Origin of the sequence: Pseudomonas sp. 10C3 (assembly GCF_036346185.1) — a bacterium.
Lineage (GTDB): Bacteria > Pseudomonadota > Gammaproteobacteria > Pseudomonadales > Pseudomonadaceae > Aquipseudomonas.
On the sequence record NZ_JASJVE010000017.1, the window covers coordinates 114,088 to 159,486 of the forward strand.

Below are 45,399 nucleotides of genomic sequence, written 5' to 3' on the forward strand. Positions count from 1 at the left end.
TTGTTGTACCATAGCGCGCGCCTTTTCCACGTTATCGATGTACGGTCGCGTGAACTTATTGAACGTGATGTTTTCGAATTGCGCTAACAGGCTTTGGCCGAGTGTCTCGGCTGTGATGCCAGTGCCGTCGGAGATGAAGAAAGCAGATCGTTTCATTTGCGCCGTGGGCCTTAAGCTGGTGACGAATCTTGGATATGATAGGCCCGCTTGCGGACCTTGATGGCCAGCATTCTCACTTATTTTCCAGGTCCAGGCCACAAACGCTCGGAACCGCTCTTAATAGATGTTTCAGCGCCCTGAGCTTTTCCCAACACAGTTAGTGGAGAGATCACCTTGGTAGAGTACGTAGTTTCCCTCGATAAGCTCGGCGTCCATGATGTGGAGCACGTGGGGGGCAAGAACGCATCCCTCGGCGAGATGATCAGTAACCTCGCGGGCGCCGGTGTTTCGGTCCCCGGTGGCTTTGCCACTACGGCTCAAGCGTATCGTGATTTTCTTGAGTTGAGCGGTTTGAACGATCAGATCCATGCCGCCCTTGATGCGCTTGACGTCGATGATGTCAACGCTCTGGCCAAGACGGGTGCGCAAATCCGCGCCTGGATCATGGAGGCCGAGTTTCCCGAAAAACTCAACGCTGAAATTCGTACGGCGTTCGCCGAGCTGTCGGCCGGCAACCCGAACCTGGCTGTTGCCGTGCGTTCTTCGGCCACCGCTGAAGACTTGCCCGACGCATCGTTCGCCGGCCAGCAAGAAACCTTCCTTAATATTCGCGGTGTCGAAAACGTCATCCGCGCAGCAAAGGAAGTGTTCGCCTCGCTGTTCAATGACCGCGCTATTTCCTATCGTGTGCACCAAGGCTTCGATCACAAACTGGTCGCTCTGTCTGCAGGTGTGCAGCGCATGGTTCGCTCGGAAACCGGCACTGCCGGCGTGATGTTCACGCTGGATACCGAATCCGGTTTCCGTGACGTGGTGTTTATCACAGGCGCCTATGGCCTGGGTGAAACAGTGGTTCAGGGCGCGGTCAACCCTGACGAGTTCTACGTTCACAAAAATACCCTTGCAGCCGGTCGCCCAGCGATTCTGCGCCGCAACCTGGGCAGCAAAGCCATCAAAATGATTTACGGCGACGAAGCCAAGGCTGGTAGATCGGTCAAGGTTATCGACGTAGAGCCGGCTGATCGTGCGCGCTTCTGCCTGACCGACGCCGAAGTCAGCGAACTGGCCAAGCAGGCAATGATTATCGAGCAGCACTACAAGTGCCCGATGGACATCGAATGGGCCAAAGACGGTGATGATGGCAAGCTTTACATCGTTCAGGCCCGCCCTGAAACCGTGAAAAGCCGTACGTCGTCCAACGTTATGGAGCGCTACCTGCTCAAGGAAACCGGCACTGTGCTGGTGGAAGGTCGCGCTATCGGTCAGCGCATCGGCGCTGGCAAAGTACGGATCATCAAAGATGTATCCGAGATGGACAAAGTGCAGCCGGGCGATGTGTTGGTTTCCGACATGACCGACCCGGACTGGGAGCCGGTGATGAAGCGCGCCAGCGCCATCGTCACTAACCGTGGTGGACGTACCTGTCACGCGGCAATCATCGCTCGCGAGCTGGGTATCCCGGCCGTGGTCGGTTGCGGCAACGCCACCGAAGTGTTGCAAGAAGGGCAGGGCGTGACCGTTTCCTGTGCCGAAGGCGATACCGGCTACATTTTCGAGGGCGAACTGGGCTTCGACATCAAGAAGAACTCGGTCGATGCCATGCCTGATCTGCCGTTCAAGATCATGATGAACGTCGGTAACCCTGATCGCGCGTTCGATTTTGCCCAGTTGCCCAATGCCGGTGTCGGCCTGGCGCGTCTGGAGTTCATCATCAACCGGATGATCGGCGTGCACCCCAAGGCGCTGCTGAACTACGCCGGTCTGCCGCAAGACATCAAGGCCAGTGTCGACAAGCGTATCGCTGGCTACGACGACCCGGTCGGCTTCTACGTAGAGAAACTGGTTGAAGGTATCAGCACTTTGGCAGCGGCGTTCACGCCGAAAAAAGTCATCGTGCGCCTGTCGGACTTCAAGTCCAACGAATACGCCAACCTGATCGGCGGCAAGCTGTACGAGCCGGAAGAAGAAAACCCGATGCTGGGTTTCCGCGGTGCTTCGCGTTACATCAGCGAAAACTTCCGTGACTGTTTCGAGCTCGAATGCCGCGCCCTCAAGCGTGTGCGCAATGAGATGGGCCTGACCAACGTCGAAATCATGGTGCCGTTCGTGCGCACCCTGGGCGAAGCCAGTCAGGTCATCGATCTGCTCGCGGCCAACGGTCTGGTCCGTGGCGAGAACGGTTTGCGCATCATCATGATGTGCGAGTTGCCTTCCAACGCGATCCTGGCCGAGGAGTTCCTTGAATTCTTCGACGGCTTCTCGATTGGTTCCAACGACCTGACTCAGCTGACCCTGGGCCTGGATCGCGACTCAGGGATCATTGCTCACCTGTTCGACGAGCGTAACCCTGCTGTCAAAAAGCTCCTGTCGAACGCAATCCAGGCGTGCAACAAGGCTGGTAAGTACATCGGTATTTGCGGTCAGGGTCCTTCGGATCACCCTGATCTGGCCAAGTGGCTGATGGAGCAAGGCATCGAAAGTGTTTCATTGAACCCTGACTCCGTGCTGGAAACCTGGTTCTTCCTGGCGGAAGCTCAGGCGCCGGTCTGATGTGATGAGTGAGGCGTCGGCTTGCTTTGGCAGGTCGGCGCTTCGTCGCGTTTTCTTGGGCGGTTTTCTCAAAGAAACCGCCTTTTTTGTGCAAGAGCAATATGCAAAGCAGCAGCAATCTCTTTCCTGTGGCCTTGATCAGCGCCGAACGCCGTGGCGATCTGATTGAGGACGTGTACCGTTTGAAACCCGCCAACAGCCCGGACATCAGTGTCGAACTGGCCGTGACCCGTCTCGGACTGGCCGAACAGCCCGATACGCGGGGCATTCCAGTGGTCCTGCTACACGGTAGTTTCTCCAATCGACGCTTCTGGTATTCACCCAAAGGCATTGGCCTGGGCGCGTATTTGGCGCGCGCGGGTTTCGATGTGTGGATTCCGGAAATGCGCGGGCATGGTCTGTCTTCGCGCAATCAAGCTTACCGGCACAACCGTGTGGCCGATTACGCGCGCTATGACCTGCCGGCAATTGGCGCCTTTGTGCGAGAGCAAAGTGGGCAGCCCCCGCACTGGATTGGCCACTCGCTGGGCGGTATCACGCTCGCGGCGGCGCTTGGTGGGCATTACCTTGACTCGGAGGGCGTGGCCTCGGTTGCGCTGTTCGGCAGTCAGATCAGTCGTACGTATTGGCCGTTGAAGATCCCGCCAGTTGAGTGGGGCGGGCGCCTGTTGCTCAAGCGCTTCAGGCATATCTCCGGCTCGCGCTTGAAGCGAGGGCCCGAAGATGAGCCTATTGGGCTGGCATTGGAAAGCATGCGTTGGTATGGGCTTTTCCGTCGCTTTGGCGATGCCGAGCGAGATTGGTGGGCGGGGTTGAGCGAGGTCCGAGTGCCGGTGCTCGCGGTTGCCGCCACTGGGGATGATCAAGACCCCGTATGGGCTTGTCGTAAGCTGTACGAGCAGTTCGGTTCAGAGCGACGCCAGTTTGTCTGCCTCGGTCGTGATCAGGGCTTTGCCGAAGACTTTGGCCATGTCGAAATGCTCGTCAGCAGAGGCGCGCAAACGCAAGTATGGCCGTTAGTAGCGGGCTGGTTGCGGGATCCGTCTGTGCCTCTGACCGAGCAGTAACACCCACGGTTTGGCGATGAAGCGCTGATACAGAGCGGTCGGGCAGTTTCGCTAAAGTAGCGTTGCGGCTAAGCTATGACGCATTAAACTGTTTCAGCCATTTTCGCTTTCCGGGCCTGCATTTATGTTCGTGCCACTTGAGCGCCTGATCAATTTGAATGAAGGCTACCGGCGAACCTTCAAAGTCGCTGGGCGAGATATGTTGTTGATGGTCGTCGATAACCTGCCCCTGCTGCTCGAGGACAGCTGTCCGCATCAAGGCGCGCCCTTGCACAGCGGGACCCTTGTGGGTACGGTCTTGCGATGCAAGCGTCATGGTATTGAGTTCCAATTACCGAGCGGGCGTCCCTTGCAGGCGTCATGCCCGGGCCTGAAGTTTTTTACCCTGACCTATGAAGGTGATCGAATTGGTATCGATGTCTAGCTGCGCCAGCGTGCCCACGGCTTAACACAGGCATCTGCATGACGTTTTTCTAAAGAGCCATTGATTTGAAACGGTCAAATGTCTCGCAACACCTCAGATCCTCTTTTTTTAATGATAGGAGTTCACCCATGCATTACCTCACCCCCGATTTGTGCGATGCCTACCCGGAACTGGTGCAGGTCGTTGAGCCGATGTTCAGCAATTTTGGTGGCCGCGATTCCTTTGGTGGTGAAATCGTCACCATCAAGTGTTTCGAGGACAACTCGTTGGTCAAAGAGCAGGTCGATCTCGACGGTAAGGGTAAAGTGTTGGTAGTCGACGGCGGTGGCTCGCTGCGCAAGGCGTTGCTGGGTGACATGCTCGCCGAAAAAGCTTCAAGGAATGGCTGGGAAGGCCTGGTGATTTACGGTTGCATCCGCGACGTCGACGTCATCGCGCAAACCGATCTGGGCGTGCAGGCACTGGCCAGCCACCCAATGAAAACCGACAAGCGCGGTATCGGCGACCTTAACGTGGCGGTGACATTCGCGGGTGTGACCTTCCGTCCGGGCGAGTACGTATACGCTGACAATAATGGCGTGATCATCTCCCCAAGCCCTTTGAAGATGCCGGAATAAACAGGACACCCAATGTTCGACGAAGCAAACGCGCAATGGGGGCTGGTACATGCCTTGGTGCTGGATGGTAAAGGCGGGGCGCGTTTCATCGCTCGAACCGAACTGGATGACCTTCAAATGCAGCCAGACGAAAGTGTCTGGCTGCACTGGGATCGCGGTCATCCGCAAACCCAGACCTGGTTGCGCTCCTCCAGCGGGCTGAGCGAGTTCAGCTGTGACCTGCTGCTTGAAGAGAACACACGGCCGCGTTTGGTGCCATTGCCCAACGCCGAGTTGCTGCTGTTTCTGCGTGGGGTCAACCTCAATCCGGGTGCCGAGCCCGAGGATATGGTGTCGGTACGCATCTTTGCTGCGGCGCAACAGGTTATCTCTCTGCGTTTGCGTCCCTTGCGAGCCACCGATGAGCTGATCGAACACCTGAATCAAGGCAACGGTCCAAAAAACACCTCTGAATTGATCCTTTATCTCGCTCAATACCTCACGGATAAGGTCCAGACGCTGGTCAGTGAACTGTCGGAATTGGTCGACGAAGAGGAAGAAAAGATAGATGCCGACGAACGGTACGCTTCCGATCATGGTGACATGTTGCATATCCGTCGACGTGCTGCCGGTCTGCGCCGTTTTTTGGCGCCGCAACGCGAGATTTACGCGCAATTGACTCGCAACAAATTGCCTTGGTTTGCCCATGATGATGCGAGTTACTGGAATGAACTTAACAACAGTTTGATCCGCTACCTGGAAGAGCTGGAATTGACTCGTGAGCGTGTCGGCCTGGTCCTTGAGTCCGAGGACCGACGGATGCGCGAGGGCATGAACCGGGTGATGTATCGCTTCGGTATCATCACCGGGATTTTCCTGCCGATGAGCTTTCTGACCGGTTTGCTGGGCGTCAACGTGGGAGGCATGCCTGGTGCGAGCAATCCATACGGGTTTCTGATTGCTTGCTCGATAATGGCGGCAGTGGGGCTTGGCCAGTGGTGGTTGTTCCGTCGCTTGCGCTGGGTATAGAGATGAAGGCTTTTTGCTACTAAATGACCCATTTGTGACTCGGTCGATTCTTGTCGCGTCTTTCAGTGACATTGCGTGAGGTTACCTATGCACGATCCATTCGAACAATCACTGCGCGACATGCTTAACTCTTCATCCTCCAGTCGGGATGACGATGCTTGCTTGGGCCGTGTTTTGAAAACTGCCAACCGTCAGGTAGGTGCAGGGGATTTGTTCAGTTTGCTCGGCCGCTGGTCGCAAGCACTGATGATCGGCCTCAACAACGGTTCGGCGCATATAGCACCTGTTTCGCGTAGCACGCTTTCCTCTGCTCGCCCTGCTGATAAGGCTGATTGAACATGGAATTGAACCTCTGGACGCAGAGCCTTGTGACCGCCATGACTGTGTTGTGGACCAAAGTTGCAAACTTTATTCCGAACCTGTTCGGCGCCCTCATTGTGGTGCTGCTGGGCTTTGTTGTTGCCAAATTACTCGACACGCTGCTGTCTAAATTGCTCGCCAAGCTGGGTCTGGATCGCCTAATGGGCGGCACCGGGTTGACCAAGTTGATTGCGCGGGCGGGTGTTCAGGTACCGATTTCGACCCTGGTCGGCAAAATCGTCTATTGGTTCGTGTTACTGATTTTTCTTGTGTCAGCCGCTGAATCCCTTGGGTTGGAACGCGTATCTGCGACCCTGGACATGTTGGCCCTGTACCTGCCGAAGGTATTTGGCGCGGCATTGGTGCTGCTTGTGGGCGTACTGCTGGCGCAATTAGCCAATGGCCTGGTGCGTGGCGCGGCTGAAGGCGTAGGCCTCGACTATTCTGCTGGCCTTGGGCGCATCGCTCAAGGGCTGGTCATTATCATTAGTATTTCAGTCGCAATCAGCCAGTTAGAGGTCAAAACAGACCTGCTTAACCACGTGATTGTGATCGGTTTGATTACCGTTGGTCTGGCCGTTGCGTTGGCAATGGGGCTTGGAAGTCGTGAAATCGCCGGACAGATTCTGGCGGGAATTTATGTGCGGGAGTTGTATCAGGTTGGGCAACAAGTGCGTGTGGGCGAGGTCGAAGGGCAGATCGAAGAAATTGGCACGGTGAAAACAACCTTGCTGACCGATGAGGGAGAGTTGGTGTCATTGTCCAACCGAATCCTCCTCGAGCAGCGAGTGAGCAGCCGCTAACACGGCGAATCCTGCTAATGTATGCCGCCACCAAATTGCCGGAAACATCGGCAGTGGCGGACATTGACCTGACTGTCGGCACGACTTGTTTTGAATAAACCCCAATCGCTGTCCATGCGCTACGACCCCCGCGAACTCTCCGATGAGGAGTTGGTGGCGCGGGCGCACGTCGAGCTGTTTCATGTGACGCGCGCATACGAAGAGTTGATGCGGCGCTACCAAAGGACCCTTTTTAACGTGTGCGCGCGTTATTTAGGGAACGATCGCGATGCTGACGATGTCTGTCAGGAAGTGATGCTGAAAGTGTTGTACGGGCTGAAAAATTTCGAAGGTAAGTCGAAGTTCAAGACCTGGCTCTACAGCATCACTTACAACGAATGCATTACGCAGTACCGAAAGGAACGGCGGAAGCGTCGCTTGATGGACGCGTTGAGCCTGGACCCACTTGAGGAGGCGGCTGAAGAGAAGGCGCCTACTCCTGAAGAACGGGGCAGCCTTGATCGTTGGCTTGTGTATGTGAACCCGATTGATCGGGAGATTTTGGTGCTACGCTTTGTCGCAGAGCTGGAATTTCAGGAGATCGCGGATATTATGTACATGGGCTTGAGCGCCACAAAAATGCGCTATAAACGGGCTCTTGATAAACTACGTGAGAAATTTGCAGGCATGACTGAAACTTAAGTCGTGGCAAATATCTCTAACGTGCTGGTAAGTTCTGATAGACTTGCCGACGAGCTGTCCTTCAGTACGAAGGATCGCTTAACAATCACCAGATGGGGATTTAACGGATGAAACTGAAAAACACCTTGGGCATTGCCATTGGTTCTATTGTAGCCGTGACTTCGTTCGGCGTTCTGGCACAAGGCCAAGGCGCGGTCGAGGGTGAGCTGTTCTACCAGAAACACTTCAACCGTAGCGTCGACGACGTTGAGGATGGCTACAATCCTGGTGCTTCCATCGGCTACTTCCTGACCGATGACGTCGAAGTGATTTTGGGCTACGACAAAACCAATTACACGCGCTCGAACAACAACACCAACTGGCAGAAAATTCGCGGCGACGAAGCTTCTCTGACCGGTATGTACCACTTCGGTACTGTTGGTGACGCTATTCGTCCATACGTTTCCGGTGGTTTCGCTCACCAGAGCTTGACCAACGTGCAGGCTGATGGCCATTCGGGTCGTGACCAATCCACATTCGCTACAGTCGGTGGCGGTGCCAAGTGGTACATCACTGACAACTTGTACGCTCGTGCTGGCGTTGACGCTTCGTACAAACTGGACAACGGTAAGTGGGACTACGCTCCTACCATCGGTCTGGGTGTGAACTTCGGCGGTGGCTCCAAGCCAGCTCCGGCACCGGTTCCAGAGGCAGTTGCTGCAGAGCCAGCACCCGTTGCAGAACCAGCTGTTGCTGAGGTTGTACGTGTTGAGTTGGACGTGAAGTTCGACTTCAACAAAGCCGTTGTCAAGCCTAACAGCTACAGCGACATCAAGAACCTCGCTGACTTCATGAAGCAGTACCCACAGACCCGCACTACTGTTGAAGGTCACACTGACTCCGTCGGTCCTGACGCTTACAACCAAAAACTGTCTGAGAAGCGTGCAAGCGCTGTCAAACAGGTTCTGGTTAACCAGTACGGTGTTGGTGCTAACCGCGTGAATTCGGTTGGCTATGGCAAATCCCGCCCAGTTGCTGATAACGCAACTGACGCTGGCCGCGCTATCAACCGTCGCGTAGAAGCTCAAGTAGAAGCTCAAGCTAAGTAATTAGCCCCCGCTTCAAGAGAAGCCCGGCTTTGGCCGGGCTTTTCTTTGTCTGCGATTTGATGCTTTGATGCCTCGTTGTGTGCGGTAGGTCAGCCACAGTGCTTAAGGCTATTCGCCAACACATCGGCTCCCGCAGAGTTGTAGCCCCCCGCCACTTCTCCAATCACCAGAATCGCCGGGCTTTTCAGTTCGAAGGCGACGGCGTCCAGCTGCATGTCAGCCAGCGTGCTACGGCATTCGCGTTGATGGGGCAGTGAGGCGTTTTCGATCATGGCCACAGGCGTGTTCGCAGCCAAACCACCCGCGAGCAGGTTGTCGCGTATTTCTGACAGTTTGGCGACGCCCATGTAGACCACCAGTGTCGTGCCACTTTGTGCCAGCGCTGGCCAATTCAGGCTGCTGTCGTCCTGCGTGTGAGCGGTGACCAGGGTCACGCCACGACTGACGCCACGCAAAGTCAGAGATATACCGCACTGAGTTGCTCCGGCCAGTCCGGCAGTGATGCCGTTGACCAGTTCGACCTCAACCCCTTTCGCCCTCAGCCACTCGGCTTCTTCGCCACCGCGTCCGAAGATGCACGGGTCGCCACCTTTAAGTCGCACCACGCACTTGCCTTGTCGGACATAACGCAGCATGAGTCGATGGATGAAGGCCTGAGGTGTCGAGCGACAGCCGCCGCGCTTGCCGACGGCGATCACTCGAGCTGTAGGGCAGTGTTCCAGTATCGCAATATTGACCAGGTCGTCGATCAACACCACCTGGGCTTCGTGCAAGGCCCGCACGGCCTTGAGCGTAAGCAGTTCAGGGTCACCAGGGCCTGCGCCCACCAGCCAGACTTTTGCGCTCATGCTGCAGCCCTCATTAGCTAATTGCCATTGGCAGCGGGTTGGCCGCCAGCAGTCGTTTGATTTCCGGTACGCATGAGCCACATTGGCTACCGCAGCCCAGTTGTGTTTTCAGCTCAATCAGATCAAGTCCGCGACCAATCCCGGCCAGCACGGCGCTTTCGCTGACATTCATGCAGTTGCACAAGGTTTTGCTGCTGTGAGGCGTGGCCGCTGCGTTACCGGGTGGGGTGCTGATCGGCGCTAGGAGCCAGCGGCGCAGTTGTTCATCGGCGCGGCCTTCCAGCCACAGGTTCTGCAGCCAATGCTGGGCGATGGTTTCCCCGGCCAGGCGGATGGCGGTGATTCGGCCATTTTCGATGCGCACCCGCTTGCCAATAGAGCGGCGTGGGTCGTCATAGGACAGTACCGGGCCTTCATTCAGGCCAAGTAGCTGGTCGATCTGTGTGAGTAATTGATTGTCCGGCGCTTGGGTGCTGGCAGCGCGGATCAGCAGAGCAGGACGCTCGCGACCGGCCAGGCTGAGGCTGGCGTAGGCAAAGTTTTCGCACAGCGGGCGCAGGGCTTCAAGATGAGCTTGTACGTCGCCTTCGACCAGCGCAAACAGTTGCCACGGCAACGTCACTGCCTCAATGCGCACACCGGTGTGCTTGAGCTCCGGTTGCTTGGACAGTGGGTCGAACGCCGGTTGTGTGAGGACGTTAACGCCTCCCTTGAGAAAGCGATCACCCCAGTGCATCGGCAAAAACGCCTGGCCTGGTCGTACGCTGTCATCGCTGCTGACGGGCACGATCAAACTACCGCGACGACTTTTCAGACTTACCAGATCGCCCGCTTGCAGGCGATGGCGGCGCATCTCGTCAGGGTGCAAGCTCAATACGGCTTCGCTGACATGGCCGAACAACCGGGCAGCGGTGCCTGTACGGCTCATGCCGTGCCATTGATCGCGCAGGCGCCCTGTGTTCAGGGTCAGCGGGAAGCGTGCGTCACGCAGTTCCTTGGCGGCTCTGTAGGGTTCGGCAATGAAGTTGGCGCGGCCCGACTCGGTGGGGAAGATGCCGTCGCCATACAAGCGCGGTGTTCCTGTCCGGGCACCGGCTGGGAAGGGCCATTGTTGTGGGCCTTGTTGATCGAGCACGGCATAGCTGATGCCCGACAGATCCAGATCACGCTCGCGCGTCAGCTGTTTGTATTCATCGAACAGCGCTTGAGGTTGATCAAACGCGAACAGGCTGGGCGTGCCTGGACGTAGCCGTTGTTCCAGGCGTTGGGCGAAGTCCACGGTAATCGCCCAATCCGCGCGTGCCTGGCCGGGGGCCGGTATCGCCTGGCGCACGTGAGAGATGCGTCGTTCCGAGTTGGTGACTGTGCCTTCTTTTTCGCCCCAACTTGCCGCAGGCAAAAGCAGGTCGGCAAAGCGGCAGGTTTCGGTGGTGCGAAAGGCTTCCTGCAGGACCACAAAGGGGCACGTGGTCAGCGCTTGCTGAATTTTCTGTTGATCGGGCAACGACTGCGCGGGGTTGGTGCAGGCAATCCAAAGGGCCTTGATCTTGCCCGTCTGCAATTGCTCGAACAACTCGATGGCGGTCAGGCCGGTAGAGTCGGGTAACGCATCGACCCCCCAATACGCGGCAACCTCTGCGCGATGCGTGGCGTTGGCCGCTTCGCGGTGGCCCGGCAGCAAATTGGACAAGCTGCCTGTTTCGCGGCCGCCCATGGCGTTGGGCTGACCGGTGAGAGAGAAGGGGCCTGCGCCGGGACGGCCGATTTGCCCGGTTGCCAAATGCAGGTTGATCAGTGCGCTGTTCTTGGCGCTACCCGAGGTGGACTGATTCAAACCCATGCACCACAGCGACAGAAAGCTCGGGGCGGTGCCAATCCATTGCGCGCAGGCGTGCAGTTGCTCCACGGGAATGCCGCAGATTTCGGCGACCATTTGCGGGGTGTAATCGCGCACCAGGGTTTTTAGCTCTGCATAGCCCTGGGTATGCTGATCGATAAAGCTGCGATCGATCCAGTCTTCCCAAAGCAGCAGGTGCAGGATGCCGTGAAACAGCGCGACATCGGTGCCGGGCTGGATCGCCAGGTGCAAGTCCGCCAGTTCGCAGGTGTCTGTGCGGCGCGGGTCGACCACGATTATTGTCATGTCCGGCCGCTGGCTTTTCGCTTCTTCCAGCCGACGGAAGAGCACCGGGTGGGCATAAGCCATGTTGCTGCCAACGATTAGCACGCAATCGCTGAGCGCAATGTCCTCGTAGCTACACGGTGGTGCGTCTGCACCCAGGCTGCGTTTGTAGCCGACCACTGCGGAAGACATGCACAGCCGCGAGTTGCTGTCGATATTGTTGGTGCCGACCAGTGCCCGGGCCAGTTTGTTGAACGCGTAATAGTCCTCGGTCAGCAGTTGCCCGGAGACGTAAAACGCAACGCTGTCCGGGCCGTGTTCGCGAATGGTGTCGGCGAACACGTTGGCCGCGTGGTCAAGCGCTGTGTCCCAATCGGTGACGCTACGGGCCAAGGATTTACCCAGGCGCAGTTCCGGGTACAGCGCCCGAGCCGTCAAGTCGCCGGTCAGGTGCAGGCTTGAACCTTTGCTGCACAATTTGCCGAAGTTGGCCGGGTGCCGGGGATCGCCGCTGACGCCGAGAATGCGCTCGTTGTCATGTTCGATCAGCACGCCACAGCCGACTCCGCAATAACAGCAGGTCGACGCGGTGATCTGCGTTGTAGCGGCGGGTGGGCGCATTATGCTGCTTCCTTCAATGCCAGTTGCACGCGGCCGTTCTCTACCCGGGCCAAGTGTGTGTGCGTGCAGCCCACGTCGGGCGCCTGCGCTGCACCCGATTCCAGGTCGATCTGCCAGTTGTGCAGCGGGCACGCTACGCGCTTCCCATAGATCAACCCCTGAGACAATGGGCCGCCTTTGTGTGGGCAACGGTCGTCGAGGGCGAAGACTTCATCGTCGCTGGTGCGAAAGATGGCGATGTCCCCCTTGGGCCCTTCGATGATGCGCGAGCCCAGTGGGTTGATGTCTTCCAGAGCGCAGATATCGAGCCAGTTCATGCCAGCACCTCCACAGGGATGCGTTCGAATTCTTTCTTCAGCAGCGGTTGCTTGATGCGCTCTTTCCATGGGTCCTGCTCGAATGACAGTGAGAACTGCAATTTCGCGTTCAGGGCCCGGCGGTTATCGTGATCTTCCAGCACTGCTTTTTTGATGTGCTCCATGCCGACCCGCTGCAGGTAGTGCACGGTGCGCTCCAGGTAGAATGCTTCTTCGCGATACAGCTGCAGGAAGGCGCCGTTGTATTCGCGGACTTCTTCAGCGGTTTTCAGCTTGACGAAGAATTCGGCGACTTCGGTCTTGATCCCGCCGTTGCCACCGATGTACATCTCCCAGCCGGAGTCGACGCCGATGATGCCGACGTCCTTGATCCCGGCTTCCGAACAGTTGCGCGGGCATCCGGATACGGCCAGTTTGACCTTGTGCGGTGACCACATATTGAAAAGATCGTGCTCGAGTTCGATACCCAGTTGGGTCGAGTTCTGCGTGCCAAAGCGGCAGAACTCACTGCCGACACAGGTCTTCACCGTGCGGATCGATTTGCCGTAGGCATGCCCAGAAGGCATGTCGAGGTCTTTCCAGACACCCGGCAAATCCTGCTTCTTGATCCCCAACAGGTCGATACGCTGCCCGCCGGTGACCTTGACCATGGGCACGTTGTACTTGTCGGCGACATCGGCAATACGGCGCAGCTCGGACGGGTTGGTCACGCCGCCCCACATCCGCGGTACCACCGAATAAGTGCCGTCTTTCTGAATATTGGCGTGAGCGCGTTCGTTGATCAGGCGCGATTGCGGATCGTCCTTTGCCTCGCCTGGCCAGGTGGAAATCAGGTAATAGTTCAGCGCTGGACGGCAGGTGGCGCAGCCGTTGGGGGTGCGCCAGTTCATGTAACTCATGGCGCCGGCGATGGTCAGCAGATGCTGATCGCGGATGGCCTTGCGGATTTGTCCATGGTTCAGGTCGCTGCAACCGCAGATGGCTTTTTCGCTCTTCGGTTTGACGTCCGCCGCGCCGCCCACGGTGTTGATCAGAATCTGCTCCACCAGACCGGCGCAAGAACCGCATGAGCTGGCTGCCTTGGTGTGCTTCTTCACGTCATCGACGCTGAACAGGCCATGTTCCTGAATCGCCTTGACGATGGTCCCTTTGCAGACCCCATTGCAGCCGCAGACTTCGGCACTGTCGGCCATGCTCATGGCTTTGTCCTGGCCCTGGTGGCCGACATCGCCCAAGGCGTTTTCGCCGAACATCAGGTGGTCGCGGATTTCATTGATCTGATGGTTTTCGCGGATTTGCCGGAAGTACCAGCCGCCGTCTGCGGTGTCGCCATACAGGCAGGCACCGACCAGGATGTCATCCTTGATCACCAGCTTTTTATAGACCCCGCCAATCGGGTCGGACAGGGTGATGGTTTCGGTGCCTTCGCCGCCCATGAAGTCGCCAGCGGAAAACAGGTCGACGCCGGTCACTTTCAACTTGGTCGAGGTCACCGAGCCTTGATAGCGCGCAAAGCCCAGTTGCGCCAGGTGGTTCGCGCAGACCTTGGCCTGTTCGAACAGCGGCGCCACCAGTCCGTAGGCAATACCTCGATGGCTGGCGCATTCGCCGATGGCATACACGCGCGGGTCGTAGGTTTGCAGGGTGTCGTTGACCAGAATCCCCCTGTTGCAGGGGATGCCAGCCTGTTCGGCCAATTCGGTGGCGGGGCGGATGCCGGCGGCCATGACCACCAGATCAGCAGGGATCACATCGCCGTTCTTGAATTGCACAGCTTTCACCCGGCCTTTGCCGTCATCGAGCAGTGCCTGGGTCTGTTCTTTCAGGCGGAACGTCAGGCCGCGTTTTTCCAATTCCATTTGCAGTAAATGCGCGGAAGTCTGGCCCAGTTGGCGTTCCAGCAGCCATTCGCCGATGTGCACCACGGTCACGTGCATGCCGCGCAGCTTGAGGCCATTGGCGGCCTCGAGGCCGAGCAGGCCGCCACCAATCACCACTGCGTGGGTGTGGGTCTTGGCGGTGTTGATCATGGTCTGGGTGTCGGCGATGTCGCGGTAGCCGATCACACCCTGCAGGTCATTGCCAGGGATTGGCAGGATAAAGGGGGTCGAGCCGGTCGCGATCAGCAAACGATCATAGTGGGCTTCGGTGCCGTCGTCGGCGATTACCAGGCGCTTGGCGCGATCTATTTTCACTACTTTACGGTTGAGCAGTAGCTGGATGTTGTTTTCCAGGTACCAGCTCAAATCGTTGAGCACGATTTCATCGAACGTTTGCTCGCCGGCCAATACTGGCGACAGCAGAATGCGGTTGTAATTGGGGTGTGGCTCTGCGCCGAACACGGTGATGTCGTACAGGTCGGCGCTCAGTTTGAGCAGCTCTTCGAGGGTGCGAACGCCGGCCATGCCGTTGCCAATCATCACCAGTTTGAGTTTTTTCATAGTGCCTCCGAGAGACCACGAGGGGCGTGCTCGACAAGTTCCGCGCAAACAAAAAAAGGCGTCCCGCTAGTCACCTAGCGAGGACGCCTTTGTCCAGTCCCGTTCTCTCGGGAAGTGCAGCTTTCGTCGTTGAAAGCGGACACTTTATAAATTGCTTGATGAACCTAATGCAGTGGTTGTGCCAAGTCGGTGGGCGCCCATGATTACGGGGGTTTTCCAGGCGTTGTGCGGGGTTGATTGCACTCTTTTAACGCGGATTGCGCGCAAGTGGTGCGATCTTGGGTCGCCACCTCATCCACGCAAGATCCAGATAATCAGCAACAGATTCACCAGCAACGACGTCAGCGCCAGTGCTCGCCATACCTTCAGCGGCTCCCGTTCCAGCAGCGGTCTGGGCTTGACCTTGAGCGTGGTCAGTTCGGCCTGCTCCAGTTCCAATAACCACTCTTCGGCGGTCTCATAACGCTGGGTCGGGTCTGCGCTCAGCGCCCGGCTCAGGTTGCGCTCCAGCCAGTCCGGTACGTCCGGTCGATAGCGACTGGCTGGAACCGCCACGCCAAAGTGCGGGTGTTGAAACGCTTCGATTTCGCCATAGGGATAGTGCCCGGTGAGTAAGTAATACAGGGTCACTCCGGCGCTGTATAAGTCCTGTTGTCCACTGGGTGCTACGCCGTCAAAAGCTTCGGGGGCGATATAGCTGGGTGTGCCGGGTAAGTCGTTGGCGGTATCGACTGACAAACCGGGGCAATACGCCAGGCCGAAATCCAGCACGCGCAGCTCGCCACCGTCATCGAGCAGCAGGTTCTCCGGCTTGATGTCGCGATGCACGATGTTGCGCCGATGCAGTAGACCCAGGGCGCGCAGCAAGCTTATGGCCATATCCTGCCATTGCGGCAACGGCAGTGGACCGTTTTCCTCGAACACCTGGGCCAGGGTCTGACCGGGGTATTCGCGCATCACGTAATACAAATGCTGACGTTCGGGGGCGGGATGTATTTCAGGGAAAAACCGTCCGGCCACGCGCCGCAAGAACCACTCTTCCAGTAGCAGGCTTTGTCCGGCATTACTTTCGGCATGACGACTTGCAGGCAGGGTTTTCAGTAGCCAGGGCTGTTGCTGCTGATCGCGGACCCGGTATAGCAGGGATTGCCGCGACTGCCCGAGTACCGTTTCCACCTGCCAGCCTTCGAACCGTTGGCCTGGCTTCAGCGCGGGAGGTATTGACCATTGCTGAAGCTGGATCAGGGTGTCGCCAAGGTTATCCTGCCCCAGCCCATCGACCTGAATCAGCAGGGCGCTGGCGTTGTCCTGACTGCCCGCCAGGTGCGCGGCGCTGACCAGGGTCTGCACCGCGTTATCGAGATTGTCCTGCTCACGCAGGATTGAGCTGATGCTGGCTTCGCTGAGCGTCGACCACACGCCATCACTGAGTATCAGCCAGCGCTCGCCCTCGCGCAGTTCGCCGTCGAGGTAGTCCATGACCACGTATTGATCGAGTCCCAGCGCGCGCTTGAGGACGTGTTGCATGTCCGGTTGTTCCCAGACGTGGTCCTCGCTGACGCGCAGCAGTTGCCCCGCGTGCCAGCGGTAAACCCGGCAATCGCCGACATGGGCCAGGGTGAAACGCCGGCCCCGTAAGACGATGGCACTCAAGGTAGTCAGCAGGCCATTGGCCTGCAGCCAGCGATTCTGTGCCAGCAACAGGCGGTCCAGCGACTGCGCGACACCCCAGGTTTCCGGGGTGGCGTAGTAATCCAGCGCCAGTGCCTGCAAGGTCGAGCGGGCCGCCAGCCCGCCGTCGGCACAATGGCTGACACCGTCGGCGAGGGCGAAGAGGTAGCCCTTGCTCGCCGCCAGTGCCGGCATCGGCGTCACCAAGCGACCCGCATCCTGATTTTCCGTGCGCGGACCGCTGGCGCTGAAATGGGCGAAGCTCAGTTGCAAGCTCATCGGAGAGGTTAAACCCGTGCCGCCGTCACCGCTGCCGAGCCCCATGTGGTTCTCCAGCGGCGTTTGACGTTATGCAGGCCGAACCAGGCCAACACACCGAGGCTGGCGAACAGCCACAAACCCATTTGGTAGTCGCCGGTGTTCTGCTTGATTGCACCCAGACCGGCTGCCAGGAGGAAGCCGCCCACGCCACCGGCCATGCCGATCAAGCCCGTCATGACACCGATTTCCTGACGAAAGCGCTGTGGCACCAGCTGAAACACTGCACCGTTGCCGGCACCCAGGCCAAGCATTGCCGAAACGAACAGGGCCAGGGCAGCCCAAGAGCTGGGCAGGTTAAACCCGACAGCCGCAATACCGATGGCCGCTACTGCGTACATCCCCGACAAGGTACGAATCCCGCCGAACCGGTCCGCCAGAGCACCGCCCAGTGGGCGCATCATGCTGCCACCGAACACACAGGCTGCGGTGTAGTAGCCTGCAGTCACCGGGCTCAGGCCGTATTGGTCGTTGAAATAGCCGGGCAGGGCGCTGGCCAGGCCAATGAAGCCACCGAAGGTCACTGCGTAGAAGAACATGAACCACCAGGTGTCACGGTCGCCCAAGGCTTTCATATAGTCAGCCATGGATTTGGTTTTGGCCCGTTGCGGGGAGTTGCGGGCCATCAAGGTAAAAACGATCAGGACCAGGATCAGCGGAATCAGGGCGAAGCCGAACACGTTGGTCCAACCAAAGGCCAAGGCCAGTGCGGGGGCGATCAGGGCGGCGAACACGGTGCCGGAATTGCCTGCACCGGCAATGCCCATGGCCTTGCCTTGATGCTCGGCCGGGTACCATTGCGAGGCCAGCGGCAGGGCGACTGCGAACGCGGCGCCTGCCATGCCGAGGAACACTCCGAGCAGCAAGGCTTGCTCATAGCTGTGAATGCCCAGCTGCCAGGCCGTCAACAACGCACTAATGACGACCACTTGACCGATGATGCCGGCCGTCTTGGGCGACAATTTGTCCGCAAGCAGACCCATGAATACGCGCAGAAAGGCACCCGCCAGAATCGGCGTCGCGACCATCAATCCGCGCTGCTGGGTGGTCAGGTGCAGATCGCCGGCGATCTGTACGGCCATTGGGCCGAGCAGGTACCAGACCATGAAGCTCAGGTCGAAATACAGGAAGGCTGCGAACAGAGTCGGCTTATGGCCGGCTTTCCAGAAGCTTGTATTCATTGAACACCTCATCTGCAAAAAAGAGTGGTGGCCTGAGGCCCGAATGCAAAAAAAAACGCCGCAACCCGATTCGCGTTTGCGAGAGGGGTATGCGACGTCTTTGTCGTAAGTGGGGCAACCGCCGTTGGCTACCTGTGTAATCTCTGAAGCAAAAGCCGGGCCATCATCAGGGGATTGCTCTCGCGCAGCGCGTGATAGCAGTCAATTCATCCCAGTAACTCACTCATGGCAATGATCTGCTCAGCCACCTGAATCAGCTTCTGCTGGCGGCTCATGGCTTGGCGGCGCATCAGGGTGTAGGCCTCTTCCTCTTTGCAGTCTTTCATTTTCATCAGCAGGCCTTTGGCCAATTCAATGCGTTTTCGCTCCACCAATTGCTGGTCGCGTGCCTGTAATTGGGCACGCAGCGCTTGATCGCTCTCAAAGCGGGCCATGGCCACGTCCAGAATCGGTTGCAGTCGTTGGGCATTGATACCTTCAACGATGTAGGCACTGACCCCGGATTTGATGGCTTGGCGCATGACGAGCGGGTCGTGCTCATCGGTGAACATCACGATAGGGCGCGGCAGATCGCGGCTGACCAGTACCACTTGCTCCATCACGTCTCGGCCGGGGGATTCGGTGTCGATCAAAATGACGTCGGGGCGCACGGCCTCTACCCGTGCAGGCAAGTCGATGGTCAGCCCGGACTCGTCGATCACCTCGAAACCGGCCTCGCTGAGTGCGGCCTTGAGACGTCCGACTTTTTTTGCCGTGTCATTTATCAGCAGGATACGCAGCATGTTCGCGACTTCCTTCAGCGACTGACACGGGTGGGGACGGCATCGGCCAGCGCGTGCAGCTTGAAGCTGTGTGCATAGGCCGTGGGGTCGCTACCGTCCCAGACTTTGCCATCAATCAGCTGGCTGCTGCGCATGGCAGACTCAGGGACTGCAACGCCGACAGCGGCCGCTGCCTGGCTATACAGCTTCAGTTGCTGTACTTGCGTGGCGATCCCAAGATAGTCAGGGTCTTCGCGCAACAGGCCCCAGCGCCGGAACTGGGTCATGAACCACATGCCGTCGGACAGGTAAGGCAGGTTGACCTCGCCTGCGCCATGAAAGCGCACGGCATGCAGGTCATGCCAGCGATTACCGAGACCGTCGGCATAATCCCCCATGAGGCGTGGTTCTATGCAATCCACCGGCGTATCTAAGTAATCGCTGCCGCTGAGCAATTGCGCGGTACTGCGCCGATTTTCATCGTTTTGTTCGATAAAGCGGCTGGCTTCCAGCACTGCCATGACCAGCGCCCGTGCGGTATTGGGGTACTGCTCGACAAACTCACGGGTGCAGCCGAGCACTTTTTCCGGGTGGTCGGGCCAGATCGCCTGCGTCGTCGCCAAGGTAAAGCCAAGGCCCTGATTCACCGCGCTGGCGCACCAGGGTTCGCCGACACAGCAGCCGTCGATACGCCCGGCTTGCAGGTGCGCGACCATTTGTGGCGGCGGCACGACCACGCTGTTGACGTCGTTCAGCGGGTGAATGCCCTGGCTCGCGAGCCAGTAATACAACCACATGGCATGTGTGCCTGTGGGGAAGGTCTGGGCAAACGTCAGTTTTGTACGGCTTTGGTGCACATACCGATCGAGTGCGTCAGGACTGGTCACGTTCGCGTCCTGCAACGCTTTGGATAAGTTGATGCTTTGCCCGTTCTGGTTCAGGCCCATCAGCACCGCCATGTCGGTGCTCACGGAGCCGCTGATTCCCAATTGCACCGCATAGATCAGCCCGTAAAGGCTATGAGCGGCGTCCAGTTCGCCACTCACCAGCTTGTCGCGCAGATTGGCCCAGGACGATTGGCGTTTCAGGTTCAGGGTCAAGCCATAGGGCTGAGCAAACCCTTGGGTGGCGGCAACCACCAGTGGTGCGCAGTCGGTCAGGGCCATGAAGCCCAGGTCGATGGTATTTTTTTCCGGCGCGTCGCTGCCTGCGACCCAGGCCAGAGTGTTGTTCGGTAGTGTGTTCATGCCGATTTATTCATGGTCAAAGCGCCATCCATAAAAAAGCGTCGCTCAGTCGTTTGCAAATGCAAAGACGGTCGCGACGCCATTGTCCGATGCCTCGCTCCGCCGTTGGAACGAGTGTAGATAACGGTGGGATGTGCAAGGCATATGCCATCCTTGCCGCGACACATGACCTGTAGTGCGCTAGCTGTAAAGTCCAATGCAATACATCAAGTCATCTTTGATGGGCTCACTGAGTGCCGCCATTACCGCTACGGCTTGACCTTACGTTAGATCGTTTTCGCCCATAGGCACGTCCGTCAGGGACGCCCACCCCATTGCGGCGAGCACTGCTGACTCTAACTCTTGCGGTACAGCTCTTTCGTACTGCAATGAATTTCCGGATTGGGTTCGGGATAAAATCCACTGATTACGATAAATGTCATGGATCAAGATGGGACCTACGGCTATGCCCGTACTCCGATAAACAGGTCTAGTCCCATTGGCAATTGCTCATTGATCGCTACGGCTATCTGCTGTGCTTGTTTGCTGGTTAGCAACCATTCCCCATCTGGGCTCTCATTCATATTTTTCCAGCCAAGAATTCCCATTACAGCGGCTTCATGCTCAGGCTGAATGGTGAGGTCGTATTTTAACGAGTCGTCCTCATCATCGCCTTTTAAAAACCCACTGATCCATAAAAACATAATTGGCCTCATATCCTATTTTGGTGTGGTTCTGCCGGGTTTTGCTGGCTTGGTTTGTTCGCCCGTTTCCGCGTTGAATTCACCAAGGTGTTTCCCCTGCGGATCGTACATTTCAACAGCGCCGTGCTGGCTATCCCACTCGTACATTCGGCCCTTGCGGTCTTTCCAGCGGCTACGCATACCTCCACCACCCTGAACGCTGCTTTTGGATTTAACAGGAAAGGTATCTGGAAATGCAGGCAACACCAATGGCGGCTTGTGGTACTTGATATCACCCCCGCCAGCAGGCTTTGAAAGCACCAAATACAGCGAGTTCAGCCCCGTATCTGCTGGAAACACCAGAATACAGTCGTCGGTGGTGATGTCCTCTCCGGGAAGGCCTTCAATCTGCGAGTCTGTGCCTTCGGGGATCGGGTGGACCAGGATAGTGCCCAACCGTCCGCCATTGTTGTCGGGATAAACCAGCGGCGGCATTTGTACCAGTCCGCTGCGCCGCGGGGTCCAGAGAATGGTGATGCCGTTGAGCTTGGTCTCCATCGCGGTTTTGTCGGCGTTCCACGTGGCCTGCACCGTGCGTACTGTGTCGTCGCCCGAGGCGCCGGTATGGATGCCGTAGACCTGCAGCGCGCCCTCGGCATCGCGGCGGAACTGGAAGCGCACACGCGTGGGCGCGTGAGTCATGTTGCGCAACTGATTGTCGGTGTAGAGTGTGCCGTCGCCCATTTTGGCCGGGAGCATTCCCAGTATGAAAATGCTGGCAGGCCCGCCCGCGCCGCGCAGTGCCCAACTGAGCCCCTGCTGCATGATTCCACCACCGGCCATGCGCCCCAGCGCCAGATCTGCACCGAGGGCCGTTGCTATAGCGGTGTTGGCAGATGGAATAAGCATGGCACCCGCCACCATCACGTTGCCGAAGTTTGAGGTGGGCTCTGGGGCGGTACCGGCTTCAGTGCGGCACCATTTGCCAGAAATGCAGGACTTGGCAAAGACTAGGTCTGTACGTTTTTTGGGGGGCGGCCATCGATCTTCGGCGATGTAAATCCGCTCTGGCTCAGAGGGTTTATTCCAGGCTGCCCACGAGCCACCACCGTTCGGAAGATTCCGGCTTGATGCGAAAAAACTGTCGAAAGGTTTTTTTGAGTTGTCCTTGCTCATGACAAGTCCCTGTATCACTTTATGTCGAGCCGGATAGCCTGTCGCTCAGCCCGGTTCCGGTCAATATGACTTGGTAACCTGAAGTTTCAGACTCGCCAATGCGCTTGCCGTTTCAGAAAGGGCACAGGGCAAGCGCGCTGCAAGTTCGAACTCGCCTATGAGCCCTAGCCCGTCTATAATCGACGCCCTGAATTCAGCCGCTCACGAGCCAATCCCGCCCATGTATAACCTGGCCCGCCAGTTATTGTTCAAACTCTCCCCCGAGACCTCCCATGACCTGTCGCTGGATCTGATCGGCGCGGGCGGGCGTTTGGGGCTCAATGGTTTGTTTACCAAGGCGCCTGCGCATTTACCGGTAACGGTCATGGGCCTGAACTTCCCTAACCCGGTCGGGTTGGCCGCGGGGCTGGACAAAAATGGCACGGCGATCGATGGGTTTGCGCAGTTGGGCTTTGGTTTTGTCGAAGTCGGCACCGTGACCCCGCGCCCACAGCCGGGCAATCCGAAACCACGGATTTTCCGTCTGCCGCATGCCGAGGCAATCATCAACCGGATGGGTTTCAACAATCTGGGTGTCGATCACCTGATCAGCCGGGTACAGGCTGCCAAGTACCGCGGCATCCTCGGGATCAACATCGGCAAGAATTTCGATACCCCGGTAGAGCGCGCCGTGGACGACTACCTGATCTGTCTGGATAAGGTCTATGCCCATGCCAGCTACGTGACCGTGAATGTCAGTTCGCCGAACACGCCTGGCTTGCGCAGTCTGCAGTTCGGTGACTCGCTCAAGCAATTGCTCGAAGCCCTGCGCCTGCGTCAGGAGGACCTGGCGCAAAAACACGGCAGGCGCGTGCCGCTGGCCATCAAGATTGCGCCTGACATGACGGATGAAGAAATCGTGCAGGTCGCTGCTGCGCTGGTTGAATCAGGCATGGATGCGGTGATTGCGACCAACACCACGCTCAGTCGCAAAGGTGTTGAAGGGTTGCCCCATGCGGACGAAGCAGGTGGCCTGTCGGGCGCGCCGGTTCGTGAAAAGAGTACCCATACGGTCAGAGTACTGGCGGGTGAATTGGCCGGGCGGTTGCCGATCATTGCGGCGGGTGGGATCACAGAAGGCAAGCATGCGGCTGAGAAAATCGCTGCAGGTGCGAGTCTGGTGCAGATATATTCGGGCTTTATTTATAAAGGACCGGCGTTGATTCGCCAGTCGGTTGATGCAATAGCGGGGATGTCGTCCCGCCACAGCGCATAAAAAAGGGGTTCCTTGACGGAACCCCTTGGGCTTTAGCCCGCCGCCCGGGTGGGGCGTGCATGGTTTAGGTCATCTTTCAAAATTTTAAAAAAACTTGATCGGAATGTACCTGATTAGCCGACCGCGTGAAGTTCGTTGAGTCTGTGGATACCCGCAGTGCCGGTCATACCGTCCCAGTTGTCGCCGCGTCCTTCTCGCCAGCCATTGATCCAGGCTTGGCGTACCGACGGTAGAGTAAAGGGGCAAAGCTCACGGGATTTACCATGAACACCAAATTGATATCCGCGTAAAAATGCTCTTTCCAACGGATCACGCTTAAGTCTTCTCATAGGGTGTTGCCCTCGTTTGTTGACTGTAATGTCCCTGATGACCTCATGTTGAGGTCGGGCAGAATCTTCTGCCGTTGGTGCCCGCTGCCGGCGTCGCGGGCTTGGTGTTGTCACCGTTGCGGTGACAACCTGTGACGAGTTCTAACCAATGCGCTTAGCTCTGTGAATGATCGTTTTGTCATAAGAACGTAACTATTGGCGTGGTAATGCCATAAGCATGACACTCATTCGCAGGTTTTTTTTGCCACAGGCCCCCTGAGCCGAGGCTTTGAATGACGGCCGATACGGTTTTTCAAACGCGAATGATGGCGGATTGCTTTCAGCCGTAAAACGACGAAGGGTCAGGATGTGACTTTTTATTACAGCGACCTTCAACCTAAATGGTCGATGATCGAACGATCAATTGTCTTTTGGCCACCAAGCTGATGGACTGACTGCTGCGTCGACGCAACGCGCCGATGACGGTGGACCGGCACAATATGTGTGCCACGCAGGCGGTCTCCAAGAAAGGCGTCTGTTTAAAATCTGGTCGGGCAATGCGTTGCCCCGCCGCTTATCGCTTAAGGCCCTGGATTACCCATGTCGGACCGTTACGAACTCTTTCTTACCTGCCCCAAGGGCCTCGAAGGTTTGCTCGCTGAGGAAGCCACCGGGCTTGGCCTCGAGGAGACCCGCGAGCACACCTCGGCCATTCGTGGCATGGGCGACATGGAGATGGCCTATCGACTGTGCCTCTGGTCGCGCCTGGCCAACCGGGTGTTGCTGGTGCTCAAGCGGTTCCCGATGAAAGATGCCGAGGACCTGTATCACGGTGTACTCGATGTCGAATGGGAAGATCACCTGGACGCTGAAGGCAGTCTCGCGGTGGAGTTCAGCGGTAACGGTTCGGGGATCGACAACACCCACTTTGGTGCGCTGAAGGTCAAGGATGCGATCGTCGACAAGCTGCGTACCCCGTCGGGCCTGCGTCCTTCGGTCGATAAGCTCAACCCGGACTTGCGCGTTCACCTGCGCCTGGACCGCGGCGAGGCGATTCTGTCATTGGACCTGTCTGGACACAGTTTGCACCAACGTGGTTACCGCTTGCAGCAGGGTGCGGCGCCGTTGAAAGAAAACCTGGCGGCAGCGATTCTGGTGCGGGCCGGCTGGCCGCGCATCGCTGCTCAAGGCGGCGCGCTGACAGACCCGATGTGTGGCGTCGGCACCTTCCTGGTGGAAGGGGCGATGATGGCTGCGGATATCGCGCCAAACCTCAAGCGCGAACGCTGGGGTTTTTCGGCCTGGCTCGGGCACGTCCCTGCCTTGTGGAAGAAACTGCACGAAGAGGCGCAGGCGCGGGCCGATATCGGTCTGGCCAAGCCACCGCTGTGGATTCGCGGTTATGAAGCCGATCCACGCCTGATTCAGCCCGCTCGCAACAACATTGAACGCGCAGGCATGAGTGAGTGGGTCAAGGTCTATCAGGGCGAAGTCGCGACGTTTGAGCCACGTCCCGATCAGAACCAGAAAGGGTTGGTCATCTGTAACCCTCCTTACGGCGAACGTCTGGGTGATGAGGCGAGCTTGCTCTATCTCTACCAGAACCTCGGCGAACGTCTGCGTCAGGCATGCCTGAACTGGGAAGCGGCGGTGTTCACCGGCGCGCCGGATCTGGGCAAGCGCATGGGTATTCGCAGCCACAAGCAATATGCCTTCTGGAACGGCGCCTTGCCGTGCAAATTATTGCTGATCAAGGTTCAGCCGGATCAGTTCGTCACCGGCGAGCGCCGCACACCTGAGCAGCGTCAGATTGAGCGTGAGCAGATCGAGGCGGATGTATCGGTTGAAGTCGAAGCGCCCGGCAAGTACGAAAAGTACAACAAGAACGGCAACCCCATTCGCAAACCTGAGCCGGTTATTGAACAGGCGCGGTTGAGTGAAGGCGGGCAGATGTTTGCCAACCGCTTGCAGAAAAACCTCAAATTGCTGGGCAAGTGGGTCCGTCGTGAAGGCATTGATTGCTATCGGGTCTACGATGCCGACATGCCCGAGTACGCGTTGGCCATCGATTTGTACCACGATTGGGTTCACGTTCAGGAATACGCCGCGCCCAAGACTATCGATCCGGAAAAGGCGTCGGCCCGTCTGTTCGATGCGCTGGCAGCGATTCCCCAAGCATTGAATATCGACAAGAGCCGGGTGGTGATCAAGCGCCGTGAGCGCCAGAGCGGCACTAAGCAGTATGAACGCCAGAGCGCCCAAGGACAGTTCCTTGAGGTGAGCGAAGGCGGTGTCAAACTGCTGGTGAACCTGACCGACTACCTGGATACCGGGCTTTTCCTCGATCACCGGCCGATGCGCATGCGCATTCAGCGTGAGGCCGCGGGCAAGCGCTTCCTGAACTTGTACGCCTACACGGGGACCGCGAGTGTGCATGCGGCAAAGGGTGGCGCACGCACAACCACCAGTGTGGATCTGTCCAAGACCTACCTGGATTGGGCTCGACGTAATCTGTCGCTCAACGGTTTCTCTGACAAGAACCGTCTGGAGCAGGGCGACGTCATGGCGTGGCTGGAAGCAAGTCGTGACGAGTACGACTTGATTTTCATCGACCCGCCGACGTTCTCCAATTCCAAACGTATGGAAGGGATCTTCGACGTGCAGCGCGATCAGGTGCAGTTGCTTGACTTGGCGATGGCGCGTCTGGCGCCGGGCGGTGTGTTGTACTTCTCCAACAATTTCCGCAAGTTCCAGCTCGATGAGAATCTTAGCGAGCGCTATGCGGTCGAAGAAATTACGGCGCAAACCGTTGACCCGGACTTTGCTCGCAACAGCAAGATTCACCGTGCATGGCGTATTACAGCCCGCTGAACCAGCGATACGCCCCCCCCTGGCTTAATTAGTTAGGGGGGGAACTCAAGTGGGGCTAGGCAAACTGGTGGCAAATGGCTATAACTGAGCCATGGCCACGGTTGCACCACAACGCTGGCGTATGAGTTCTGCTTATGTCGCCAAACAGCGTTCGGTCCAGAATTCTCGGCTTGATCCACGAAGACGCGCTTGCGCCGTCCGCAGCGATCCTGGCTTTTGCGGCAGGTGCTGTGCTGACCGCGATGCTCGTGTCGGCCAGCGCCGACATGCACCAACGCCGACTTGATCAGCGTTTCAATCTGTTGGCCAGCGAACGCTTCAGTCGTATTCAGGAGCGCTTCGACGATCAAGTCCAGCGCCTGGATGGCCTTCGCCGTTTCTTCGTTTTCTCCGACCAGATCACTCAAGCTGAGTTCGATGGTTACGCGGCGCCTTTACTGGTGGTTACGCAGGCGTATTCCTGGGCGCCAAGGGTCCCTGGCGCAGAACGTTCGCAGTTTGAGACGCACGCGCGCGCACAGGGGCTGACCGATTTCACCGTTCGCGATCTGTCCCCGAGCGGTCAGCTAACGCCTGCTGTTGATCGCCCTGAGTACTTCCCAGTCCTGTATACCCAATCCAGAAGCACAGAGCCGCTGCCGCTGGGCTTTGATGTGATGTCTGAAAGTATTCGCCGAGCCACGCTTGAGCGTGCCGCGCAACGAGGCAGCATGGCCGTGTCGCCACGAATGGATCTGGTGGGGCTTGAGCCCGCGAATACCAGTGGTCTATTGCTGGTGGCACCCGTGCTGTTATCGGTAGTCGATGGCGGCGCGAAGAAACAGGCATTGTCTGGGTACGTGATGGCGGTGATCGGTCTGCGCATATTGATGTCCGAAGGGTTGCCCGCCCAGGATCGCGACAATCTGGCGTTGCAGCTGTTCGACCTTTCTTCGCCAGAGCAGCCCGAGCTGCTGTATCAGTCGGCAAACCAGGCGGTGGAAAGCAATCTGCGCATCAGTACGCTGTTGAGCATGGCAGACCGACGTTATCTGCTGGAACTTCGTCCATCCGCTGTTTTTATTGCTGCCAACCGGTCGTCGTCGACCAGCGTGATTGTGTTGGGGGGATTGCTGAGTCTGATCCTCAGCGTTTTGCTGTATAGCCTGGTCAATCAGCGTCAACGCGCCTTACTGCTGGTTGAGCGGCGTACGGCCGAATTGCGCAGCGTGCTAAACGCTGCGACTCAGGTGGCGATCATTGCGACTGATCTGCGCGGCGTCATCAGTACCTTCAACGTGGGTGCACAGCAGATGCTCGGCTACAGTGGCGATCAAGTGCTGGGGCAGTTCACGTTGGGGGATTTACACCTTGGCACCGAGCTTTCAGCTCATGGCGAGGCATTGAGCCAGCGTTATGGTTGCGAGGTGCCGACTGCCGAGGCGATGTTAGTCGAGGCGATGGAGGAGGGTGCCTATCCTGCACGGGAATGGACGCTGGTGCGTCGTGACGGCAGCTCGCTGGTGGTCAATATGCTGGTCACGGCGGTGCGCGATGAGCGTCAGCAATGGGTGGGTTATCTCGCAATCTGCGTTGATATCACTGAAGGCAAACGCGCCCATCAAGCGTTGGCTGCGCGCGATCAATTGCTGGAAAAGCTTAGCGCACAGGTGCCTGGAGGAATTTATCAATACCAATTGAACAGCGATGGCAGTTCCTTCTTTACCTACACCAACAGCGGTATGTGGCGGATCTACGAACTGCCTCATGATGTAAAGCAGCAAAGTGTAGAGGCCGTACTCGATCGGATCCATCCCATGGATTTGCAGCGAATCAAGAAGTCGATTTGCTATTCCGCCGAGCACCTGACGCCGTGGCGTGAGGAGTATCGCGTCGAGCTGCCACGCCAGGGCCAGCGCTGGTTGCATGGCGAGGCGATGCCTGAGCGATTACCCGACGGCGGGGTGCTGTGGCATGGCTTTATCTCCGATATTTCTGACTTGAAGCGTGTTGAGGATGAACTGCGCGCGCTATCAGTGACGGACGTGCTGACGGGCGTGTACAACCGTCGTTATTTTCAGGAGCGGCTCAAGGCCGAACTCTCTCGGGTTCATCGGCATGGCGGGGAGTTGTCGGTGATCATGCTCGACATCGATCACTTCAAGCGCATCAACGATCAATTCGGTCATGCGATGGGCGACCATGTGCTGCAAGGGCTTTGTCAGCGGATCAATCAGCGCTTAAGGCAAGATGATGTGTTCTGTCGGCTAGGTGGCGAGGAGTTCATGGTGTTGTGTCCCAACGCGACTGGGGAAAACGCACATGCGCTCGCACTCGAGTTATGGCAGGTACTGCGGGGGGAACCCATTGAGGGTGTGGGCGTGGTGACGGCGAGTTTCGGTGTTGCCAGCTGGCGTCCTGTTGAAGGCGGTGATTCGCTATTGCTGCGGGCGGACTCGGGCGTTTATGCCGCCAAACAGGCTGGGCGTGATCGCGTCGAGCCAGAGTTGTCATGAGGTAAAACAGTTCTGTCGTGTGATACGCCACCTTCACGCAGGCAAGCCTGCGTGAAGGTGCGGGGGACGTCCGAGCGACGTGGTATCAGGATTACTGTTGCAGTGAAATGGCGGTGTTGACCAGCTTCGGTTGGCGATACAGATCGAGCAGGACTTCATCGAGCACCGAAGATGTGCCGCCTACGCGTGAGTCATTGAGGATCGCGACCACCGCCCAGGTATTGCCATTGATGTCGCGGCTGAAACCGGCAATTGCGCGGACGGTATTCAGGGTGCCGGTCTTGATGTGCGCTTCGCCCCTCATCTGCGTAGTTTTGAGGCGCTTGCGCATGGTGCCGTCCATGCCCGCCAGCGGCAGAGAACTCATGAATTCCGCTGCGTAGGGGCTGCGCCAGGCAGCCTGTAGCAAAGTCGCCATTTCACGCGCACTGACCCGCTCGGCGCGCGACAGCCCCGAGCCATTCTCCATCACCAGGTGCGGCGCAGTGATGCCCTTCTTCGCCAGCCATTGACGAACCACGCGTTGCGCGGCTTTGGCATCATCGCCGTCTGCTTCATTGCGGAACTTCGCGCCAAGGCTCAGGAACAATTGCTGAGCCATTGTGTTGTTGCTGAATTTATTGATGTCACGAATGATTTCTGCCAAATCCGGGGAAAACGCTTTGGCCAGCAGCTTGGCGTTGCCGGGCACGACATCGACCCGATCCTTGCCCAGAATGGTGCCGCCCAGTTCCTGCCAGATTGCGCGTACTGCGCCCGCCGCGTAAGTCGGATGGTCCAGTAGCGACAAATAGGTCTGCGAACTGCAGCCTTCGCCCAACTGACCGTTGACCACGACGGTAATGCTGCCATCAGCCTGGGTTACCGGGTTATAGCGCATGTCTCCGGTGCATTTGTTCGAGGCCAGCGCCTTGACCTGATTGTCGACATGAATGCTGGCAATCGGTGGCTCTACAGACACCAGCACTTTGCCGGAGTCGTTGCGCGCGACAAAGCGCAAGGCCTTGAGGTTAATCATCAGTGAGTCGGGCTTGACCAGAAACGGCTTGTTCTCATCATTGCCGTCGTCGTTGAACACCGGCAATTGCGGCTGGATGAAATGGCTGCGATCCAGGACCAGATCGCCAGTCACCTGTTGCACACCGTTGGCACGCAAGTCACGCATCAGAAGCCAGAGTTTTTCCATGTTGAGCTTGGGATCACCACCACCCTTGAGGTAGAGGTTGCCACGCAACACGCCATTGTTCAGGGTGCCGTCAGTGAAAAATTCGGTTTTCCATTGATGCGTAGGGCCGAGCATTTCCAGCGCCGCATAGGTGGTGACGAGCTTCATGGTCGACGCCGGGTTGACTGAGACATCGGCATTGAACACGGTCGGGGTGCCGGGACCGTTGAGCGGCAGCATCACCAGGGACAAGGCATTATTCTGCAGCTTGGCGGCTTTGAGGGCCTGTTGAACCTTGGGCGGTAGCGAGGTATTGACGGGGGCCGCAGTGACTGGCATCGCCAAGGGCAAAAAAAGGCCGGCGAAAAATAAGTGACGTAAAGATTTGATCATGTGAAATAAAACCCTGCTACTGAGGAGGGGGTAAATGGAGGGCATGGATGGATTCCCTCAATCATCGCAACGTCAACCGGAATGAAAACGGCGATTCAATACCCTGTTTCACCGACAGATGAATGGTCGGTACTTAAAAAGCTCGATATTGAGCGGCATTATGCCCCAAGCGCGGGTGACTTGCGCCGTGGCGTAGCCGTCCAATCGGCTATTTTTTACCATTGATGGGTTATTTTGCTGTGTCGGCCCCGACGGCACGCAAACATTGGCACGGAGGCGGGCATTTAATGGCCCAAACTGGTAAAGTGCCGCCCGTTATTACTTATGAGGATTGTTCCATGGCCACTAACCGTTCCCGCCGTCTGCGCAAAAAACTCTGCGTGGATGAATTCCAGGAGCTGGGTTTTGAGCTGAACCTGGACTTCAAACAAGACCTGGACGATCAGGCTATTGATGCCTTCCTCGACGCTTTCCTGACAGATGCCATGGAAGCCAACGGCTTGAACTATGTTGGCGGCGATGACTTCGGTCTGGTTTGCTTGAGCAAACGTGGTTCGGTCAACGAAGAGCAGCGTGTCAAGGTCGAAGCCTGGCTGAAAAGCCGCAGCGAACTGACAGAATTGACCGTCAGCCCTTTGATCGACGTGTGGTACCCGGAAAAGTCGATCAATCCGGTAGTGTGATGGTGTAAGAAGAAGCAGGCTCCAGAGCCTGCTTTTTTCGCCGAGTGCAACGCTCTGGCTGATGTCCTGTTTATCCCCGTGTACTCAATCCGGCTTTCGCCAAAATACTGCTTTTGTCGACGGCATCGATTTGTTGCGGCTGCAGAAAATCAGAGGCGTAGTGCTGATAGATATCCGTTTGGACAAACAACTGAAACAGCTCCGGGTCGATATGCGCATCGCGACACATTTGAGCCATGATCGTGAGTGCTTCGCTCAGGCTTTTGCCTTTTTTATACGGTCGATCAGCCGCTGTCAGGGCTTCGAAAATGTCGGCGATGGCCATCATTCGCGCTGCCAGACTCATTTCGTCGCGTTTCAATCGTTTCGGGTAACCCGTGCCGTCCATTTTTTCGTGATGGCCGCCAGCGATTTCGGCGACCCCCTGCAGATGGCTGGGGAAGGGTAGGCGGCTCAGCATCAGAATGGTCTGCACCATATGATGGTTGATGACGTAGCGCTCCTCACGAGTCAAGGTGCCCCGGGTGATGCTCAAGTTGTACAGTTCGCCTCGGTTGAATTTGTACTGCGGAACCTCAAGCTTGAAGCCCCAGCAGTTGTCGGCGGGGATATCTTCGGCTGCCGCCCGCTCGAACAAATGCTCAGGCCGATCCGCCAGCAGAGATTCGCTGACAGGCAAGTCCGGTGCCGGGTTTCGAGCCTGACGTTTGTTTTCTTCCCAGGACACGCCGATCCGGTCGTCCAGCGTACGTATCCAGGTCCGTGCAGCAATCGTTTGCAAATGTTCTAAATCTGAATCAGCCATGGCTTCGCTGCCCAGATTGCAGAGGGCGACAAACTTGAAGTCAGCATCCAGTTCGTTGAGTTGAACATTGCGGGCAGCGGCCAATGACACTTCGTCGCCGTCCTGCGCCTTGGCTTTCCAGTAGTCGACCCAGGCATCGCGTTTCAGCACTTCGAAGCGGGTGCGGACTTCATGGATGCGGTCGTACAAGGTTTCCAGCTTAGTGGCCTTGTCCACGACATACTCGGGCGTGGTGACCTTGCCGCAGTCGTGTAACCAGGCAGCAATATGCAAGGTCTCCCATTCGTCCTCGGTCGGCTGGTAATTGCGAAAAGCCGGTTGTTGGCTGGCCGCCGCCGCGCGAGCAAGCATGAACGTAAGTACTGGCACGCGCTGGCAGTGGCCGCCGGTGTAAGGGCTTTTGGCGTCGATGGCACCCGCGATAATCTGGATGAAAGCGTCCAGCAGCATTTTTTGTCTGGCTTGCAGGCGCTGGCTTTCGATGCATAGGGCCGCTGCGCCGGAGACTGCCTGGATAAATGCAATACGATCAGGGCTGAGCTTTTCAAGATCGGTCTCGGCGCCGGTGTCCGCGTGTATAAGGGTGAGGACGCCGATGGTTTCCCCTCGCTGATTGCTCAAACGAATGCCCAACAGGTGTATCCGCGGCGCCTCCAGCGCGCTCATCAGGCTTTGTAAATCGAGTGCCTGATCAAAGCCAAGCGCGACCACGCAGTGGTCTTTTTTCATGGCGAGGTCTTGCAGCCATAAGGGCGTCTCACTGGCTTGCGGGTCGTGAGTGGCGATGCTGTATTGCTGCGGGTCGTGTTTGACGCCCTTGACGATCAGGCCCTTGGGTTCAAGGTACCCGCTGTCACCGTCGAGCAAATAAATCAGCCCGGCCTGTGCCTGATTGATATTGACGGTTTCGAACAGAACACGCTCCAGCAGCGTCTCGAAGCGGGTTTCGGCCGACAGGCTGGCCGTGATCTCGAGAAAGCTGGCCAGTGTTTCCTTCATACGGGCCATGGACAGTGAAAGTTGATCGACCTCCAGCACCCATGATCGGTGGCTGGTCGGATGTTTGAAATCGAAGCTGCGAATCGCATCCGCTTCGCTGACCAGTGCCCGCAAGGGTTTGACCATGATTCGCGACATCAGCCAGCCCAGTGGAAGACACAGCAACAGCGTGGTCAATGTCACCAGAGCCCCTTCCCAGCGCAGGCGCAGGGCGTCGGCCAGCAATTCGTCTTCCGGCACTAACAGCGCCAACTTCAGCCCCTGCGGGCCTCCTTCCTGCAGGGTGCTTTGGGCCACGACCCAGGAGCGCTTTCCCACGCTCAAGTGGTTGTTGGCGTCAACACCGTTGTCGAACAGGCGAGCGAGGGCCGGGCTCAGGTCACGAGCTTTTGCCAGGTGAGCAGTGCCGCTTTCTACTATCAGTTTTGAGCTGTCGGGATAGGCCACGGCATTTCCGCTGGCATCGAAGAGCACAACTTCGGTGCTGGCGGTGACCTGATGCTTGGCCAGTGTCGAGGACAGGGACGCGAGTGTCAGGTCGGCAGCTATCACTGTGCCGTCGCTGCTGCGCCGGGCAAGTGTGGTGCCCACGTTGCGACTGGAGAAAAATACGTAGGGCGCCGTGGTGATCTGATCGGTGTCGCTGAGCGCACTCTTGAACCACACGCGTTGACGCGGATCGTAATGTTCGTTGAGGTTGTCGCGGTGGCTGATCAGGTGCAGTGAATCGTCGAAAAAAAGTGATTGAGAGCGCAGGCTGTCGTTGACGTGTTCAATGCTCCAAACCTGATAAGCCGCCTTGGCAGGCGCTTCGAAATAGCGTTTCAGGGTGTCGCTGCGCAAGGGCCGGACCATGAAGAAATCGCCGTTCGCATACCCGATATACAGCGACGCCAAATTTGTGTTGTCCCGCAACGATTGAGAAAACGGTTTGAGTAGCGGCAGCCGCTGCTCCAGCGTGCTGGACTGATTTGCATCGTAGACCGCCAGCAGGCTGAGCAGGCTGTGGATAGGCTGATAGGTGCGCTGTAAATCGACTTGCACATCCTGCGCAATGTTGCTGAAAAGCTTCTCACTGCTCGACAGGATTATCTGTGACGTTTGCAGGTAGTTGAAAATGCCCAGCACGACGCCTGTGAGCAGGAGCAATACGGTGAACATGACGCTGATATGCACATGCAGAGGGTAGCTGCGTTGATTGGGCCACGGATGACTGGGCATCGCAAATCTCTCCATAGTCGTGCGGTGCATTGCTTGTGACTCCAGCATAGCCAAGGCTTACTGGAGTTGCTGAGTGAGGAGGTGTTCTCTTTGCGACGTGATAAAGGAAAGATATCGAAGGCAGTGGACTCTGCAATCAGATGACTTCGCTCGATTAGTGGCTATTCGGCACCTTTCCCGCCGTTCAGTCCACACGTTTGCCCAAGGTCATTTCGTGCGGATCAAGTCCGCACATGCGGTAGAGCGCGAGCCCTGCTTTGTTGTGCGCAAATACATTCAACTCGATACGTTTGATCCCACGGGCGCGTGCCCAGCGCTCGACCTGTTCCAGTGTTTTTTTTCCGTGACCACACCGCCGTGCTTGAGGGTGGATCTCGAGGTCATAAATGAAGAGCTTCTTGATCCCGTAGGCTGAATCAATTCCGAACCAAAGCACACCAATGTCTTCACCTGATGAGGCTCTTAAGCTGAACAGGTGATGGTCGGAGGTGTTTAGCCCGTCTGGAAGCAACTCGTTAAAGCCCTCGGTAGCGTGCTCCAGCGCGAGGCTGGGCGTTAGCCCGTAAGTCTGCTCAATATCTTGTGCATAACCCGCAATCGAGTGAGCAGCGAAGGTCTTGAGTTGCGCCTCGCTCATTGTGATCAAATGCACCATTTGGTTTAAGCCTGCGTGATTGAGTGGGCTGCTGATGACTCATTTGCCGTCAACCTGTTGTGCGCGCAACGCGTGTTCAAGCTCGATCATGGCGGCGTCGATCGCCTGATGACGGGCTGTGATGACCTCGGCCGACGTTGCTTCGTTACAGGCATCTTCCAGTGCTTCGCAATGTTCGATCACTTCGCTGGCCTGGATGATTCGGGCTGCGCCTTTGATTTTGTGGGCCATGTCACTAAGGTGCTGCCGATTGCCACTTGCCATGGTCGCCGCGAGTTCCTTGCGGTCTTCCTGGCTGCTGAGAAGCAACTGAGCGAGCAAGCGTTGAATCATTTCCGGACGCCCACCGGTCAACATGTCCAAGCCGTCGACACTGAAGGCTGCAAAAATATTTTGTCGCGGACGCCGGGGCAGGGGATTTATTTTTGCCAGCTCCTCATGGAGTGCCGTCAGGCTAATGGGTTTGAACAGGCAGGCGTCCATCCCGGCATTTCGGCAGCGCAGGAACTCTTCGGGTTGCGCGTTGGCCGTGAACCCGAGAATGGTGCAGCGAGGGCGTGATTTTTCCTGCTCATGGGCGCGGATCGCGCGGGTCAAGTCATAGCCATTCATGACGGGCATGTTGCAGTCGGCAATGATCAGATCGAAATGGCCGTCCAACCAGATTTGCAAGCCAGCAGCGCCTTGTTCGGCGGCTTCATAGCGATAACCCAGAAACCCGAGTTGTTGGCACAGCAAGAGCCGGTTGGCGGGGTGATCGTCGACCACCAGGATATTCAATGGGGTACTGACATTGGGCCGGAGTTCAATAGGTTGCTCGATGATCTGGGTCTGATCCAACGTTGTCAGGGTCAACTCAACCTGGACGTGTGTGCCTTTCCCTGGCTGGCTGCTCAGGGTCAAGCGGCCCCCCATCATTTCACACAGACTGCGGCATATGACCAGACCCAGGCCCGCACCGCTTCGTGCCAGTTGGCCGGAGTTATCGGCTTGGGCAAAAGGCTCGAACAGCCGCAGCTGATCGTCATCGCTGATGCCGATGCCGCTGTCCTGGATCCCCATAGTCAAATGCAGTTGTTGCGAGTCAGAGGTGTCATCGATGCGCAGGCTGATCTTGATTTGGCCCTGCTCAGTGAACTTGATCGCATTGCTGATCAGGTTGGAAATAATCTGTTTGAAGCGCAGCGGGTCGAGCAGCACGTCGGCGTTGATGCGACTGTCGAAGTCCAGTAGCAAGGTCAGGCTCTTTTGGCGGGCCAGACCGTCGAAAACGCGCACCACCGACTCCACTAGCTCCCGCAGATTGGCCCGTTCGGGGCTCAGGCTGAGGCGACCGGATTCTATCCTGGCGATATCGAGAATATCCCCGATCAGCTCCAGCAGGTCTCTGGCCGAGTTGTAAGCGACCTCAATGGCTGGACGATCAAGATGTCCTTGGTCTGCACGCTTGAGAGCCAGTTCGAGCATCCCGATCACGGCGTTCATCGGTGTACGGATTTCGTGACTCATGGTCGCCAGAAACGTACTTTTGGCGCGGTTGGCATCATCGGCCAGGTCCTTGGCGGCATGTAGATCTTCGATCAGTTGGCGTCGCTCGCTGATGTCAATCCAGCCACCAATGATGCCTTGCACCTCCCCCAGCGAGTCCCGGAAGGGCAGGGTCCAGTGGTAAATGGTCAGGTAGCGATCGCCAATCTGCAGCGCGCGATCAAGAATCAGTGGTGTGCCGTCGGCCATTACCCGTTGGTAGTCGGCGGCATACTCCTGGGCCTCGAGCGTACTGCTCAATACGCCGTCCATGACACTTTTGCCGATGACGTCTTCGCGTCGGGTCGAGAAGGCCTCCAGGTAGCTGTCATTGCAGGTTTGCAGCAGGCCGTTACGGTCGCGAACATAAATGGGGTGAGGCGTGCCATTGAGCAGGACACGCATGAACTCGAACTGGTCATTCAAGGCGCGTTCTGCCGTTTCACGCTGTTTTATCTGGCGGCGCATGTAGGCGTTCCAGGCCAGCGAGCCTAGCAACAACAGTCCAGTGCCGAACACAATCTGATAAATCAGCTGATGGTAATTGCGCCAGTAACCCGTCCCTGGCGGGGCATAGGTTCGCCAACGATTGTTAATTACGGCCATGTCTTCCGGGGCGATGCTCAATAATGCTTTATCGAGGATCGAACTCAGCTCTGTGGCATTGCGAGCGGTTGCCATGGAGATACGCGCCTGATCGTCGCCGACAGTGTCACTCATCTGTAATTTGTCATCGAACAGCTGCGAGGACAGGAAATAGTTGGCGCTGGGTAGGGAGGTAATTGCGCTTTGAACCTGTCCCTGGGCCAGCATGTCCAGCGCCCGGAAGGGGTTGTCCGTCTCCACCAGGCTTATGTGTGGGTACTCGCGCTGAAGGTAGGGCATGGTCGGACTGCCACGGCTAACGGCCAGGCGCTTGCCCGCAAGCTGATCCAGGTGGGCTGGACTGGAAGGTTCTGTGCTGGTCACCAGAACAAAAGAGGTGTCCAGGTAAGGGCGGCTGAAGCTGAGTTGGCTTTCTCGCTCGTTACTGGGAATCATTGCGCCAATCAAATCGGCCTGTCCCTCAATGACCTGTTTCATCATTTCGGCCATGCCCTGAACGCGTTTGATCTCGAAATTCAGACCTGTGCGCAGTCGGACCAGCTCAAGCAGATCGGCTGTAATCCCGCGGAAGTTGCCGTTAGCGTCCAGAAACGTCAACGGCGCATACGCCTCGTTGATGACGACGCGCACCACCGGATGCCTGGTAATCCAGCGCTCTTCGCGCTGGGTCAATTGCAGCTTTTGATCGGTGAGCAGCACGTCGCTGCCAGCGCTCCAGCGTTTGGAAATGCTGACCCGTTCATCAATCGGGATTGCTTTCAGTGTCTTATTGACCACGTCGAGCAGTTGGGTGTCATCGCTGCGCATGGCGAAGCTGAAACCGTCAGCCTCATGTTTCCCGAAGTTGGCCATCTGCACGTTGCTCAGATAACGCTTGTTGATCAGGTAGTGGGTCGAAATGGTATCACCGAGGAATACGTCTGCCTGGTTGAATGCCACCGCGTTTATTGCACTTTGAAAGGAGGGGTACGTCTGCAAGATCGCGTTCGGGTAGAGCGCTTTGACCTCCTTCAGCGGCAGATAGTGGTAAACCATGCTCAAGCGCAAGCCGGCCAAGCCCTCGGTGAGTGGACGGTTTTCTCCCACGCGGGTTACAAGCACGGGCTGATCCACGGCATAGGGCACCGACAGGGTGATGTTCTTGCCCTCGGCCTCGAAACCATTGGCGCTGCCGAGAAGGTCGATCTGCCCCTCAGTCAGGGCTTGAATGGCCGCGTCCCGGGATTCGAAGCGCTGGACCTTGATCGGAGTGTCCAGCGCGTGAGCAAGAATGCCTGCGTAGTCGGCGGTAAATCCCTCGTAATCGTGCCCCGTGCCGGTCATGTCAAAAGGCGGGTAATCCGGGGCTGAAGTGCCCAGCCTCAATTCACGTTTGTTCTGCAGCCACTGCCATTGAGCCCGGTCCAGCCGGGTCTCCATATGGCTGGGGCTGGAACGACTGAGCAACGTGTAGTTTTGGGACGCAAGCTCAGCCGCCTGCACATTAATGCTCAAGCAAACACCTGCGCCTAGCCTTAAATAATCCATTAAACGCTTCGACATCCGATATCTCACACTAGCGCATTGCGTTTTGCCATCTCGATAAGTTCTACCAAGGTTTTTGCCCTAAGCTTCTGCATGAGCCGAGTCTTGTAGGTGCTGACAGTCTTATTGCTGAGAAACATGCCTTTGGCAATTTCTTTGTTGGTTCTGCCTTGAGCGAATAGTTGCAGCACCATCAGTTCGCGGTCATTGACCAGCTTGAATAGCTCGATTTCAGAAGGAGGCCCGTCTGCGCGAGAAGCAGGATTCAGGGCCTGGCTTGGAAAGTAATTGTAGCCGGATAATACGGCCCTCACCGAACTTAGTAGTTCACTCAGGTCTTCTTGTTTGCACACATAGCCTGCGGCCCCCGATTGCATGCAGCGGATGGCGAATAAATTGGGGGTCTGTGCAGTGAGTACCAGGATTTTGGACGGTAAGTTCATCGCGTTGAAGCGGGCCAGCACTTCCAGGCCGTCCAGCTTGGGAATGCTGATGTCGAGAATGATCAGGTCGGGCATGCATTCGCGGACCATTTGCATGGCATCCACACCGTTGTCCGTTTCGCCAACGACATCGTAATTTTCATTTTCCAACAGCATGCGTACCGCGAGGCGAATAACAGGGTGGTCGTCGACAATAAAAACCGAGTTCATAATTCAATTCCATACAAGCAGTGAAGAAAGCGCGCACCTTAGCTCAGATGTTCAGGCAGGCACATGAACCGATAGGGCTACCAAGTGGATATAGGAAAGTTCCTACAGGAATTAACGTATTGGCGTACGTAAATATCCAAATATCATCAGATGACGTTTAAAATGATGAATAATTCAACTGTGTAAATTTGCTATTAATGTACATGCTGTTTATAGCGTTTCGGAATTACCCTACAGTGAATGCAGGGTTTGCTTACACGGTAGAACTTATTTTTTTGCTGGCTTCAAATGGATGTTTATTCGGTGTTTAAGCTTCTTCGCAAAAGCCGTTCGCGGCGAGCAATACAGTCAGGGCCTGGACATCCAATGGCTTGCTCAAACATCCCAGGAGCGGCAGTTGGCGCCTATCTGCAGTGCGTTCCAGCGCGTCCAATTGCTCTTGGCTCAAGCCACTAAGCACGACCGCCCGGCGAATCAGGCCTCGCTGGCTTGCCAGATCTATCAGCTCAAGGCCCAGGAGATCAGGCAGGCATTGATCGCATAGCAGCACGTCGAAGGGCTCTGTTGCTGTTTCCATAGCCGCCAGCGCTTCAGCAGCGGTCAGCACCGGGGTCAAACGGTAATAGCCTTGATTGTTCAGCAGTATCTGGGTGGCAATCAATTGGAAAGGATGATCTTCCACCAATAAAATGCGCAGATTATTTTTTGACATCAGGATCTTCCGGGCAAAAGCGACGGCGCCACATGCGCAAATCAAACCTGCGGGGCAGGTTCACGCTCACTCAAGAGAGCGCCCGACAGGGAACAGCCTGGATTTGAGCCGAAGGTGCCAAGTGGCCTCAGGTGGGTAGGTGTTCTCGCCGGCAATGGCCAAGAACCAGAGCCGAATTATTCGGTAGCCCGGTATCTCAAGCGATAGGGCTTTTCTGTTCTGAGCGTAGGCTCTCTCTTTAATTGCAACGTGGGCGGGCATACCGCAGATCTGCAGCCAGATGAGTGACCGGGCGTTCACTCATCTGGTCATTGGATTGCTGGTGTTAAACCGGGCTGGAGAGACCGGTCATTTCTCGGGCCATCTCGCTGGCATAGCTGTCGGTCATGCCAGCGATGAAATCGATCATGCGCAGGAACGAGGTGTGCAGAGGCCAGTGGGGATCGGGCGCGTTATTGCCGAGCAGGTCGAGAATGCGCCGGTGCTTGAACGAAGGGGTTCGCCCTCCGAATTGCTCCAGTGCCGCACCGCAGAACGCATTGAGCAGTACTTCCAGGGTGGTGTAAGCGCCGATCTCGTGCAGTGTCTTGCGTTTATCCTGAAAGATTTTCTTGCGAGCCATGTCCTTGGCATCGAGTACACAGCGCTTGGCGGGGCCATGCATGTGCTCCACCAGGTCGCCACTGAGGGTACCAGCCAGCAACGCATCTTGCTGTTCGACAAAAGCACGCGCGGCGGCGTTGGTCAGATGCTCGATGGCCTTCCCCCGCAAAATGGCCAGTTTGCGGCGGCGAGAATCGTTGGGCCCCAGCTGCCTATAGGTTTCCGGGAGGTCATCGCCCACCAGGCCCAAGAGCAGGGATTCCACCTCGGCGTATTCGAGCAGGTCCATTTCCAGACCGTCCTCAAGGTCGATCAGGGCATAGCAGATGTCATCGGCGGCCTCCATCAGGTACACCAGCGGATGGCGCGCCCAGCGCTGCTCTTCAAGCTGCGGCAAGCCGAGCTTGTGTGCGATCTGTTCAAGGATCGGCAGTTCGCTCTGGTAGCAGCCGAATTTGTGTTTCTTGTAGCCTAGCGAGTCGGCGTGGCGCGCGGTCCAGGGGTATTTCAGGTAGGTGCCGAGGGTTGCATAGGTCAGCCGGGTACCGCCTTCAAACTGGTGGTATTCAAGCTGCGTGAGCACCCGGAACCCTTGGGCATTGCCTTCGAAATTGAGAAAGTCGTTGCGCTCGACGTCGCTCATTGCATCCAGCCAGCCACGTCCGGCGGCCTGTAGAAACCAGTGGCGAATCGCATCTTCACCTGAATGCCCGAATGGTGGGTTGCCGATGTCATGAGCAAGGCACGCTGATTGGACGACCATTCCAAGATCGCTTGGCTCGCACCAGTCAGGCAGGGCGCTGCGAATGATTTCGCCGACCCGCATACCGAGCGAGCGGCCAACGCAGCTGACTTCCAATGAATGGGTCAGGCGAGTGTGGATGTGATCGTTGCTTGTGACCGGATGAACCTGGGTCTTGCGGCCCAGTCGACGGAACGCGCCGGAAAAAATAATGCGGTCATGATCTTTGTGGAAAGGACTGCGCCCCAGCTCTTCAGGGCTATAAATGGGTTTGCCAAGTCGTTCGCGGTTAAGCAGGGTTTGCCAATCCAAGGCGTTCACTCCGTCTATTGATTGCGTCTAGCTTCCCGGTTCAGTCGATAGGCTGCAAGGGCCTTGGTCGCAACGCCGTGATTACAAACCGGCGGCGTCGATATCGATCAACAGCAGGCACTGGCCGTTCTCGAAGAACTGTCCGGCAGTCAGGCAATATTGGTTACTGGTCACGTCGCGGTAAGTATTGGACAGGGTCAGGCGCCGTTCACCCCACCCCTCTGCCAGCAAGTGGTAGAAGTACGGGCGCCAGGACCAGTTGTGGCCCAGATAACTGGTATCAGCCTGCCAGACTCCATTGCGCCATTCAAAATTCGGTGTGAGCTGCGTGCCATGGCGATCGCATTGATAGATGCGCAATAGCCACGGATAGTCGTGCAGTTGAGGTATCTGGCTCAGGGGGGCTTGCCCTTCGGCCCAACTCTGTAGCAGGTTCATTAACGTGCTGAGTTGTAGGCGCAGGGTCATCAGGCGGGCGCGCTCGGCCACTTTTTGCAGCACGTAGCGGTCACGCAATTGAGCAAAATGCTGAACGAAAGCATCGCCGGCAAAGAACTCCAGTTCACCTTTGGCGAACAAAAACCCCTGAACATAGCGTGAGCCACACTCCAGGGCGAAATGCAGTTCGGCTTCGGTCTCCACCCCTTCGGCGATAATCGAGCAGCCGGTCTTCTCGGCCATTTGCGCCAGTGCCTTGACCACATCACTGCTGTGGCCGCCCCGGGCGGCGGCCTGAAACAAGCGCATGTCCAGTTTCAAAATGTCTGGTTGCAGCGCCAGTACCCGGTCCAGTTGCGAATAGCCGGCCCCAAAGTCATCGATAGCAATGCGCGCACCCGCTTCCCGATAGCGCGCCACAACATCGGTCAAACGTTGGCTGTTGCCGCCCAGCTCAGTGATTTCGAAGACGATGCGCTGTGGTGCCACGCCATGGCTCTGCAGCTGCTTGAGGCTGGGCAATGGTTGACCCGGTCGCAGGCGATTGATCCAGCGTGGGGAAATATTCAGACTTAGAAACCAGTCGTTGGGCACTTCATGCAGGCGGCTCAAGGCATTGTCGCGGATCGCCCGGTCTAGACGGCGCAGGATGGCAGGAGACATCTTGGGATCAGCAAACAGGGGGCCAACGGATAAAAGGCGACCATCGCTCTGGCGTAGGCGACCTAAGGCTTCAACGCCGGCAATGCGACCAGTAGCGGTGTCGATGAACGGCTGAAAGCAGGCAAGCGGTTGCCCGTCGATCACGGAGCCTCCTTAGTAGATCTTGGAATTGTTTGCCGTGCAGGCAGAGCCTGTCACCCCACGGAGGACCATGAGGTGGCAGGCGCTGGAGTGCTTTGCAAGAATGCAGCCAGATGGGGCAACTCAGCGTTTAGGCGGGGAACCTTGTAACGCGAGCTTTATCAGCGGGAGTAGGCTTGCGCCCAGCTTTACGAGGCGCGTAACACCACCGACGCCGCCACCTTTGGCTCCTTTTCCACTGAGGAAGCCCAGCAGGGTGACGATGCCAATGCCCCACAGAGGCGCGTGTTTAATGCCCAGCGTGCCTTGCCAATCCTGCGTCATATTGCGTACGCGGCGTATCGGCTCCAGCAGTTGACTCGATTCGTGACGAATCTCCTGGCGATGCATTTCCATGCGCAAGCGAATCAACGCCTTGCGCAGTTCTCGCCGGGAGGCTGTGTGCGACAGTTCAGGCAGGTTCATGGCATCAGTCGCTCGCGATCATTGGCCAACTCTTGGAGCGTGGCATTGAACGGTGACGATTCGTCGAAGATCGCCGCTTTCAAACGCAAACCGCAGAACACCGCAGCCAGGGCATAGAAAACACAGAGACCAATGATGCCGGCCAAGCGATAACTATCCCATACGACGATCAGCAATAAAGCGGATAACCCGATCAGCAGCAGCAGTGTAAAAACCAGCGCCAGCCCGGCGAATAGCAGCAGGCTCAATGTGCGTGATTTTTGCTCCTGCAGTTCGATGCCGAACAATTCCACGTGACTGTGTAGCAGGCCCAGAAAAGCGGCACCCAAGCGCCGCGGTGACGAGTGTTGGTCCGCCGATGACGAACCTGATTTCGTGCCCATAGCCGTTAGCGCCTTGTAGCCAGAAGACCCAGGAGGAAACCGACGCCAGCGGCGATACCCACTGACTGCCATGGATTGCTCTGAACATAATCTTCGGTGGCCGTTACCGCCGCTTTACCACGTACGCGCAGGGACTCTTCTGTCAGGCGCAGTGTTTCCCTTGCCTTTAACAGGCTGTCGTTAATCTGCCCCCGTAATTCATCGGCCTGATCGCCAGCCAACGTGGCGGTGTGCGCGAGAAGCTTTTCCGTGTCGCTGACCAAAGTTTGAAAATCAGCCATTAATATTTCCTGAGCGCTCTGCGCGGTTTTGCTAGCCATGGTTATCTCCGTCTAGTGGCTTAATCGTATTTCGAGTCTAAGGGATTACGGAAGGTTCATTTCAATTCACACCCGTATTAAATCGATCAGCTGGTACAGGTTTTGCTTCCAGATGGTGCGCCATGGAGGGCGATGCGCTGAATAAGAGCGAAGACAATGGCAAATGTGCCCAGATCTTACGCTTACATCATAAAACTTGAGAAAAAGCTCAAGCGACAATTTTTCCTCAAAAGTAGGCTGCTCCAAATCGGGTCACGCATTGCGCCTATCTGCCAATGCATGGCGCCAGTTCGGTGCACAACGAGGATCATTTGACCCGCTTTGGTGCTTTTTGACGAATTGCAGGCCTGCCCTCCATGGAAAATTTACAAAGCGCTGTGGACTCTTTGGTCCAAAGCTCAAATACCTTGTTTATCTTGACCGGTGCGGTGATGGTGCTGGCCATGCACGCCGGTTTTGCCTTTCTTGAAGTCGGCACGGTCCGGCACAAGAATCAGGTCAATGCGTTGTCGAAGATTCTCAGCGATTTTGCTGTATCGACACTGGCGTACTTCTTTATAGGCTATTGGATTTCTTACGGGGTAAACTTTTTACAACCCGCGTCCGTGATCAGTGCAAATCATGGGTATCAGCTGGTGAAATTTTTCTTCCTGCTGACCTTTGCCGCAGCGATTCCGGCGATTATTTCTGGCGGTATTGCCGAGCGTGCCCGGTTCGCGCCTCAGTTGTGTGCAACCGTATTAATTGTCGCCTTTGTCTACCCGTTCTTCGAGGGCATCGTCTGGAATGGCAACTTTGGCCTGCAGTCCTGGTTGTTGGAGCGTTTTGGTGCCAGCTTTCATGACTTCGCCGGCTCCGTCGTGGTTCATGCCATGGGCGGCTGGCTGGCGTTAGCGGCCGTGTTGTTGCTAGGGGCGCGCAATGGACGATACCGGGAAGGGCGGTTGGTTGCCTATCCACCCTCGAGCATTCCGTTCCTGGCGCTGGGTTCGTGGATCCTGATCGTTGGCTGGTTCGGCTTTAACGTCATGAGTGCCCAGACCTTGCAAGGTGTTAGCGGGTTGGTGGCGGTCAACTCATTGATGGCAATGGTCGGTGGCACGGTTGCCGCGTTGATTGTGGGACGTAACGACCCCGGCTTTCTGCACAACGGTCCGTTGGCTGGCCTGGTGGCGATCTGTGCCGGGTCGGACCTGATGCATCCGGTAGGGGCCTTGATCACGGGCGTTATCGCCGGAGCGCTGTTTGTCTGGTGCTTTACTGCGGCCCAGGTGCGCTGGAAAATCGATGATGTGTTAGGCGTCTGGCCTCTGCATGGGCTGTCTCTTATACACATCT

37 protein-coding genes (1 of these 37 only partly in view) are annotated in these 45,399 nt (G+C 57.2%); 13 read left to right on the forward strand and 24 right to left on the reverse strand.

The window, feature by feature from the left end; translation table 11 throughout:
• A protein-coding gene (locus QN399_RS17840) for a pyruvate, water dikinase regulatory protein (protein ID WP_322179482.1) crosses the window boundary here: on the reverse strand, window positions 1-156 show its beginning. The gene continues 663 nt to the left of window position 1, outside the view; 156 of the gene's 819 nt are visible here — the first part of the coding sequence; it begins with the start codon at window positions 154-156; the stop codon falls past the left edge of the window.
• A gap of 177 nt (window positions 157-333) precedes the next feature.
• Here QN399_RS17840 and ppsA point away from each other — a divergent pair, with 177 nt between their 5' ends.
• The 9 genes from ppsA to QN399_RS17885 all read left to right on the forward strand — a co-directional run bounded on the left by ppsA (window position 334) and on the right by QN399_RS17885 (window position 8,757).
• The gene (ppsA, locus tag QN399_RS17845; RefSeq protein WP_322179481.1) at window positions 334-2,709 is read left to right on the forward strand and encodes a phosphoenolpyruvate synthase; all 2,376 of its coding nucleotides are present in this window, start codon (window positions 334-336) and stop codon (window positions 2,707-2,709) included.
• Window positions 2,710-2,810: 101 nt separating this feature from the next.
• A complete protein-coding gene (locus QN399_RS17850; protein ID WP_322179480.1) occupies window positions 2,811-3,776 on the forward strand; it encodes an alpha/beta fold hydrolase in 966 nt (321 codons plus the stop codon).
• Window positions 3,777-3,900: 124 nt separating this feature from the next.
• Window positions 3,901-4,200, forward strand: a complete 300-nt coding sequence (locus tag QN399_RS17855) for a Rieske (2Fe-2S) protein (RefSeq protein WP_322179479.1) — start codon at window positions 3,901-3,903, stop codon at window positions 4,198-4,200.
• 128 nt (window positions 4,201-4,328) lie between these two features.
• Entirely contained in the window at window positions 4,329-4,817 is a 489-nt protein-coding gene (rraA, locus tag QN399_RS17860) for a ribonuclease E activity regulator RraA (RefSeq protein ID WP_219060230.1), read from the forward strand.
• Between the two features lie 12 nt (window positions 4,818-4,829).
• A complete protein-coding gene (locus QN399_RS17865) occupies window positions 4,830-5,825 on the forward strand; it encodes a zinc transporter ZntB (RefSeq protein WP_322179478.1) in 996 nt (331 codons plus the stop codon).
• Window positions 5,826-5,912: 87 nt separating this feature from the next.
• A complete protein-coding gene (locus QN399_RS17870) occupies window positions 5,913-6,161 on the forward strand; it encodes a CrfX protein (RefSeq protein ID WP_322179477.1) in 249 nt (82 codons plus the stop codon).
• Between the two features lie 2 nt (window positions 6,162-6,163).
• Complete coding sequence (locus tag QN399_RS17875; protein ID WP_219060226.1) at window positions 6,164-6,988, forward strand: mechanosensitive ion channel domain-containing protein; 825 nt, start codon at window positions 6,164-6,166, stop codon at window positions 6,986-6,988.
• Between the two features lie 90 nt (window positions 6,989-7,078).
• Window positions 7,079-7,669 carry an RNA polymerase sigma factor SigX gene (sigX, locus tag QN399_RS17880; RefSeq protein WP_322179476.1) on the forward strand — a complete coding sequence of 197 codons (591 nt, stop codon included), beginning with the start codon at window positions 7,079-7,081 and terminating at the stop codon, window positions 7,667-7,669.
• 107 nt (window positions 7,670-7,776) lie between these two features.
• Window positions 7,777-8,757 carry an OmpA family protein gene (locus QN399_RS17885; protein WP_322179475.1) on the forward strand — a complete coding sequence of 327 codons (981 nt, stop codon included), beginning with the start codon at window positions 7,777-7,779 and terminating at the stop codon, window positions 8,755-8,757.
• A gap of 89 nt (window positions 8,758-8,846) precedes the next feature.
• Here QN399_RS17885 and cobA read toward each other — a convergent pair whose 3' ends face one another.
• From cobA to QN399_RS17935, 11 genes are all read right to left on the reverse strand, one after another.
• Window positions 8,847-9,605 carry a uroporphyrinogen-III C-methyltransferase gene (gene cobA, locus QN399_RS17890; protein ID WP_330201331.1) on the reverse strand — a complete coding sequence of 253 codons (759 nt, stop codon included), beginning with the start codon at window positions 9,603-9,605 and terminating at the stop codon, window positions 8,847-8,849.
• Between the two features lie 13 nt (window positions 9,606-9,618).
• On the reverse strand, window positions 9,619-12,348 hold the full coding sequence (locus tag QN399_RS17895) for a molybdopterin-dependent oxidoreductase (RefSeq protein ID WP_330201332.1): 2,730 nt from the start codon (window positions 12,346-12,348) through the stop codon (window positions 9,619-9,621).
• Entirely contained in the window at window positions 12,348-12,665 is a 318-nt protein-coding gene (nirD, locus tag QN399_RS17900; RefSeq protein ID WP_322179472.1) for a nitrite reductase small subunit NirD, read from the reverse strand. The genes QN399_RS17895 and nirD overlap by 1 nt, the downstream gene beginning before the upstream one ends.
• Window positions 12,662-15,106, reverse strand: coding sequence for a nitrite reductase large subunit NirB (gene nirB / locus QN399_RS17905; RefSeq protein WP_330201333.1), 2,445 nt, complete (start codon window positions 15,104-15,106; stop codon window positions 12,662-12,664). Before nirB ends, nirD begins: the two co-directional genes overlap by 4 nt.
• Window positions 15,107-15,397: 291 nt before the next feature.
• Window positions 15,398-17,056: a bifunctional protein-serine/threonine kinase/phosphatase gene (locus QN399_RS17910; protein WP_322217749.1), complete on the reverse strand. Its 1,659-nt coding sequence runs from the start codon at window positions 17,054-17,056 to the stop codon at window positions 15,398-15,400.
• 8 nt (window positions 17,057-17,064) lie between these two features.
• Window positions 17,065-18,276: a nitrate/nitrite transporter gene (locus QN399_RS17915; RefSeq protein WP_330201334.1), complete on the reverse strand. Its 1,212-nt coding sequence runs from the start codon at window positions 18,274-18,276 to the stop codon at window positions 17,065-17,067.
• 206 nt (window positions 18,277-18,482) lie between these two features.
• Window positions 18,483-19,058: an ANTAR domain-containing protein gene (locus QN399_RS17920; RefSeq protein ID WP_322179469.1), complete on the reverse strand. Its 576-nt coding sequence runs from the start codon at window positions 19,056-19,058 to the stop codon at window positions 18,483-18,485.
• 14 nt (window positions 19,059-19,072) lie between these two features.
• Window positions 19,073-20,284: a CmpA/NrtA family ABC transporter substrate-binding protein gene (locus QN399_RS17925; protein WP_330201335.1), complete on the reverse strand. Its 1,212-nt coding sequence runs from the start codon at window positions 20,282-20,284 to the stop codon at window positions 19,073-19,075.
• A gap of 261 nt (window positions 20,285-20,545) precedes the next feature.
• Entirely contained in the window at window positions 20,546-20,713 is a 168-nt protein-coding gene (locus QN399_RS26845) for a pyocin S6 family toxin immunity protein (RefSeq protein WP_369125136.1), read from the reverse strand.
• Window positions 20,714-20,727: 14 nt separating this feature from the next.
• The gene (locus tag QN399_RS17930; protein WP_322179467.1) at window positions 20,728-20,967 is read right to left on the reverse strand and encodes a pyocin S6 family toxin immunity protein; all 240 of its coding nucleotides are present in this window, start codon (window positions 20,965-20,967) and stop codon (window positions 20,728-20,730) included.
• A gap of 15 nt (window positions 20,968-20,982) precedes the next feature.
• Entirely contained in the window at window positions 20,983-22,122 is a 1,140-nt protein-coding gene (locus QN399_RS17935; RefSeq protein WP_330201336.1) for an S-type pyocin domain-containing protein, read from the reverse strand.
• Window positions 22,123-22,342: 220 nt separating this feature from the next.
• On the opposite strand from QN399_RS17935, the gene QN399_RS17940 reads away from it, so the two are divergent.
• Complete coding sequence (locus QN399_RS17940) at window positions 22,343-23,377, forward strand: quinone-dependent dihydroorotate dehydrogenase (protein ID WP_330201337.1); 1,035 nt, start codon at window positions 22,343-22,345, stop codon at window positions 23,375-23,377.
• Between the two features lie 113 nt (window positions 23,378-23,490).
• On the opposite strand, the gene QN399_RS17945 is transcribed toward QN399_RS17940, so the two are convergent.
• Entirely contained in the window at window positions 23,491-23,706 is a 216-nt protein-coding gene (locus QN399_RS17945) for a ribosome modulation factor (protein ID WP_080290409.1), read from the reverse strand.
• Between the two features lie 579 nt (window positions 23,707-24,285).
• On the opposite strand from QN399_RS17945, the gene rlmKL reads away from it, so the two are divergent.
• Window positions 24,286-26,556 (forward strand): bifunctional 23S rRNA (guanine(2069)-N(7))-methyltransferase RlmK/23S rRNA (guanine(2445)-N(2))-methyltransferase RlmL, encoded by a 2,271-nt coding sequence (rlmKL, locus tag QN399_RS17950; RefSeq protein WP_330201338.1) that lies wholly within the window; start codon window positions 24,286-24,288, stop codon window positions 26,554-26,556.
• Window positions 26,557-26,690: 134 nt separating this feature from the next.
• The gene (locus QN399_RS17955) at window positions 26,691-29,051 is read left to right on the forward strand and encodes a diguanylate cyclase (RefSeq protein WP_322179463.1); all 2,361 of its coding nucleotides are present in this window, start codon (window positions 26,691-26,693) and stop codon (window positions 29,049-29,051) included.
• A 91-nt stretch (window positions 29,052-29,142) separates the two neighbouring features.
• On the opposite strand, the gene dacB is transcribed toward QN399_RS17955, so the two are convergent.
• Window positions 29,143-30,609 carry a D-alanyl-D-alanine carboxypeptidase/D-alanyl-D-alanine-endopeptidase gene (gene dacB, locus QN399_RS17960; RefSeq protein WP_322179462.1) on the reverse strand — a complete coding sequence of 489 codons (1,467 nt, stop codon included), beginning with the start codon at window positions 30,607-30,609 and terminating at the stop codon, window positions 29,143-29,145.
• A gap of 338 nt (window positions 30,610-30,947) precedes the next feature.
• Here dacB and QN399_RS17965 point away from each other — a divergent pair, with 338 nt between their 5' ends.
• A complete protein-coding gene (locus tag QN399_RS17965; protein ID WP_219060210.1) occupies window positions 30,948-31,292 on the forward strand; it encodes a YggL family protein in 345 nt (114 codons plus the stop codon).
• Window positions 31,293-31,362: 70 nt separating this feature from the next.
• Here the strand turns inward: QN399_RS17965 and QN399_RS17970 are convergent, their stop codons facing one another.
• From QN399_RS17970 to QN399_RS18015, 10 genes are all read right to left on the reverse strand, one after another.
• Window positions 31,363-34,317, reverse strand: coding sequence for an HD domain-containing phosphohydrolase (locus QN399_RS17970; RefSeq protein WP_330201344.1), 2,955 nt, complete (start codon window positions 34,315-34,317; stop codon window positions 31,363-31,365).
• 184 nt (window positions 34,318-34,501) lie between these two features.
• Complete coding sequence (locus QN399_RS17975; RefSeq protein ID WP_330201339.1) at window positions 34,502-34,972, reverse strand: GNAT family N-acetyltransferase; 471 nt, start codon at window positions 34,970-34,972, stop codon at window positions 34,502-34,504.
• Between the two features lie 39 nt (window positions 34,973-35,011).
• Window positions 35,012-38,647, reverse strand: coding sequence for a transporter substrate-binding domain-containing protein (locus QN399_RS17980; protein WP_322215943.1), 3,636 nt, complete (start codon window positions 38,645-38,647; stop codon window positions 35,012-35,014).
• An 8-nt stretch (window positions 38,648-38,655) separates the two neighbouring features.
• Window positions 38,656-39,282: a response regulator transcription factor gene (locus QN399_RS17985; protein WP_322179459.1), complete on the reverse strand. Its 627-nt coding sequence runs from the start codon at window positions 39,280-39,282 to the stop codon at window positions 38,656-38,658.
• A gap of 307 nt (window positions 39,283-39,589) precedes the next feature.
• Complete coding sequence (locus QN399_RS17990) at window positions 39,590-39,994, reverse strand: response regulator (protein WP_322179458.1); 405 nt, start codon at window positions 39,992-39,994, stop codon at window positions 39,590-39,592.
• A 325-nt stretch (window positions 39,995-40,319) separates the two neighbouring features.
• Window positions 40,320-41,651: a deoxyguanosinetriphosphate triphosphohydrolase gene (locus tag QN399_RS17995; RefSeq protein WP_322179457.1), complete on the reverse strand. Its 1,332-nt coding sequence runs from the start codon at window positions 41,649-41,651 to the stop codon at window positions 40,320-40,322.
• A gap of 81 nt (window positions 41,652-41,732) precedes the next feature.
• Window positions 41,733-42,896 carry an EAL domain-containing protein gene (locus tag QN399_RS18000; RefSeq protein ID WP_322215949.1) on the reverse strand — a complete coding sequence of 388 codons (1,164 nt, stop codon included), beginning with the start codon at window positions 42,894-42,896 and terminating at the stop codon, window positions 41,733-41,735.
• A gap of 120 nt (window positions 42,897-43,016) precedes the next feature.
• On the reverse strand, window positions 43,017-43,358 hold the full coding sequence (locus QN399_RS18005; RefSeq protein ID WP_322215951.1) for a hypothetical protein: 342 nt from the start codon (window positions 43,356-43,358) through the stop codon (window positions 43,017-43,019).
• Complete coding sequence (locus QN399_RS18010; protein ID WP_330201340.1) at window positions 43,355-43,741, reverse strand: phage holin family protein; 387 nt, start codon at window positions 43,739-43,741, stop codon at window positions 43,355-43,357. Before QN399_RS18010 ends, QN399_RS18005 begins: the two co-directional genes overlap by 4 nt.
• Window positions 43,742-43,746: 5 nt before the next feature.
• Window positions 43,747-44,061 (reverse strand): YqjD family protein, encoded by a 315-nt coding sequence (locus QN399_RS18015; RefSeq protein WP_322179453.1) that lies wholly within the window; start codon window positions 44,059-44,061, stop codon window positions 43,747-43,749.
• Window positions 44,062-45,399 lie beyond the last annotated feature (1,338 nt).

Excerpts from the sequence above, each read along its gene's own strand:
- QN399_RS17850 (WP_322179480.1), top strand. The coding sequence starts at position 2,811 with ATGCAAAGCAGCAGCAATCTCTTTCCTGTGGCCTTGATCAGCGCCGAA.
- QN399_RS17855 (WP_322179479.1), top strand. The coding sequence starts at position 3,901 with ATGTTCGTGCCACTTGAGCGCCTGATCAATTTGAATGAAGGCTACCGG.
- rraA (WP_219060230.1), top strand. The coding sequence starts at position 4,329 with ATGCATTACCTCACCCCCGATTTGTGCGATGCCTACCCGGAACTGGTG.
- QN399_RS17865 (WP_322179478.1), top strand. The coding sequence starts at position 4,830 with ATGTTCGACGAAGCAAACGCGCAATGGGGGCTGGTACATGCCTTGGTG.
- QN399_RS17870 (WP_322179477.1), top strand. The coding sequence starts at position 5,913 with ATGCACGATCCATTCGAACAATCACTGCGCGACATGCTTAACTCTTCA.
- QN399_RS17875 (WP_219060226.1), top strand. The coding sequence starts at position 6,164 with ATGGAATTGAACCTCTGGACGCAGAGCCTTGTGACCGCCATGACTGTG.
- QN399_RS17885 (WP_322179475.1), top strand. The coding sequence starts at position 7,777 with ATGAAACTGAAAAACACCTTGGGCATTGCCATTGGTTCTATTGTAGCC.
- cobA (WP_330201331.1), bottom strand. The coding sequence starts at position 9,605 with ATGAGCGCAAAAGTCTGGCTGGTGGGCGCAGGCCCTGGTGACCCTGAA.
- QN399_RS17895 (WP_330201332.1), bottom strand. The coding sequence starts at position 12,348 with ATGCGCCCACCCGCCGCTACAACGCAGATCACCGCGTCGACCTGCTGT.
- nirD (WP_322179472.1), bottom strand. The coding sequence starts at position 12,665 with ATGAACTGGCTCGATATCTGCGCTCTGGAAGACATCAACCCACTGGGC.
- nirB (WP_330201333.1), bottom strand. The coding sequence starts at position 15,106 with ATGAAAAAACTCAAACTGGTGATGATTGGCAACGGCATGGCCGGCGTT.
- QN399_RS17910 (WP_322217749.1), bottom strand. The coding sequence starts at position 17,056 with ATGAGCTTGCAACTGAGCTTCGCCCATTTCAGCGCCAGCGGTCCGCGC.
- QN399_RS17915 (WP_330201334.1), bottom strand. The coding sequence starts at position 18,276 with ATGAATACAAGCTTCTGGAAAGCCGGCCATAAGCCGACTCTGTTCGCA.
- QN399_RS17920 (WP_322179469.1), bottom strand. The coding sequence starts at position 19,058 with ATGCTGCGTATCCTGCTGATAAATGACACGGCAAAAAAAGTCGGACGT.
- QN399_RS17925 (WP_330201335.1), bottom strand. The coding sequence starts at position 20,284 with ATGAACACACTACCGAACAACACTCTGGCCTGGGTCGCAGGCAGCGAC.
- QN399_RS17930 (WP_322179467.1), bottom strand. The coding sequence starts at position 20,967 with ATGTTTTTATGGATCAGTGGGTTTTTAAAAGGCGATGATGAGGACGAC.
- QN399_RS17935 (WP_330201336.1), bottom strand. The coding sequence starts at position 22,122 with ATGAGCAAGGACAACTCAAAAAAACCTTTCGACAGTTTTTTCGCATCA.
- QN399_RS17940 (WP_330201337.1), top strand. The coding sequence starts at position 22,343 with ATGTATAACCTGGCCCGCCAGTTATTGTTCAAACTCTCCCCCGAGACC.
- QN399_RS17945 (WP_080290409.1), bottom strand. The coding sequence starts at position 23,706 with ATGAGAAGACTTAAGCGTGATCCGTTGGAAAGAGCATTTTTACGCGGA.
- rlmKL (WP_330201338.1), top strand. The coding sequence starts at position 24,286 with ATGTCGGACCGTTACGAACTCTTTCTTACCTGCCCCAAGGGCCTCGAA.
- QN399_RS17955 (WP_322179463.1), top strand. The coding sequence starts at position 26,691 with ATGTCGCCAAACAGCGTTCGGTCCAGAATTCTCGGCTTGATCCACGAA.
- dacB (WP_322179462.1), bottom strand. The coding sequence starts at position 30,609 with ATGATCAAATCTTTACGTCACTTATTTTTCGCCGGCCTTTTTTTGCCC.
- QN399_RS17965 (WP_219060210.1), top strand. The coding sequence starts at position 30,948 with ATGGCCACTAACCGTTCCCGCCGTCTGCGCAAAAAACTCTGCGTGGAT.
- QN399_RS17970 (WP_330201344.1), bottom strand. The coding sequence starts at position 34,317 with ATGCCCAGTCATCCGTGGCCCAATCAACGCAGCTACCCTCTGCATGTG.
- QN399_RS17975 (WP_330201339.1), bottom strand. The coding sequence starts at position 34,972 with ATGGTGCATTTGATCACAATGAGCGAGGCGCAACTCAAGACCTTCGCT.
- QN399_RS17980 (WP_322215943.1), bottom strand. The coding sequence starts at position 38,647 with ATGTCGAAGCGTTTAATGGATTATTTAAGGCTAGGCGCAGGTGTTTGC.
- QN399_RS17985 (WP_322179459.1), bottom strand. The coding sequence starts at position 39,282 with ATGAACTCGGTTTTTATTGTCGACGACCACCCTGTTATTCGCCTCGCG.
- QN399_RS17990 (WP_322179458.1), bottom strand. The coding sequence starts at position 39,994 with ATGTCAAAAAATAATCTGCGCATTTTATTGGTGGAAGATCATCCTTTC.
- QN399_RS18005 (WP_322215951.1), bottom strand. The coding sequence starts at position 43,358 with ATGAACCTGCCTGAACTGTCGCACACAGCCTCCCGGCGAGAACTGCGC.
- QN399_RS18010 (WP_330201340.1), bottom strand. The coding sequence starts at position 43,741 with ATGGGCACGAAATCAGGTTCGTCATCGGCGGACCAACACTCGTCACCG.
- QN399_RS18015 (WP_322179453.1), bottom strand. The coding sequence starts at position 44,061 with ATGGCTAGCAAAACCGCGCAGAGCGCTCAGGAAATATTAATGGCTGAT.